Consider the following 53,237-nt stretch of genomic DNA (forward strand, 5'->3'; position numbering starts at 1 on the left):
GTCGACTTGTTGAACACCAGGTTCCCGTGCCGGTCGCCGCGGGCGGCCCGCACGAGCGCGAAGTCGGTGCGGATGCCCCGCTCCAGCACGTACTCGGCCCCGTCGAACTCCCGGACCTCCTTGGGCGGTGAGGCCAGCGCCACGTCGCCGTTGCCGTCGTAGCGCCAGGGCAGTCCGCCGTCGGCGACCTGGGTGCCCACCCCGGCCGGGGTGAAGAAGGCCGGGATCCCCGCACCGCCGGCCCGCAGCCGTTCGGCGAGCGTGCCCTGCGGGATCAGCTCCACCTCCAGCTCACCGGCCAGGTACTGCCGGGCGAACTCCTTGTTCGCCCCGATGTAGGAGCCGGTCACCCGCGCGATCCGGCCCGCCGCCAGCAGCACCGCGAGCCCCGTCTCCATCGCCCCGCAATTGTTGGAGACCACCGACAGACCCCCCACACCTCGCTCGAACAGGGCCCCGATCAAAACATTCGGCACCCCGCTCAGGCCGAACCCGCCCACCGCCAACGACGCGCCCTCCGGCACGTCCGCCACCGCCTCAGCGGCCGTGGCGACCACCTTGTCCATCCGTGAAGCCCCATCCCGTCCGAGCGCCCGGTCAGCAATTAATCAGGGCACTGAGCATTTCGGTGAAGTTTCCTTCACGCTGTCACTGTCGATGCGAGGCGTCAAGACCCTGATGAAGTCCATGGTCAGTGGTCGATGCGGCGGTACAGACAGCCCACACGCCGTCCGGGTATCGTCAGTGCACCAACGAATTCGACCTCGGGAGCGCACATGGCCGCGGTGGACCTCACCACCCACCCCGGGCACCTGGCCCGGCGGCTGCAGCAGGCCCACTACCTGCTGTGGAACGCGATGGTCTCGGAGGAGATCACCTCGCCGCAGTTCGCGGTCCTCAACGCGCTCGTCGCCGAGCCGGGCCTGGACCAGCGGACGGCGGGGGAGCGGGTGGGGCTCGACCGGTCCACGATCGCCGAGGTGATCAGCCGGCTCGGCAGGCGCGGGCTGGTGGACAAGGTGCGCGACCCGCAGGACGGCCGTCGTTTTCTGCTGCGCCCGACCGAGGAAGGGTTGCGCACCCATCGCAAGCTGACCGTGCGTACGGCACGGATGAACCAGGTGTTCCTGGCGCCGCTGTCCGCCGCCGAGCAGACAATGTTCTTCGATCTGATCCGCCGGGTCGCCGACGCGGCCGAGGGGCTCCGCAACCCTGCGGAACCCCTCGTGGCTCAGGGGTGAGCGGGCGGCACAGGTCATGAGGCCTGTGCCAGCACCACCCACACCTGGCCCTTGGCGAAGTTGACCGGCTTGCCGTCCTTCGTCGTGAACGACGTACCGTCCATGGCCGTCCCGCGCTTCCAGTTGACGTCGTAGACCCGTCCGTCGCGCAGGACGTCCGCCCTGCCCGACCCCACCGTCTCGGTGTACGGCGTGTAATTGCCGAGGAAGTCGTGGAAGGCGGACTTGTGCACCTTCACGTACTGCACGACGACCGTCGCCGGTGCCACCCGCTTCCCGTCGGTCGTCACGGTGGGCGTTCCGTCCATCGCGACCAGGTAGCGGTGCAGGCCGGGGGACCAGGTGAAGGTGAAGCCGGCGGCCGGGTAGCGGACCGTGCGCGCCTTCGCTGCCTTGCCGCCGGTGGGGGCGGCGCCGTAGCGGAAGCCGGTGGTGAGCGCGGCCGGGCCGGGTGCCGACGGCATCAGGCGGGCGGGGCGCAGGAAGAGGTTGTGCGGGGCGGCCTTGCCGGTGCCGCGGAAGTAGGCCTTGGACGCCCTGCCCGGCGGCTCGGCCTGCAGGGGGGCCTGGTCGATGAGCGGCAGCAGTTTGTGCTGCGCGCCGGAGAAGGCGAGCGTCGGCTCGTCGAACTGGCGCAGCAGCTCCAGATCCGACTCGCGGGCGCTGCGTACCGGCCCGACGACCTTCGGCAGCGTGGTGGCGTACACCGCCATCAGACGGCTCAGCCCGCCCTCGACCTGTTCCGCGTAGACGATGTCCGCAGAGTCGAGCCCGGTCTGGGGGCGGGCTCCGGGCGCGTTGTCGATCTTGACGGCGAGTACGGAACCGGCGGCGTCGACGCTGTGGTGCGGGGCGGGCGTGTGCTGCCCCTGCCCCCGACTGCGCTTGTCGTCGGACTGGCTGTGCTGCGCCGTGCAGCCCGCCGCCAGCGCGGCCGTCATCGTGGCGGCCAGCAGCGCCACCGTCGTCGAGGCGCGTCGTGGGCGCGCCGTCCGTCTCATGCTCACGTGGCCACCACATCCCGTGTAGATGATTGTGCGTTTATACGTTCATTGATGGCCATACCCGCTCGGTTCTGATTGTGCGCGTTGAATACGCCCTTTGGCCCTGACCTGCTTCGGCCGGCACCGGCCCGGGTACCCGGGCGGAACCGCCAAGCGGACGCATCGGAGCGACGGAGGGAGCGTCACGAGATGAAGGCTGTGACCTGGCAGGGGAAGCGGGACGTGCGCGTCGAGGAGGTACCGGATCCGAAGATCCAGGAACCCACCGACGCCGTCATCCGCATCACGTCGACGGGGCTGTGCGGCTCCGATCTTCATCTGTACGAAGTGCTCACACCGTTCATGACACCCGGCGACATCCTCGGGCACGAGCCGATGGGCATCGTCGAGGAGGTCGGGCCCGCGGTGCCGGACCTCGCGGTCGGCGACCGGGTCGTCGTGCCGTTCCAGATCGCCTGCGGCAACTGCTGGATGTGCCTGACGGGACTGCCGACGCAGTGCGAGACCACCCAGGTCTCCGGCGAGGGCATGGGCGCCGCCCTCTTCGGCTACACCCGGCTGTACGGCGCGGTGCCGGGTGCGCAGGCCGAGTACCTGCGGGTGCCGCAGGCCCAGTTCGGGCCGATCAAGGTGCCGGAGGGCCCGGCCGACGACCGCTTCGTCTATCTCTCCGACGTGCTGCCCACCGCCTGGCAGGCGGTCGAGTACGCGGGCATTCCTAAGGGCGGCAGCGTCGCTGTGCTCGGCCTCGGGCCGATCGGGGACATGGCCTGCCGGGTCGCCCAGGTGCGCGGTGCGGGGCAGGTGTTCGGGGTGGACCTGGTGAGCGAGCGGCTGCGCCGGGCCCGGGCGCGGGGCGTGGACACGTACGACCTGCGGAGCTTCGACAACGACAAAGAGCTCGTCGCCGCGATCCGCGACAAGACCGACGGCCGCGGACCCGACGCGGTGATCGACGCGGTGGGCACCGAGGCCCACGGCAGCGCGGCCGCCCGGCTGGCCCAGCAGGCCTCGGCGATGCTGCCGCGCAAGATCGGCGCACCGCTGGCCGAACGCTTCAGCATCGACCGGCTCGCCGCCCTGTACACCGCGATCGAGCTGGTGCGCCGCGGCGGCACCATCTCGCTCAGCGGTGTCTACGGCGGCATGGCCGACCCGATCCCGCTGTTCACCCTGTTCGACAAGCAGGTCCAGGTCCGGATGGGCCAGGCCAACGTCCGCCGCTGGAGCGACGAGATCATCCCGTACCTCACGGACGACGACCCGCTCGGCGTCGACGACTTCGCCACCCACCGGGTGCCGCTGGCGGACGCGCCGCGTGCGTACGAGATGTTCCAGCAGAAGAAGGACGGTGCCGTGAAGGTGTTGATGCAGCCCTGAGCCGGTCGGGGCGCGCGGGTCAGTCGGGTGAGCCGAGGATCTGGTCCAGGTCGTAGCGGACAGGCTCGTCCAGCTGCGCGTAGGTGCAGCTCTGGGGCGTGCGGTCCGGGCGCCAGCGGCGGAAACGGGCCGTGTGCCGAAAGCGGGCGCCGTTCTCCATGTGGTCGTAGGCCACCTCGACCACCCGCTCGGGCCGCAGGGGCACCCAGGACAGGTCCTTCTTGCCCGACCAGCGGCTGGGCGCACCGGGCAGCCGGGCCGTCTCGTGCGCCGCCTCGTCGGCCCAGGCCGCCCACGGGTGATCCGACGCGTCCTCCATCCTCAGGGGCTCCAGCTCCTCGACCAGCTCCGCGCGCCGCTTCATCGCGAAGGCGGCCGACACGCCCACGTGCTGCAGGCGGCCCTGGTCGTCGTACAGGCCGAGCAGCAGCGAGCCCACGATCGGGCCGCTCTTGTGGAAGCGGTAGCCCGCGACCACGACGTCCGCCGTGCGCTCGTGCTTGATCTTGAACATGGCGCGCTGGTCCGGCAGATAGCGCAGGGTGAGCGGCTTGGCGACGACGCCGTCCAGGCCCGCGCCCTCGTACTGCTCGAACCAGCCCTGCGCCTCCTCGACGTCGGTGGTCGCCGGCGCCAGGTGGACGGGTGCGGTGACGCCCTCCAGTGCGCGGCTCAGCAGCGCCCGCCGGTCGGTCAGCTCCACGTCCAGCAGGGACTCGTCGGCGAGGGTCAGCAGATCGAAGGCCACGAAGGACGCCGGAGTCTTCTCGGCGAGCATCCGCACCCGGGAGTCGGCGGGGTGGATGCGCTCGCTGAGCGCGTCGAAGTCGAGCCGCCCTTCGCGGGCGATCACGATCTCCCCGTCCAGCACGCAGCGCATGGGCACCCGCTCCTTCAGCGCCGCCACCAGCTCGGGAAAGTACCTGGTCAGAGGCTTTCCGGTACGGCTGCCCAGCTCGATCTCGGCCCCGTCGCGGAACACGATCGCCCGGAACCCGTCCCACTTCGCCTCGTACTGCATGCCCGGGGGGATCCTCGCCACCGACTTGGCGAGCATCGGTTTCACGGGCGGCATCACCGGCAGATCCATGGGTCCGATTCTGCTCGCATACGTCACTTGTCGCCCAGTATGCGAGGTTCGCGGGGTGCGCCTACCGTGGCCGCATGGGTGCAGCGGTGGAACTGGAGTCGGGCGGCCGCACGGTCCGGCTGTCCAGCCCGGACAAGATCTTCTTCCCCGAGCGCGGCTACACCAAGCTGGACCTCGCCCGCTACTACATCGCGGTCGGCCCCGGCATCCTGCGCGCCCTGCGCGACCGGCCCACCACCCTGGAGCGCTACCCGGAGGGGGTGACCGGCGAGTCCTTCTTCCAGAAGCGGGCGCCCAAGAACATGCCCGACTGGATCCCGACCGCCCACATCACCTTCCCCAGCGGCCGCAGCGCCGACGAGATGTGCCCCACCGAACAGGCCGCCGTCCTGTGGGCCGCCCAGTTCGGCACACTCACCTTCCACCCCTGGCCGGTGCGCCGCGACGACGTCGACAGCCCCGACGAACTGCGCATCGACCTCGACCCGCAGCCCGGCACCGACTTCGACGACGCCGTCCGCGCCGCCCATGAACTGCGCGCCGTCCTCGACGAGTTCGGCGGACTGCGCGGCTTCCCCAAGACCTCCGGCGGTCGCGGCCTGCACGTCTTCGTGCCGATCGAACCGCGCTGGACCTTCACCCAGGTCCGGCGGGCCGCCATCGCGGTGGGCCGGGAGCTGGAGCGCCGGATGCCCGACCACGTGACGATCAAGTGGTGGAAGGAGGAGCGGGGCGAGCGCATCTTCGTCGACTACAACCAGACGGCGCGCGACCGCACCATCGCCTCCGCCTATTCCGTACGCCCCCGCCCGCACGCCCCCGTCTCCGCGCCGCTGCGCTGGGACGAGGTGGGCGTCGCCCATCCCCAGGACTTCGACATCGTGACCATGCCCGCGCGCATCGCCGAACTCGGCGACGTGCACGCGGACATGGACGACACGCGCTACTCGTTGGAAACCCTGCTCGAACTCGCCCGGAAGGACGAGCACGACCACGGACTGGGGGATCTGCCCTACCCGCCCGAGTATCCGAAGATGCCGGGGGAGCCCAAGCGGGTGCAGCCGAGCCGGGCGAAGAAGGGGGCGCCCCCGGCGGAGGCGCCCCCGGGGGACGCTACAACTCCTTGATCCGGACGTCCCGGAAGGACACCACGTCCGTCGTGCTGTGCACCTGCAGTCCGACATAGCCGGAGGCGAACCGCCGTCCGTCGGTGCCCGGGTCGTCCGAGCGCGGCGGCTCGAAGACCTGACCGCCGGTGTTGTCGAACTCGTTGATCAGCACGCCGTTGCGGTAGACCGAGAAGTGCTGACCGACCACGCGGATCTCGTAGTCGTTCCAGGTGCCCTTCTGCGTGACACCGGCACCCGCGAGCCCGACACGGTCGAAGCCGTAGATCGAGCCCGTCTTGTACATGTCGCCGGTGGGCGAGTCGAACACCTGGATCTCGTGCCCGAACTTGATGGCGGCCCACTCCGGCCGCGGCTCCTCGGGGTTGTCGTGGACCCACGGGAAGCGCACGAACACACCGGAGTTGGCGTTGCCCGTGCCCGGAGCGTCGTCTCGCCACTGCAGCTTGAGCGAGAAGTCGCCGTACTTGCGCTGCGGGAACCACAGCATGCCCAGGCCGTCCTTGGTGGTGCCGCTGGTGATCGAGCCGTCCGCGTTGAGCGCGAACGAACCGCCGCCCACCTGCTCCCACTTGGCGAGGGACTCGGCGGTGCCGTCGAAGATCGTCCGGTAGCCCTGGGTCTGACCTGGTTCACCGATCCCGGACTGGCGGGCGGCCTTCTGGATCGCCTTGACCTCGCGCCGGTCGACGCTTCCCTCCTTGAGCAGCTTGTCGAGGACCGTCCTCACGTGCTTGAGGAAGAGCGCGTGGGACGTCCACTCCTTCTCGTCCTCGATCAACTCGTTGATACGGCACCGGTTGTTGGTGACCCGGTTCGGCACACCCGTGTCGACCGTGCCTACGATGACAGTCAACCGCTCGTCGTACTCCGGGCAGTTGGGCGCGGGCACCCCGCCGCCGGCCACCACCGTGAAGCTCACGGTGCGCGGCTGGGAGGTGTTGCCCGCCTTGTCGCTCGCCCGGTACGCCACGGTGTGGCTGCCGGCGCGGTCGACGGTCACGGCGGCGGTGTAGGCGAGGTACGGGCCGCCGTCGAGGGAGTACTCGATCCGGTCGACGCCCGAACCGCCCTCGTCGACCGCGCTCACGGTGACCCTGGCATTGCCGACGTACGCCCCGTCCGAGTTGCGCGTGCCGTCGACGCTGACGCCCGTCACCGGCGCGGTGGTGTCCTGCGCGGGCGGCGAGACGACCGTGAACTGCACGCTCTTGTCCGCCGCCGCGTTGCCCGCCTTGTCGGTGGCCCGGTAGTGCACGGTGTGCGTGCCGAGCTGATGCACCATCACAGGCGCGGTGTACGGCTGCCAGGCGCCGGAGTCGACCGCGTACTCCACCGTGTTGACCCCGGAGCCGGTGTCGGAGGCGGAGACGGTGACCGTGGCCATGTCGAGGTAGTTCCCCTCGGCGTCCTTGTCCCCGCTGACCGTCGCCGAGGTGTCCGGCGGCGTCGTGTCGTTTGTCGGCGGTGCCACGACCGTGAACGAGACGCTCTTCTCGGCGGCGGTGTTGCCCGCCTTGTCGGTGGCCCGGTAGCGGACCGTGTGGTCGCCGACCTGGTCGACCACGACCGGGGCGGTGTACGGCTGCCAGGCGCCGTCGTCCCCGATCGCGTACTCGACACGGTCGACACCAGAGCCGCCCGCGTCTGTCGCCGTGATCGCCACGCTCGCCGAACCGACGTACTGGCCCTGCGAGTTCTGCGTGCCGTTCACGGCCGCCGAGGTCTCCGGCGCCGTGGTGTCCTCGCCGCCGCCCTCGGCCACCGTCAGGATGCCCTGCATCTGCCCGTGGCCGGGGATCGTGCAGTGGTAGAAGTAGCGGCCCGGGGTGAGCGTGACCTCGGCGGTGTGGCGGCCGCCCTGGTCGTCGTCGGGGTTGGCGAGGATGTTGAGCTCGACGTCGCTGTTGAACTCCGGGTCCGAGGTCACGAACGTCAGCGTGTGCGGCATGCCCATCGTGTTGCCGGTCGCCGCGCTGTTCTCGAAGACGACCGTCGCCCGGCCCGCGACCGCGGTGGTGGGCACGGACGCGTACTTGGTGATGTCGTCACCCGCGGTCCAGGTGAGGGTCTGCTCGGCGGCCGCCCCTCCGGCCCGTTCGGGCTGGGCGCCGGCCGTCGACTGCAGACCCAGCGTCATCAGTACGGCGGCCAGCAGGGCCGTCAGGAGTCTTCGGTGCCGCAGTCGGCGCATCACTGCCCTCCCCTCGCCAGTTGGTCGGCGGCCGGGGTCGGCCCGCCGCCGGTGTAAGTGACCCGCCACAGCGCCGACTTGGCGTCCGAGGTGAAGAAGCCGCGGCCGTAGTCGAGGACGTACAGCGCACCGTCCGGGCCGAACTTCCAGTCCATGAGGTTCTTGATGCCGTCGTTGCCGATCGGCACGATCTTCTTCAGCGACTCCGAGTGCACCGGCAGCCCGCCGTCCCCTTGCGTTTTCGGGTCGGTGAGCACCGCGTTGCGCGGCTGGTCGGCGTCGTAGAAGTCACCGACGAACCACTTGCCGTCCCAGTACGAGGGCCACTTGGTGTCGCTGGTGTTCGCCGCGTCGTAGCGGTAGACCGGCCCGTTCATCGCGGCCTGGCCGCCGCCCTTGAGCCAGGGCAGCAGATACGTGGCCTCCTCCTGCTTGTACGAGGGGATGCCGTTCGCGTCGCGCGGGTAGTCCGGGGCGCCGCCCTGCGGCGAGTACCAGATGTTGTTGCCGGTCACCGGCGGCAGGTTGACCAGGCCGTCGTTGTTGGGCGACTCGTTCTTCGGGTGGTCGCAGTCGTACCAGCCCAGCGGCTTGCTCGGGTCCGGCAGATTGCGGTCGCGGTAGGGCTGCTTGTTGCCCATGCAGTACGGCCAGCCGCGGTTGCTCGCCTTGGTGATGACCGCGAACGTGTCGTACTTGGCCGGACCCCAGGTCGTCGACGGGGCGCCGGCGTCCGGGCCGACCCAGCCGGCGTAGAGGGTGTCCGTCTTCTTGTCGACGAAGATCCGCGCGGGGTTCCTGACCCCCATCACATAGATCTCGCCGCGCGTCTTGCCGCCGCCCTCGGCGGTCTCCTTGCCGGTGAAGAGATTGCCCTCCGGGAGCGTGTACGTCCCGTCCGGCTCCGGGTGGATGCGCAGGATCTTGCCGTTGAGGTTGTGGGTGTTGCCGGCGGTGCGGCGCGCGTCGGCGAAGGAGACGCCCTTGTAGTTCGGCTGCGGGTTGTTGCCGGAGTAACCGTCGCTGAAACCACTGGAGTTGTTGTCGCCGGTCGCGATGTACAGGTTGCCCTTGGAGTCCCAGGCCATTCCGCCGCCCGCGTGGCAGCAACTGTGCACCTGCACCGGCCACTTGAGCAGCACCTTCTCGCTGCTCAGGTCCAGCTTGTTGGTGGCGAGGTCGAGCGTGAAGCGGGAGACGCGCCGCTCGGCCATCTGGGTGTCGCGGTTGAGCTGCGAGTGCGGTGTGTAGTGCAGATACACCCAGCCGTTCTGCTCGAAGCCCGGGTCCAGCTCGATGCCGAGCAGGCCCTCCTCGACCTTGACCAGCTCGTCGCCGCCGCCCTTGTTGCCGAATATCGTCAACTCGCCCGCCAGCGTGACCTTCTTGGTCCTCGGGTCGTAGACATGGATCTGGCCCTTGCCCTTGCCGACGTCGGGGTTGTTCCAGTCGGTGATCACGGGCTGGGAGGCGTCGGCGCCGCCGCGGCCGATGTAGAGCACTCGTCCGTCGGGAGCGGTGACCAGGCCGTGCGGTTCGCCGATCTGGTCGTTCTGCCCCGGCTGGTTGGGCTGCGTGAGGCGCTCCGCCTTGTAGTTGGCGTCGATCGTCGCCTTGCAGTCCGCCTGCACCAGCCGCGTCGTCCACAGCAGGGCGCCGCGCAGATGGTCGCGGAAGTCCGTCTCGTCGTACGAGGAGACCGTGCCGCCCATGCCGGTGTAGAAGGAGCGCCCGCCGTCGTAGTCACGGCACCAACTCACCGGGTGATCCCAGCCGTTGGCGCTCGCCCCCGGCTTGTACGTCGACTCGCGCACCCGTGCCACGGTGTGCACGTCGCCCGAGGGGTTCTTGACCCAGTTGAACCACTGGTCGGGCCGCTTCCACTCCAGCGGCAGGTCCTTGGTCGCCGGATGCTGCCGGTCGCCGACCTCGACCACCGCGCGCTGCACGGCGGTCGGGCTGGAGGCTGCGGGCCGGGCGCCGACCAGACCGGTGAACCAGTCCGAGTACGGCTCGGCGCGCGCCGCGTCATGGATGCCGACGAAACCGCCGCCCGCCTCCATATAGGCCTCGAGCCCCGCCTCCTGCTCGGGATCGAGGACGTCGCCCCCGCCCGTCAGGAACACGATCGCGTTGTAACGCCCCAGCTTCTTCTCATTGGTGAACACCGAGGCGTTGTCCGAGGCCTCGACCTTGAAGTGCTGGTTGGCGGGCCCCGACAGGCCGATCCGTTCGATCGCCTCGATACCGGCGTTCACGACCGGCGACTCGTCCCCGGCCGCGGCGGAACCGTAGAAGATCAGCACCCGTACATTCGCGCCGCCCGGTGGCGACTTGACGGACATCGTTGTCGAAGACGGTTCGGGGGCCGGGCCGGCGTGCGCGACCGGGCCCGACAGCAGTCCGGCACCCAGCACCCCCGCCGACACGGTCGCCGCCCAGGTCCGTCTTCTCGCGCTTCTTGTGCTCAACCCTCGTAAGTGCATGGGCACCTCCTCGGTCACAGCAACAACGCCAAGGAAGCTAGACCCCTTTGCGCGACTCGCCAATACCTATGACCGCGATGGAACGAACTTTGTCCTGAGTGTGGATAAACGCTTGTGGGGCCTGTACCGTCTCACAGGTTCACCACAGCTTCGTCTCGCAAATTCCGTACCAGGGTGGGGAGTTCTGCATGGACAGACGTGGGTTCAACCGGCGGAGCATGCTCCTGGGCGGTGCGGCGGTGGCGACATCGTTGTCCCTGACCCCGGAGTCCGCGAGCGCCTCGGCCCCGGCGAGGACCGCCCCGGCAGGCGGCGAGGTCAGACACATCAAGCTCTACGCCGAGAAGCTCGCCGACGGGCAGATGGGCTACGGCTTCGAGAAGGGCCGGGCGACGATCCCCGGGCCGCTGATCGAACTCAACGAGGGCGACACCCTGCACATCGAGTTCGAGAACACCATGGACGTCACCGCGAGTCTGCACGTGCATGGTCTGGACTACGAAGTCTCCAGCGACGGAACGCAGTTGAACCACAGCGCCGTCGAGCCCGGCGGCACCCGCACCTACACCTGGCGCACCCACAAGCCCGCCCGGCGCTCCGACGGCACCTGGCGGGCGGGCAGCGCGGGCTACTGGCACTACCACGACCACGCGGTCGGCACCGAGCACGGCACGGGCGGCATCCGCAACGGCCTGTACGGCCCGGTGGTCGTCCGCCGCAAGGGCGACATCCTCCCCGACGCGACGCACACCATCGTCTTCAACGACATGACGATCAACAACCGGCCGCCGCACACGGGACCCGACTTCGAGGCCACCGTGGGCGACCGCGTCGAGATCGTGATGATCACGCACGGCGAGTACTACCACACCTTCCACCTGCACGGTCATCGCTGGGCGGACAACCGCACGGGCATGCTCACCGGCCCGGACGACCCCAGCCAGGTGATCGACACCAAGATCGTGGGCCCGGCGGACTCCTTCGGCTTCCAGGTGATCGCGGGCGAGGGCGTCGGGGCGGGCGCGTGGATGTACCACTGCCATGTCCAGAGCCACTCCGACATGGGGATGGCCGGGCTGTTCCTGGTGAAGAAGACGGACGGCACGATTCCGGGGTACGAACCGCATCACCACTGACCACGGGCCCTGTGAGCGCTCTCACCTCCCCGCCCGCCTGGCGTTATCCTGATCGGCATCCCGCCGATGAGGAGCCCCGAAGTGACCGACACAGCGCCGCGCCCCACCCTGGAGGCCGTGGCCGCCCGCGCGGGAGTGTCCCGGGCCACCGCCTCCCGGGTGGTCAACGGCGGGGACGGGGTGCGCGAGCCCCTGGTGGCCCGGGTCCGGCGCGCGGTGGAGGAACTGGGATACGTGCCGAACCAGGCCGCCCGGAGCCTGGTGACCAAACGGCACGACGCCGTCGCCGTGGTCATCGCCGAACCCGAGACCCGCGTCTTCGCCGACCCCTTCTTCGCGCTCCAACTGCGCGGCATCAGCAAGGAGTTGACGGCCCACGACAACCAGCTCGTGCTGCTGCTCGTCGAGGGCCGCGACGACCACGCCCGGGTGGGCCGCTATCTCGCCGGCGGCCATGTCGACGGCGCGCTCGTCTTCTCCCTGCACCTCGACGACCCGCTCCCCGGACTCATCCAGCACGCCGGTGTACCGACCGTGTTCGGCGGCCGGCCCGACTGGAGCGGCGGCCGCAGCGAGGCGCTCTACGTCGACTGCGACAACCGCGAAGGGGCCCGCGAGGCCGTACGCCATCTCACCGGCCTCGGCCGCACCCGCATCGCGCACATCACCGGCCCGCTCGACCAGACCTCCGCGGCGGACCGGCTCGACGGTTTCCGCGACATGATGGCCGACGCCGATCCACAGCTGGTCGTGGAGAGCGACTTCACCCCGGCGGGCGGCGAACGCGCGATGCGCGAACTCCTCGAACGCCGTCCCGACCTGGATGCCGTGTTCGCCGCCAACGACCTCACCGCCGCGGGCGCCCTGCGCGTGCTGCGCGAGAGCGGACGGCGGGTGCCCGAGGACGTCGCCGTGATCGGCTTCGACGACGTGCTGCCGGTCGCCGAGCAGACCGAGCCGCCGCTGACGACGGTCCGCCAGGACATCGAGGAGATGGGCCGGTTGATGGCCCGGCTGCTGCTGCGCCGGCTCGGCCACAGGGCAGTGGCCGAGGACGCCGAGGGCGCGCCGTCCAGCGTGGTCCTGCCGACGACGCTGGTACGCCGCGCCTCCGCGTGAGCCGCGTCCCCGTGCTGCCGGGAGGCCCGGCGGCCCCGTGCCGCTACGACTGCTGGGACGCGCTCCTGATGACGGCGAAGCGGGCGCCGTAGGGGTCGGTGAGCTTGGCGACGCGGCCGACGCCCTCGATGTCGGTGCCGGGAACCCGGACCCGCCCGCCGAGCCGCTGCGCCTCGGCGACCGCGGCGTCCGTGTCGGCGACCTCGAAGTACGGCAGCCAGTACGCGCTGTCCTCCCCGGGGGCGTCGGCCAGGTCGACGATGCCGCCGAACATGGCGTCCTCCCCGGCACCCGCGGGGTTGACGCAGGTGTACGTGCCGCCGGGGAAGGACACCGCGGAGGTCTCCAGGCCCAGGGTCTCGTGGTAGAACCACGCGGCCGCCGGCACGTCCGGGGTGTACAGCTCGACCCAGCACAGGGCGCCGGTCTCGTTGGCCTTGTCGACGCCCTTGGTCCGGCCCGGCTGCCAGATGCCGAACGGCACGCCCGCCTTGTCGCCGAGGACCGCCATGTGGCCCTCGCCCATCACGTCCATGGGCCGCATGAGAACGCTGCCGTGCGCCTGCTCCGCGGCCTTCGCCGTGGCCTCGGCGTCCGCACTCTGGAAGTACACCGTCCAGGAGGGCGGGCCCTGCTCGGGGGTGGTCTGCATGGCGCCGGCCACGGTCTTCCCGTCCAGCTGGAAGAAGCCGTAGCCGCCGGCGTCCGGCCCCGCCGACTGGAACTGCCAGCCGAAGAGTCCGCCGTAGAAGGTGGTGGCGCCCTCGATGTCGGAGGTGCCGACATCGATCCAGTTCGGTGTGCCGTTGACGAAACGGGTGGTGAGCATCATGCCCTCCTCGTAAGGGTCCCGTCCTGTGCACTGCCGAGTCTTGCACCGCCCACTGACAACCGCTGCCGGAGCGCGGGGCGCGGGGGCGCGGGGCCTGGCGGGGGCGGGGCCCGGCGGGGCGGTGGTCACCGCGGGGGCACGGGCGCGGCCCGTACCGTTTTGACGCCCTTCCGCGCGCTTGCGCGCACTCCTTCCGTTCTCCTTGCGCGCGCCGCCGTGCATCGGCAGGGGCGGGCGCGCCACCATCGGGTGGCCGGGGGCCCCTGTACGGCGGCGTTGATCGTGCGTTGATCGAACGTTTTTCGCCGCGCGGCAGGCTCGGCATCATGCACAACGACACGATCACCCCGGCCGACCTCGCCTGGCAGGCCCAGGCGCTGTGCGCGCAGACCGGGGCCGATTTCTTCTTCCCCGAGCCGGGCAGCTCGGTGCGCGAGGCCAAGCGCATCTGCGGCATGTGCGAGCTGCGCCCCGTCTGCCTCGACTTCGCCCTGCGCAACGACGAGCGCTTCGGAGTCTGGGGCGGCCTGTCGGAGAAGGAACGACTGGAACTCAGGCGCCGCCAGAACAGGTGAGCGGACCGGGCCCGGCTGCGGTTAGGATCCGGGAGCGCACCCGGGCGTAGCGCAGAGGCAGGCGCGCTCGCCTTGCCCAGGCGAAGAACATCGGTTCGAATCCGATCCCCGGGCTGCGTTCGGGGGCCCTGTAGAGCAGAGGCAGACTCGCCGCCTTCTCAGGGCGGATACGCCGGTTCGAATCCGGCCGGGGCCCCACTGCAGGGGGCGGTAGCGCAGAGGCAGGCGCACCTTCATGGCATGAAGGACACGCCGGTTCGAATCCGGCCCACCCCACGGCGCGGCACGAACGGGGGCGGGGACACATGAGCGACGCGATCGGCGAGGAGGAGCTGGCCGCCTTCCACCGCACGGTGGGCAGGCTGCGCGAGCTGCCCGTCGACGACCCCGTGCGGCTGCGCGCGGAGCAGGTCGCGGCGTCGTTCGCCCGGGACGGCCGGCTGCGCAGGCGCAAGGCGCGTGGCAGCGAGCTGTCCGCGGCCGACGCCGACGTGATGGCCGCGACCGCGACCGGTGCACGCGACCGGCGCGAGGACGCACCGCTCACCGTTCCTGGCAGCGCAGGCGTCTTCTCCCGACCGCGCAGTTGCTACATCTGCAAGTCGCCCTATCGACAGGTCGACCGCTTCTACCACCGGCTCTGTCCGGACTGCGCCGCCGACAACTCGGCCCGGCGCGCCCTGCACACCGATCTGAGCGGGCGCCGCGCGCTCCTCACGGGCGGCCGCGTGAAGATCGGCTTCCAGCTCGCGCTGATGATGCTGCGGGACGGCGCCCAGCTGCTCGTCACCTCACGCTTCCCGCACGACACCATGCGCCGCTTCCGGGCCGAACCGGGCAGCGAGAAGTGGCTCGACCGGATCACCGTGCTCGCCGTCGACCTCCGCGACCCGCGCCAGGTCCTCGGTCTGTGCGAGGAGTTGAGGCGGGAGGGTGAGCCCCTCGACATCCTCGTCAACAACGCCGCGCAGACCGTGCGGCGCCCGCCCGAGTCCTACGCCCTGCTCGCCGCCGGTGAGTACGACGCCCTGCCCGAGGGCGCCCGGCAGGCACCCGGCTTCACGCCGATGCGGATGCTGGAGAGCGGCGCCGCGTCGCTGCCGGCGGGGCTGCGCGAGGCCGACGAGGCGGGGCTGCTGCCCGACCCGTCCCCGGAGAACTCCTGGTCGGCCCGGCTCGGTGCGCTCGACCCGGCCGAGGTCCTGGAGACCCAGCTCGTCAACGCCCTCGCCCCCGCGCTGCTGTGCGACCGGCTGCTTCCCCTGCTGCTGGCCTCGCCGCACCCGCGCCGCTACGTCGTCAACGTCACCGCCGTCGAGGGCCGGTTCGCCGTCCGCAACAAGATGCCGGGCCACCCACACACCAACATGGCCAAGGCCGCCCTGAACATGCTCACCCGCACCAGCGCCGCCGAACTCGCCGGACAGGGCGTCCACATGTGCGCCGTCGACACCGGCTGGATCACCGACGAGAACCCGGCACCCAAAAAGGAACGCATGGCCGGGGCCGGCTTCCGCACCCCGCTGGACGTCGTCGACGGTGCGGCGCGTGTCTACGACCCGATCGTGCGGGGGGAGGCCGGAGACCCGGTGTCCGGGGTGTTTCTCAAGGACTATCGGGAGGCGGAGTGGTGACCGGGGGCAGTGGGCGGGGCGGGCGGGGTTGCGCCGGGGTGTCGGGCGTGGCCGGAGTCCCCATGTCCGGGGTGTTTCTCAAGGACTACCGGGAGGCGCAGTGGTGACCGGGGACCACGAGCGGACCGAACGGAACTTCGCCGGTGTGCCGGGCGTGGTGCCGCGTCCGGTTGCCGAACTTGCCCCTCTGCTGGACTGGTTGCGGGCCGGGCGCCCTGCGGGGGAGCGGCTGGACTTCGCCGCCGGTACGGCGCTGCCCGACGGCCGGCTCGACCTGTGAAGCAGCAGCTGAGCGCGCATGTCCCCGCCCCTCGGTCCCGGCCGACGTGGCGGCCGTACGAAGCGTGCACCGGACCCCACCGGCCGGCCCTGTCGCGGCGCCCTGACCGGGGCCGGTGATCAGCGCCGCAGCGTCATGAACACCTCGGTCCAGAACCGCTGCTGCTGCTTCGACGCGCCCACCAGATACGTCGCCCGCAGTTTCGCCGGGAGCAGGGCGACCAGGCGGCTCACCGCCGCGCGGTGCTTTTTGAGCTGGGACAGCTCCGCGTTGGCGAGGACCTGGTGGACCACGTCGCTGTCGTTGCCGCCCTCCGAGGAGTGCCCGGCGGCGCGGCGCAGCCGCTCCTCCCAGGCGTCGACGTCGCGTGCCAGCTCGCGCAGGCCGGTCACCGGGCGGCCCTTGAGGCGGTCCAGCAACGCGGTCAGCGGCACGGGCGCGTACTCGCCGTCGCCGAGGTAGACCGTGCCCATCTCCAGCGGCAGCCCGCGCCGGTGCAGCTTGATCAGCCGCTCCAGGGTGCGCTTGGTGATCCAGGCACGTCCGTCGTCGTCGATGTCGTGCTTCCACCACTCCAGCACCGTCTCGGCGTCCGAGCCGTAGCGCGCGAGCAGCCACTCGTTGGCCGGTATGTCCTCCGGCTCCACCTGCAGCGAGGCCGTGAAGCGGGTCGCCTGCGCGATGTTGTTCCGCGCCACCAGCATCTTGCGGCCCAGGTGGTAGGGCGGATTCTGCACCGCGATCTGCGCCCGCAGATGCTCGATCCGCCGCCCGGCCAGCGACCACTCCTGAGTGATCTCCATCAGCTTGGCGAACGCGGCCTTGTCCTTGGGCCGGTTGTACTCGTCCCACACGATCGCCTTGGGCTCCGGGCCCGTGAACTTCGCCGCCAGCAGATTGTCCAGCGTGCCGTCGGCCGACGGGATGGGCGCGCACAGGTCCTCGACGTTCGTCACCGGCAGCGAGAAGTACAACGGCTCTCGGCCCAGACCCTCGCGCAGCGTCTGACGCACCAGCTCCGTCTTGCCGCACCCGGGCGGCCCCTGCAGCAGCACCGTCCAGCGGTTTTGCAGGGCGGCACGCACCACCTGCCGTACCGGATCGGGGATCCTCGGCGGATTGGGCACGCCGAGCGAGGCGGCGATGCGGTCCAGGATCTCGGCCGTACGGTTCTGTCCCGGCCTGCCGTCCGCACCCGGCTCGGCGAGCCGCAACCGCTCGCCGTCGACCAGGGGGAGGCCCCAGCGCAGCGGGAAGCCCTCCTTGGCGTTCGCCAGGACGTGGTCGAGCGTGCGCGGTGACAGCAGCTCGCGCAGCGCGGGCGACAGCGACGCCCACAGGGAGAACACCGGACGCAGGTCCCACGGGCGGTACTTGGCCGCCAGATGCCGCCGCCAGGCCGTGTCGTTCGCGGTGATCCGCAGCGTCACCATGCGGTCCAGGAGCGCGAGGTCGCTGCGCCGGGCCGAGGTCTCGGACAGCGACTCGTTGTCCGTGAGGAACACGCCGATGCAGCCCAGGGCGCGCAGATCGTGCTCGCCGAGCGTCCAGTTGCAGGCGATCTGCATCAGCTGCGACTGGATCGTCTCGCCCGCCTGGAGCGAGTCGTCGACGAGCAGCACGAACGGGCGGCCGGGCTTGAGTTGGCTCACCACCAGCTGGCGCAGCACCAGTTCACCGGTGTGGGGGTCGCGCACCGGGGCGTTGACGAGCAGGTCGTCCGGGGTGAGGTTGGCGGCGGGGACGTACACCAGCGTCGCGTCCGGGTATGCGCGGGCGACGTGGGAGAAGAACGTCGCCGTCTTGCCGATGCCGTGCTCGCCGAAGATCTGGCCCGTCTGCCCCATGTCGATCATCGCGTCGATGAAGGCCTCAAGACGGGAGATCTCAAAGGGTCCGCGCGCGCCCTCGGCGGGTCCGCGCGAGTCTCCCGTACGGCTCGACCGCCCCTGCTTCGGGGGCGTGTGCTGCGTGGTCATGGGTCCTTCACCTCGATCCTGTCGTGACGCGATGGCAGTCCATCGCCGGGGTGTGCGTCTCGGGCCACTCGCTGCCGCCCTCGGTGATCAGCCAGATCCATTTGTCCGGCTCGGCGGGCGTGATCGGTGGTGCGCAGCCGTCGGTGAGCACCACCACGGCGTCCGGGGTGACGTCGAAGCGCCGGCCGTTCACCTCCGTGCGCCCCTCCACGTAGTCCGCGACCGCCTGGAAGCTCGTGCCGCCTCCGCCGTAGACCCGCTCGCCCGGCCTGAACGGCATCACCTGGGCGTCGAAGGACAGCCAGTGCGCCTCGACCCGGTCGATCCGGCCCACGAGCCGTGTCAGCCAGCTGACGACGTGGTCCGGCATGGAGCCCGAGGTGTCGTAGGCGACGACGAGGACCTTGTCGCGGACCGGGCCGCGCCGGGAGAGCATCGGGTCCTGACCGAGCGCGGCGAGCAGTGCACCCCGCTTCTTCGGGTACACCAGCCGCTCGCCCTCGCGCAGTTTCGAGCCGAGCACGTCCACCAGCCAGCGCTGCCACCAGTCGACGGTGCGTGTGCGGGTGGTCTCGCCGCGCAGGGTGCCCGCGCCGAGGGTGCCCCAGATCTTCGCGGCACGAGCGTTGCCGTCCTCGGTGCGGCCCATCAGGTCCACCAACTCGCCCTCAGCGCCCGCGTGTCCGCGCCGGGCCGCCAGAAGGGAGTTGAGCAGAACGGAGGAGGCCACCGCGTCGACGGTCTCCTGGTCGGCGGGGACGGACTCGTCCAGCAGGTGCACGCACAGGCGCCGTTCCGGAACGGGCGGCCGGTGCATCCGCTTCAGCTCGCCGTACACCCGCATGTCCGTCTCGGTGAACGTCTCGTACGGCACCGGCTCCAGGCCGTGCGCCGTCAGGTCCGCCACGTAGAGCCCGTACACCTGCCGAGGATCGACGCCTGTCGGACGGCCGTCCAGCAGCGGCAGGCCCTCGCGTGCGAGCCGGACGATCGCCACGTGGTTGATGGACACCTCGGCGGCCAGCTCGAAGACCGGGTCCTCGCGCAGGTCGGGGTCGGCGAACAGGTGCCGGTGCACCAGATGCCGCGCCTCGTGGAACAGCACGAACTTCACGCCGTCCAGGCCCAGTCGGACGAAGAAGTCCGGGTTGTAGAGCAGCAGGCAGGTGCCGTCGCCGGAGGCCACCACGGCCGCCGTGTCCACCGCGGTCGTGGGGATCTGGTGGTGGCACTTCGCGTACAGCCACGACGCCACCGCGGACTCGGTCAGGCCGAAGTCCAGCAGCGCGGCCTCCTTCAGGCGCCGCGCCTCCTCGACGACGGCCGTGTCCGCCGGGCGGTAGCGCTCCAGTGCCCTGCGGTCGGCCAGGTCGACCACCGGGACATGCCGTCCCCGCTCCCCGTACGCCATCCCGTGCCCCCCGTACCGGCTTTCCCCGTTGCTCATTGGTACCAGCGCCCACTGACAACGGGCCAACGCATTACGCTCCGGTCCCAAGGGCGGGGTCGTAGCGCAGAGGCAGGCGCACCGGTCTCCAAAACCGGAGCACGCTGGTTCGAATCCAGCCGCCCCGCCCCCCTGCGGACCTGCCCGGTCAGGCGATGGCGCCCGCGGTCGCCACGAGTTCGGGCGCGGTGCCGTGGAAGGTGTCGATCAGCTGGGCCAGCACCGCCCAGGCCTCCTCGCGGTCGCCCAAGTGGTCGCGCACGAGCGGCCGTAGCGCGTCCTCGGCGTCACGCACGCGTGCCGGGAACAGCACATGGCCCATTGAGAGCACGTCGAGGACGTCCGAGGCGGGGCCGTGCGCCGTCGCGTACTCGGCCGGGCCGTCCAGCACGCCCGCGCGGCGCACCCGGTGGGTGAACTTGCGGTGCACGCCGAACTGCGCCCGCAGTTGCGGCGGGCAGTCCGGGCGCACCGCGAGGGCCCAGCGCGCGTACCCGGGCAGCGGGCGCTCCCGGTCCGCCTCTGCGACCGTCCGCCAGTCGGCGCGCCCCAGCACCATCGAGACCGCCCGTCGTGCGGGTGCCATCGCGGTGGCCTGCCGCAGTGCCCCGACGAGCCCGTGCCTGGCGTAGGAGTCGGGCACCGGGGGTTCGTCGCTGCCGCGCAGGACGCGGTCCACCCGGACCGGTGCCGTGCGGCCGGGGCCGAACGGCACGCCGCGCAGGATGGCGCGGCGCATGGCGTCGTCCGCGTGGGAGTGCCGCCACACCACCGCGTTGAGGTCCGGATCGTCCTGCTCCAGCACCCACAGGAGCACGGAGGAGGGCACCGCCCGCCACGTCCATGCGGAGACGAGGCGGGCCCTTTCGTCGGCGGCGTCCACGCGCGCGTGCGCAGCGCCGATCCGGCGCCGTACCCGCTCCGCCTGTCCGGCGTCGATCAGGTTCAGCAGAAAACCGACCGCGCGTGCGGACGTGCCGTTGTCACCCATGCCCCGCATGATGACGCGGGCGGGCCGGGATCCGCACCGCTAATTCCATGAGCCGTCAGGCGCCTGCCCGCGCCGCCATCCGGGCCTTGCGCGCGGCCAGTTTCTCGTCGAACTTCGATGCCTCGGCGTCGAGGCCGCCCATGAACAGGCCGAGTTCGTCCTGGGCCTTGAGGCCTTCGGGGCCGAGGCCGTCGATCTCCAGGACCTTCAGGTAGCGTAGGACGGGCTGGATGACGTCGTCGTGGTGGATGCGGAGGTTGTAGACCTCGCCGATCGCCATCTGGGCCGCGGCCCGCTCGAAGCCGGGGATGCTGTGGCCGGGCATGCGGAAGTTGACGACGACGTCGCGCACGGCCTGCATGGTGAGGTCGGGGGCGAGTTCGAAGGCGGCCCCCAGCAGGTTGCGGTAGAAGACCATGTGCAGGTTCTCGTCGGTCGCGATGCGCGCCAGCATGCGGTCGCAGACCGGGTCGCCCGACTGGTGGCCGGTGTTGCGGTGCGAGATGCGGGTCGCGAGTTCCTGGAAGGCGACGTAGGCGACCGAGTGCAGCATCGAGTGGCGGTTGTCCGACTCGAAGCCCTCGCTCATGTGCGCCATCCGGAACTGCTCCAGCTTGTCCGGGTCCACCGCGCGCGAGGCGAGCAGGTAGTCGCGCATCACGATGCCGTGCCGGCCCTCCTCGGCGGTCCAGCGGTGCACCCAGGTGCCCCAGGCGCCGTCGCGGCCGAAGAGGGAGGCGATCTCGTGGTGGTAGCTGGGCAGGTTGTCCTCGGTCAAAAGGTTGACCACCAGGGCGGTGCGGCCGATCTCGGTGACCTTGGACTGCTCCTTGCTCCAGGCCTCGCCGTCCTCGAAGAGGCCGGGGAAGTTGCGGGCGTCCGACCACGGCACGTACTCGTGCGGCATCCAGTCCTTGGCGACCTTCAGATGCCGGTTGAGTTCCTTTTCGACCACTTCCTCCAGGGCGTACAGCAGCCGGGCGTCGGTCCAGACGGCGGGACTACCGAGGTGCGGGGAAGTGATCGTCACGGAAACTCCAGGGGGACGCGCAACAGGAACGGACAGGTCCGGCGAGCGGGGCCGGGAACCTACGGAATCGTAGGCTACGAAACCGTAGGTTACGTGACCGTAGGTTAAGGGGGGTGTAAAGAGCCCTGATCAGGTGCCGTGCCCCAGGCGTGCGAGGGCATGTCAAGAAGCGTCAGGATGCGCAGGTCCCGGGGCTGAAGGAGTGAAACGATCGCCCGTCAGGCGTACAGCTCCCGGAGCCGGACCGAGAGGCATGTCACACATCCCTCGAGCTTCTCGAACTCGCTGATGTCCACCAGGACCGGCTCGAAGCCGAGATCGGCGAGCAGGTCCGCCGACTTCGGCGCGCTCGCCGCCATCAGCAGCTTGCCGCCGCCGAGCAGCACCACGTGCGCGCCGGACTCCTCGGGCACCGACAGGAAACGCGGGAACAGCGAGGGCCGGTCCACCTTCGGGATGTGCCCGACGACCGTCCCGTCGGGCAGCGCGGTGACGGCCGACTTCAGATGCAGCACCTTGCTCACCGGCACGGCCACGATCCGCGCCCCCAGCGGTTCGAAGATGGCCCGCAGCTGCTGGACGCCGGCCGCGTTGGTGCGCCCGCCCCGGCCGACGTAGACGGTGTCGTCGATCTTCAGCACGTCGCCGCCGTCCAGGGTGCCCGGCTCCCAGATCCAGTTCACCGAGCAGCCAAGGCGCGCCACGGCCTCCTCGACGCCGACCGTCTCCTCGCGGCGGGAGGTGGCGCCGGGCCGGGTGATCAGCGCGACGTTCCTGTACATGACGACCGTGTCCTCGACGAAGACCGAGTCGGGGCAGTCGTCCTCCGGGGCCACCTCGACGGTCTCCCAGCCGTGCGCCTGCAGGGCCTCGACGTACGCCTCCCACTGCTCCAGCGCAAGACCGGTATCGACCTTCTCCCGCTCGATGTGCGTCACCAGGCCTTCGGCGAGGCGGGGACCGGGGCGGCGGACGAGAGCCTTCTTGCTGGGCACGACAGGGACTCCGTAACGGCGGGACTGTGGACCGGGCCCCGTGATACAGGGCCCGGTCCGCCATCATGCAGGGCGGATGTGCGCGGGCAAAACCCCTCGTTGCCAGGCTGTGCCCCTCCTGCAATGCCCTATCCGACCTCCTCCGGCGTGGTCTCCCGCAGTTCGCCGTCCAGCAGGAGCCAGCGGGTGATGCCGATCGACTCCAGGAACGGCAGATCGTGGCTGGCCACGATCAGCGCCCCTTCGTACGACTCCAGGGCCGACGTCAGCTGCCGGACGCTCGCCATGTCGAGGTTGTTGGTCGGCTCGTCGAGCATGAGCAGCTGCGGGGCGGGCTCGGCCAGCATCAGCGCCGCCAGGGCCGCCCGGAAGCGTTCACCGCCGGACAGCGTGCCCGCCTTCTGGTCGGCGCGGGCGCCCCGGAACAGGAAGCGGGCCAGTCGCGCCCGTACCCGGTTGTTGGTGGCGCCCGGCGCGAACCGGGCCACGTTCTCCGCCACGGACAGCTCGTCGTCGAGCACGTCGAGCCGCTGCGGCAGGAAACGGAGCGGCACGTGCGCGTGCACCTCGCCCGACACCGGCTCCAGCTCACCGGCGACAGTCCGCAGCAGCGTCGTCTTGCCCGCGCCGTTGCGCCCGATCAGCGCGACCCGCTCAGGACCGCGCAGGTCGAGCCCGCCGGCCACCCGCGCGCCGTACGCCAGCTCCAGGTCCATCAGCGTGAGCACGCCACGGCCCGCCGGAACGGCCGTGAACGGCAGGTCGACGCGGATCTCGTCGTCGTCCCGCACGGCGTCCACCGCGTCGTCGAGCCGCTCCTTCGCCTCGGTGAGCCGCTCCTCGTGCATGATGCGGTGCTTGCCCGCGGACTCCTGTGCCGCGCGCTTGCGCGCCCCCATGACGATCTTCGGCTCGCGTTTCTGGTCCCACATCTTCTGTCCGTACCGCTTGCGGCGGGCCAGCTTGACCTGGGCGTCGGCCAGTTCGCGCTTCTGCTTGCGGTAGTCGGCCTCGGCGGCGCGGACCATCCGCTCCGCCGCCTCCTGTTCGGTCGCGAGGGCCTCCTCGTAGGCGGAGAAGTTGCCCCCGTACCAGGTGACCTCCCCGGAGTGCAGATCCGCGATCTGGTCGACGAGATCCAGGAGTTCGCGGTCGTGGCTGACCACGACCAGCACGCCCGGATAGGCGGACACGGCCGCGTACAGCCGTCTGCGTGCGTACAGGTCGAGGTTGTTGGTCGGCTCGTCCAGGAGCAGCACGTCGGGGCGGTGCAGCAGCAGTGCGGCCAGTCGCAGCAGCACCGACTCGCCGCCCGAGACCTCGCCGATGGTGCGGTCCAACTCGATGTGGCCGAGCCCGAGTTCGCCGAGTGTGGCGAGGGCTCGTTCCTCCACGTCCCAGTCGTCGCCGACCGTCTCGAAGTGCTCCTCGCTCACGTCGCCCGCCTCGATGGCGTGCAGCGCGGCCCGCTGTGCCGCGATACCGAGCGCCTCGTCGACCCTCAGCCGGGTGTCGAGGGTGACGTTCTGCGGGAGACGGCCGACCTCGCCCGTGATCCGCACCGTGCCGTCGGCCGGGGTGAGTGCGCCCGCGATCAGCTTCAACAGGGTCGATTTTCCCGATCCGTTGGCGCCGACGAGCCCGGTCCTGCCGGGGCCGAAGGCGACGTCGAGACCCTCGAAGACGGGGGTGCCGTCGGGCCAGCTGAAGGACAGGGACGTACAGGTGATGGAACTAGACATACAGGACCTCGCGGTTGCGTGATGCGGTCAGGGGCAAACGCGTATCGAGACACCGCGGACCCGCGGGCGGAAAGGAGAGTCCTGGGAGGAGGAGGGGCCTTGATCACGAAAATCGGCCATGAAAAAGGGCCTGCTCCGCCAGGGACGGCTCGACTGCCGAGGTCGCACGCTGCGCCCACACCTCAGGGGGTGTGACGCGGTGTCTCAGGACCTCAGAGGAGCAACGTCCTTCTCCGATCGACGGCAACAGAACCGCTGTACACCGTACGAGGGGCTCTGGCGGCTGTCAACGCATTAACGAACTAGCGTGATCACCGACGACGCCGCACCAAGGAGACCTCGTGCCCCACGGTTCGCTCTCGATCCCGGCCCGGCTCTGCCTCCTCGCCTGGGACCCCACCGGCGGCCAGGCCGCGGACGCCACGCATCTGGTGCGCGCCGGTGCCCTCGCCGAACTGGCCCGGCGCGGTCTGCTCACCGACGAGGACGGCATCGCCACACCCGTCGACATGGACTCCCTCGCCGGTGACGCCGCTCTGGACGGGCTCATGGAACTGGTCCGCGAGTCCCGGCCGCACCGCTGGCGGGCGTGGGTGAGCCTGCACGCGCGCGTGACGGCCGACGCCGTACGGGAGCAGCTGACCGCAGAGGGATGGCTGCGGGCCGAGAAGAAGCGGGTCCTCGGCGTCTTCCCGAGCGTGGAGCACGTACTGGAGCGCGCCGGCGCGGTGGAGACGCTGCGGGAGGAGGCGCGGCAGGTCCTGGAGGGGGTGGGCGAGGTCTCCGGGCCGCAGGCCGCCACCGTGGCCCTCGCGACCGCCGCCGGAGTGCGCGGCCTGGTCCGGGACGGCCACCGTGAGCAGCACAGGGAGCGACTCGGGGAGCTCGTCGGGCGCAGCGGGGCGAGCTGGGTCCTGGGCGAGCTGGTCGCCGCCCTCGGAGCGGAGGTCCGCGCAGCGGGCGCCCACCGGCCGGGGGTTTGACGGCGGCTGCCGAGGGCTCCGACGGACACGTACGACGGGCGGGTGCTCCGGTGGAGATGTGTTGCGTCGGGTGCTCGGCGCAGGTGCAGGGCGGCCGTGGCGGTCGTGGCCCCGACGTACGACGTACAGGTCGGATTTCTGCCAGCCGCCTCCCCGCGGCCGCGGTTGAGTGAACCGCATGACGACGAACGAGACGCTACGCGCGCGTGCCCTCGCCTTCCGGTCCCTGCACGTTCCCGGTCGCCCGCTCGTCCTGCCGAACGCCTGGGACGTCACGAGTGCCCGCATCGTCGAGGACGCGGGTGCCGCCGCCGTCGCGACCACCAGCGCGGGCCTGGCCTGGGCTCTCGGCGCCGCCGACGGCGACCGGCTGGACCGGGCCCCGGCCCTCGGTGCCGTCGCACGCATCGCCGCGGCGGTGGACGTGCCCGTCAGCGCGGACATCGAGAGCGGCTACGCCCCGGACCCGGCGGGCGTCGCCACCACCATCCGCGCGGTGATCGAGGCCGGCGCCGTCGGCGTGAACATCGAGGACGCGCTGTACGAGGCCGGGACGGGACCGTTGCGTCCCGTCAAGGATCAGGCCGAGCGGATCACCGCCGCCCGGGAGGCCGCCGACGCGCTCGGGGTGCCGCTGTTCGTGAACGTCCGGATCGACACGTTCCTCAGGGGCGCCGGGGGAGTGGACCTCACCCTGGAGCGGGCCGCCGCGTTCGTCGCCGCAGGCGCCGACGGGATCTTCGTGCCCGGAGCCGTCGACCCGGGGGTTGTGGGGGTCCTCGCCGACGGGATCGAGAAGCCGCTGAACGTGATGGCGGGGCCGGGAGCACCGCCGGTCGCCGTGCTGGCCGCGCTCGGTGTCGCCCGGGTGAGCGTCGGCTCGGGCATCGCGCAGGCCGCGCACGCACTGGTCCGGCGCGCCGCAGGGGAGCTGCTGGGCGCGGGGACGTACGACTCGCTGGCGGGCGGGCTCGACTACGGCGAGCTCAACTCGCTCATGGGCGGGGGCCGTCAGGCGGATGCCGGGCGGGGGCCGTTGGGCGGGGGCCTTTGAGGCGGTTGCCGGGCGGGGGCCGTCAGGCCGCGTCGCGCATCAGTTCCGCGAGGTCGTGGTCCAGGTCCAGCTGCAGATGCTCCAGGCCCACGGGCACCAGGGCGTTCGTGGCGGCGAGGAAGTGGCGGATCTCCTCCGAGCGGACGTGCACGATGGCGGTGCCCTCGGGTGCGTGGAACTCCAGTACGGTCCGGTCGTAGCCGTAGGGCCGTACGCGGACGTCGCCGTCGCCCACGGGCTCCTCCTGGCCGGCCATGAGGAGTTCGCGCGAGAAGGTCCAGCAGACCTCGACGCCCTCCAGGGTGGCCGGTGCGGGGAAGGCCATTCGCACTGCGAACGGATCGCAGCGGTCGTAGTGCAGTGTGGCCGGAATGCTCTGCATGCGTGGCGCGGCGGCCACGAGGCGGGCCTCCACGGGCTGTTCGATGACGGTGGACAACGCCTTGCTCCCTTGTGACGTCTGGACGGACTTGCGCGCGGACAGGGCCGGGTACTGCTAGAGACGCCGGAACAAGCCAATCCGTGCACCCCGGATTCGAGTGACCTCCGTCACCGCGTTCATTCACAGGAGCGACGAGGACTGCTTCCCGTGCCCCGATGGTGGGTGGGACGTGGACCGGCGGGGCGCGTCGGCCGTGGCCCGACGGGGCACATGGGCCTTGGCTCGACGGGGCACATGGGTCGTGGCTCGACCGGGAGTTGGGACGGCGACGGACGGTCTGGACGGTGCCCGGACGGTGGGCTAGTTTCGCCCGCCATGAGGCGCATGGGGAGCACGCGACGCAGGAGACGTACGTTCCGCACGGTGGCGGCGGGGGCGGTGTGTTCGGTGGCGCTGGCAGCCCCGACCGCCGTACCCGCACAGGCCGCACCCGCACAGGGGCACGGACAGGGACAGGGACAAGGGCAGGGGCAGGGCCACGGGGTGCACAAGGCGCCGCACTGGGAACTCAAGGACACCGGTGCGGCCGGCGTCCGCTTCCGCGGTCTGTCGGCCGTCAGCCGCGACACCGCCTGGGTGGCCGGAACCGGGGGCACCGTCCTGCGCACCACCGACGGCGGCACGAGCTGGGCGAACGTCTCGCCTCCGGGCGCCGACGCGCTGGAGTTCCGGGACATCGAGGCCTTCGACGCGCGGCGGGCCGTCGTGCTGGCCATCGGCGAGGGCGAGGCGTCCCGCGTCTACCGCACCGACGACGGGGGCGCGACCTGGACCGAGTCCTTCCGCAACACCGACGCCAAGGCCTTCTACGACTGCCTGACCTTCTTCGACCACCGCCACGGCCTCGCGATGAGCGACCCGGTGGACGGCAGGTTCCGCATCCTGTCCACCAGCGACGGCGGCCGCTCCTGGAAGGTGCTCCCCAGCGCCGGCATGCCCGCCGCCCAGGAGGGCGAGGCGGGCTTCGCGGCGAGCGGTCAGTGCCTGGTCGCCTCCGGCCCCTCGGACGTCTGGCTGGCCACCGGAGGCGCCGCACGCGCGCGCGTGCTGCACTCCCGCGACCGCGGCCGCACCTGGACGGCCACCGACACGCCGATCCCCGCGGGCGACCCGGCCAAGGGCGTCTTCGCGCTCGCCTTCCGCGACCGCACCCACGGCCTCGCGGTCGGCGGCGACTACCGCCCCGACCAGTCCTCGCCGCGGGCCGCCGCACGCACCACCGACGGAGGCCGCACCTGGCAGCCCGCCGCCGAGCCGCCGCCCGCCTACCGCTCCGGTGCCGCCTGGCTCCCGCACAGCCGCACCACCGCCCTCGCGGTCGGCCCCACCGGCACCGACCTGACCACGGACGGCGGCCGCACCTGGCGGACGGTCGACACGGGCTCGTACGACACCGTGGACTGCACCGCCGACCTCGGCTGCTGGGCCGCGGGAGAGCAGGGGCGGGTGGCACGACTGGAAAAGTGAGGCACACGGGCCGAATGCGGGTACCCGATCGCGGACATCGCCAGTCGCGACTGCGAAGGGAGCGAGCGATCATGCCCGCAGGCTCGAGCTCCAAGAGGGAGCGCCAGTACGAGCACATCAAGAAGAGCGCCCAGGACCGGGGCGAGAACACCGGACGCGCCGAGGAGATCGCGGCTCGGACGGTCAACAAGGAACGCGCCCGGTCCGGCGAGTCGAAGACCGCCAGCCGCACCTCGACCAAGGACATGTCGTCCGGTGAGCGGGGCGGCAAGCGCTCCGGCCGGGGCTCCGGCGGCCCGACCCGCGACCAGCTCTACAACGAGGCCAAGCAGCGCGGCATCGAGGGGCGCTCGTCGATGAACAAGGGGCAGCTGGAGCGCGCGCTGAACGCGAAGAAGGGCTGAGCCGCGGGGGCCAGCGGTTTCAGCGGGGGCTCAGCGGGGCTGCTGCCGGTGGCGCTCCAGCTCCGGAGCCGTCTTCGTGGCGAGGAACTCCGTGACGCGGTACGTGCACACGCCGGCGACGTTGAAGGGGTCGCCCGCGACGATCTCCTCGATGCGCGCCCGGTCCTCCGCGACGGCGAGGATCACCCCGCCGTCGCGGGGCTCCTTGCGCCCCGACGCCAGGAACACGCCCTTGCCGTACTGCTCGTCCAGCCACGCCCCGTGCTCCGGCAGCAGGGCGTCCACGGCGTCGAGCGGGGCGGTGTAGGTCAGCTCCAGTACGAACATGATCGCGAGCCTACGCCGCCCTCGTCGTGCCCGTACGCTCGTCCCCATCATGACGACCGTAAGCATCCCCGCGGGCTGGCCCGCGACCGAGGAAGAGGCCCGCGCCGTCCAGGACGAACTGCGCGGGCGCGTGGTGCTCGACGAGAGCGGACCGCCGCCCGGCGCCGGGCATGTGACCGGCGTCGACGTGGCCTACGACGACGAGCGGGACGTCGTCGTGGCCGCGGCCGTGGTGCTGGACGCGGCGAGTCTGGACGTCGTCGCCGAGGCCACGGCCGTCGGCCGGATCTCCTTCCCGTACGTGCCGGGTCTGCTCGCCTTCCGCGAGATCCCCACGGTCCTCGCCGCCCTCGACGCGCTGCCGTGCCCACCCGGACTCGTGGTGTGCGACGGCTACGGCCTCGCCCATCCGCGCCGCTTCGGCCTCGCGAGCCATCTCGGCGTCCTGACCGGCCTGCCCACCATCGGCGTCGCCAAGAACCCCTTCACCTTCGCCCACGACGACCCGGGCGCCGCGCGCGGCAGCACCTCACCGCTGCTCGCGGGCACCGAGGAGGTCGGGCGCGCCCTGCGCACCCGGGACGCCGTCAAGCCGGTCTACGTGTCCGTCGGCCACCGCGTCAGCCTGGACAACGCCTGCGCCCACACCCTGACGCTCACCCCCGCCTACCGGCTGCCGGAGACGACCCGCCGGGCGGACGCGCTGTGCCGCCGGGCGCTTCAGGACGCGACGATCCGCCACTGACCCACTTCGCGGTACTCCGAGTCGTAGACCGCGGCCTCGTCCCCGGGCCGCAGCGGGTAATGGCGCAGATTGCCGCCCCAGTACCGCAGAATCCGGCCGAGCTCACCCGCCGGGTCCTTCGTCAACGCCGCGTCGTCCATGGTGACTTCGAGAAAAAATCTCATACCCTCAAGTCTTCCATTGCACCGCCCGTTGGCACTTTGCGGCGCACCTCATCCGGAAAACGGGGCCGGAGCACGGGAAAAGTCTCAACCCGCGAGTGCGGGACGTAGGTGAGGTCACGGCGCGATGTGAGTACGCCTACTGAGTACGCGTACGGATGTGGGCGCGCCGCCCCGGCCGACAGGCTGTCCCGCATGACGACACACCGAGCCCCAAAGCCCCTCGCCGACCCCAACCGCCCCGTCGAACGCGCCGTGACAGCCACGCTGATCCTCGCCGTGCTGGCGGGGGTCGGCTGGATAGCCGGGATGATCTACACCGTGGCCGGTTGGTCGCTGTAGGTATCGCAGGACACCACCAGCCGGGGCCCGACCCTCCCCGGGCTCAGCGCCTGGCGACCACCCGGAACCCGATGCCGGCCCCGCTCAGCCGCTCGATGAGCGCGTCGCCCATCGCGACCGCCGTCGTCACCTGCCCAGCCGTCGCCGGCAGGTCGTCGAACGCCAGCGACAGCGCCGACTCGCCGAACATCACGGCTGTTTCGCCGTAGCCGGGGTCGCCGCCCGTGACCTCCGTGAAGACTCGGCGGCCGCCGCCCTCGCCGACGAAGCGGATCCTGAACCAGCTCTTTGCGCGCTTCTCGGCGTCCGGTCCCTCGCCGGGCTTGAGGCGGTCGGACAACCAGCGTCGGGCGGGCGGTAGTTGGGCGGCCGTGAAGAGGCCGCCGACAGCTGCGACGCCGGCCATGGCGACGGGCAGGCGGCGTACGGCGGCGTAGTGGCGGTAGCGGAAGTCGGGGCCGTAGCGCTCCAGGGTCTTCGCCGAGCGGTGCACGATCTGCGGGTCGATGGTCGGCAGCGGCAGCGCCCACGCGCCGATCTCCTTCGCGAACCGCGGCACCCCGGTGGGCGCCGTGGCGCGTCGCCCCACCAGGCGCGGCTCGTGCCGTCTGCGGTCCCGCTCGGCGGCCAGCATCGGGCGCACCCGGGCGAACTGGTTGAGCGCCGAGGCGAACGTGCCGCCGGAGAAGACGGCGTCCACCGTCACGTACCCGTCCACGGTCAGCGGCACCCCCTCGGGCAGCTGCCGGACCGTGAAGTACGCGCCCAGGTCGTGCGGGATCGAGTCGAAGCCGCAGGCGTGCACCAGCCGGGCGCCGGTCTCCCGCGCGCTTGCGTCGTGCCGTACGTACGTCAGGTCCACGAACTCGGGCTCGCCGCACAGGTCGAGATAGTCCGCGCCGCTGTCCGCGCAGGCGGCGACGAGTTCCTGGCCGTAGGTGACGTACGGCCCCACGGTCGTCGCCACCACGCGCGCGTGCCCGGCGAGTTCGCGCACGTCGGCCGGATCGGACACGTCCGCCCGCAGCACGCCGACCTTCTCGCCGCCCGGCAGCCGCTCGCGCAGCTGCTCCAGCTTCCGCTCGCTGCGTCCCGCGATCGCCCAGCGCAGCCCGTCGGGCGCGTGGGCCGCCAGGTACTCGGCGGTGAGCGTCCCGACGAAGCCCGTCGCACCGTAGAGCACGATGTCGTACGGACGGTCGGTCCTGTTCGGCCTGCTCATGACACTCCTCGTCCACACACCACGCGCCGTTGTCGGTGGCCGAGGCTAGCGTGAGATGCGCTGAGTTCGATGACGAGCCCGGAGGCGGGACTGTGGCCGTGAGCCGAAATGCCCTGAAGAAATGGCAGAAGGTGCGCGCGTTCGCGCTCGGGCTGCCGGGTGCCGTCGAGGAGTTCCCCTGGGGCGAGTCCGTCGCGAAGGTCAACGCGAAGGTGTTCGTCTTCCTCGGGGTCGACGACGGCAGCCATCCGCTGGGCGTGACGGTGAAGCTCAAGGACGAGGCGGCCCACGCGCACGCCCTGACCTTTCCCGGAGCCGAACCCGCCGGATACGGCCTGGGCAGGGCCGGCTGGGTGCGCATCCCGCTCCCGGAGCGGGGCGCCCCGGCGGCGGACCTGCTGTGCGACTGGGTGGAGGAGAGCTACCGCGCGATAGCCCCGAAGCGGCTGACGGCGCAGCTCGACGGGCAGTGAAACCGGTCATTGTCTAAGCGCTTGCTCGCTCAGGGCTTGTGCTCAGTGGAACGTGTTCTTAGCATCACTGGTGTTACATCAGTTGTGTCAAAGCGCTGGGGGCTGGATGACAACGGCGAAGACGCCGCCCGGGCAGGGCCCGCTGACCGGCGTGCGCGTGGTCGAGCTCGCCGGGATCGGGCCGGGCCCGTTCGCGGCCATGCTCCTGGCCGACCTCGGCGCCGACGTGGTGCGCGTCGACCGCCCCGGCGGCACCGGACTCGCGATCGACACCGCGTACGACATCACCAACCGCAACAAGCGCTCGGTGGTCGTCGACCTGAAGTCGGCGGACGGTCCCGCGCGCGTCCTGGACCTCGTCGAGCGCGCCCACGTCCTCGTCGAGGGCTACCGCCCCGGCGTCGCCGAGCGCCTCGGCGTCGGCCCCGAGGCCTGCCACGCGCGCAACCCCGCACTGGTCTACGGCCGGATGACCGGCTGGGGCCAGGACGGGCCGCTCGCCCAGCGCGCCGGCCACGACATCGCCTACATCGCGCTCACCGGCACCCTCGGCATGATCGGCGACCCGGACCACCCGCCCGCCGTCCCCGCCAACCTGCTGGGCGACTACGCGGGCGGCTCCCTCTACCTGGTCGTCGGCGTCCTCGCCGCCCTCCACCACGCGCGCGCCACCGGCACCGGCCAGGTCGTGGACGCCGCGATCGTCGACGGCACCGCCCACCTCTCCGCGATGATCCACGGCATGCTCGCGGCCGGCAGCTGGCACGACCGACGCGGCGCCAACCTCCTGGACGGCGGCTGCCCGTACTACGGCACGTACGAGACGTCCGACGGCAAGTACATGGCGGTCGGCTCCCTGGAGCCGCAGTTCTACGAGGAGTTCGTCACCCTCCTGGGTCTGCCCGAGCACTCCGGCGCGCGCAGGGACTGGGCCCGCTGGGGCGAACTGCGCGAGGCCGTCGCCGCCCGCTTCGCCACCCGTACCCGCGAGGAGTGGACGGCCCTCTTCGAGGGCTCCGACGCGTGCGTGGCGCCGGTCCTGTCGCTGCGCGAGGCCCCGCACCACCCGCACCTCGCGGCCCGCCGCACCTTCACCGACCAGGGCGGCATCACCCAGCCGGCCCCGGCCCCCCGTTTCTCCGCGACCCCCACCGCGGTGCGCACCGGTCCCGCCCAACCGGGCGCCGACACCGCGGACGTGGCGCACGACTGGGACGTACCCGACCTCCTGAAGGACCAGGACCTCACGAAGGGCCTCGAATGAAGCGGCAGATCTTCGCCCCCGAGCACGACGCGTTCCGCGAGACGGCCCGCGCCTTCCTGGCCAGGGAGGTGCTGCCGTACTACGAGCAGTGGGAGAAGGACGGCATCGTCTCCCGCGAGGCCTGGCGGGCGGCCGGCAAGCAGGGCCTGCTCGGGCTCGCCGTGCCGGAGGAGTACGGGGGCGGCGGCACCTCCGACTTCCGCTACAGCGCCGTACTGGCCGAGGAGTTCACGCGCGCGGGCACCCCCGGCCTGGCCCTGGGCCTGCACAACGACATCATCGGCCCGTATCTGACCTCGCTCGCCACCGACGAGCAGAAGCGGCGCTGGCTGCCCGGCTTCTGCGACGGCTCGATCATCACCGCCATCGCCATGACCGAGCCCGGCGCCGGGTCCGACCTGCAGGGCATCCGCACCCACGCCGAGGACCACGGCGACCACTGGCTGCTCAACGGCGCCAAGACGTTCATCTCCAACGGCATCCTCGCCGACCTGGTGATCGTGGTCGCCAAGACCACCCCGGAGGGCGGTGCGCGCGGCCTGTCGCTGCTGGTCGTCGAGCGTGGCGCGGAGGGCTTCGAACGCGGCCGCAACCTCGACAAGATCGGCCAGAAGGCGCAGGACACGGCCGAGTTGTTCTTCAACGACGTCCGCGTGCCCAAGGAGAACCTCCTCGGCACGCTCGACGGCGCCTTCGTCCATCTGATGACCAACCTTGCCCAGGAGCGCCTGAGCATCGCGGTCGCGGCGATCGCCGCCGCCGAGCACCTGCTGGAGATCACCACCGACTACGTCAAGGGGCGCGAGGCCTTCGGCCGGCCGCTCGCCACCAAGCAGCACATCCGCTTCGAGATAGCGGAGATGGCCACCGAGTGCGCCGTCACCCGCACCTTCCTCGACCGCTGCATCGAGGACCACTCGAACGGCACGCTCGACGCCGTCCACGCCTCCATGGCCAAGTGGTGGGCGACCGAGCTGCAGAAGCGGGTCGCCGACCGCTGCCTCCAACTGCACGGCGGCTACGGCTACATGACCGAGTACCCGGTCGCGCGGGCCTTCACCGACGGCCGCATCCAGACCATCTACGGCGGCACGACCGAGATCATGAAGGAGATCATCGGCCGTTCGCTGCTCGGCTAACCCTCGTTGAAAGGCTTTCCAGTGAGCACCGAAGCGTATGTGTACGACGCGATCCGCACCCCGCGCGGCCGCGGCAAGGCCAACGGCGCCCTGCACGGCACCAAGCCCGTCGACCTGGTCGTGGGCCTCATCCACGAACTCCGCGACCGCTTCCCGGGCCTGGACCCGGCCGCGATCGACGACGTCGTGCTCGGCGTCGTCGGCCCGGTCGGCGACCAGGGCTCCGACATCGCCCGTATCGCGGCGATTGCCGCGGGCCTGCCGGACACGGTCGCGGGCGTACAGGAGAACCGCTTCTGTGCCTCGGGCCTGGAAGCCGTCAACATGGCCGCCGCCAAGGTCCGTTCGGGCTTCGAGGACCTCGTCCTCGCGGGCGGCGTCGAGTCCATGTCCCGGGTGCCGATGGCGTCCGACGGCGGCGCCTGGTTCAACGACCCGATGACCAACCTCGCCACCAACTTCGTGCCCCAGGGCATCGGCGCCGACCTGATCGCCACCATCGAGGGCTTCTCCCGCCGGGACGTCGACGAGTACGCGGCCCTGTCGCAGGAGCGCGCGGCCACCGCCTGGAAGGAGAACCGCTTCGAGCGCTCGCTCGTCCCGGTCAAGGACCGTAGCGGCCTGACCGTCCTCGACCACGACGAGCACATGCGCCCGGGCACCACCGCCGACTCCCTCGGCAAGCTCAAGCCGTCCTTCGCGGACATCGGCGACCTCGGCGGCTTCGACGCGGTGGCGCTGCAGAAGTACCACTGGGTGGAGAAGATCGACCACGTCCACCACGCGGGCAACTCCTCCGGCATCGTGGACGGTTCCGCGCTGGTCGCCATCGGCTCCAAGGAGATCGGCGAGCGCTACGGCCTCACCCCGCGCGCGCGGATCGTCTCCGCGGCGGTCTCCGGCTCGGAGCCCACGATCATGCTCACCGGACCCGCGCCCGCCACCCGCAAGGCACTCGCCAAGGCCGGACTGACCATCGACGACATCGACCTCGTCGAGATCAACGAGGCCTTCGCGGCGGTCGTCCTGCGCTTCGTCAAGGACATGGGCCTGTCCCTGGACAAGGTCAACGTCAACGGCGGCGCGATCGCGCTGGGCCACCCGCTCGGCGCCACCGGCGCCATGATCCTCGGCACGCTCGTCGACGAACTGGAGCGCCAGGACAAGCGCTACGGCCTCGCGACCCTCTGCGTCGGCGGCGGCATGGGCATCGCCACCATCGTCGAACGCGTCTGAAGACCCCAGCGGCCACACGAGACTTCAACGGAGAACCCCTGATGACCGAGAGCACCACCATCCGCTGGGAACAGGACGACACCGGCGTCGTCACCCTCGTCCTCGACGACCCCGACCAGTCCGCGAACACCATGAACCAGGCGTTCCGCGACTCCCTCACCGTCGTCGCCGACCGCCTGGAGGCCGAGAAGGACTCCATCCGCGGCATCATCCTCACCTCCGCCAAGAAGACCTTCTTCGCCGGCGGCGACCTGCGCGACCTCATCCGGGTCACCCCCGAGACCGCGCAGGACCTCTTCGACGGCGGCATGGCGATCAAGCGCAACCTGCGCCGCATCGAGACCCTCGGCAAGCCGGTCGTCGCCGCGCTCAACGGCGCTGCCCTGGGCGGCGGTTACGAACTCGCGCTCGCCTGCCACCACCGGATCGCCCTCGACGCGCCCGGCTCCAAGATCGGCTGCCCCGAGGTCACCCTGGGCCTGCTGCCCGGAGGCGGCGGAGTGGTCCGCACGGTCCGACTGCTGGGCATCGCCGACGCCCTGCTGAAGGTGCTGCTCCAGGGCACCCAGTACAACCCGCGGCGCGCCCTCGACAACGGCCTGGTCGACGAGGTCGCCGCCACCCGCGACGAGATGCTCGCCAAGGCCCGCGCCTTCATCGACGCCAACCCCGAGTCGCAGCAGCCCTGGGACAAGCCCGGCTACCGCATCCCGGGCGGTACCCCGGCCAACCCCAGGTTCGCGGCCAACCTGCCCGCCTTCCCGGCCAACCTGCGCAAGCAGACGAACGGCGCGCCCTACCCGGCGCCGCGCAACATCCTCGCCGCGGCCGTCGAGGGCTCCCAGGTCGACTTCGAGACCGCGCAGGTCATCGAGGCCCGCTACTTCGTCGAGCTGGCCGCGGGCCAGACCTCGAAGAACATGATCCAGGCGTTCTTCTTCGACCTCCAGGCCGTCAACTCCGGCGCCAACCGGCCGACCGGCATCGAGCCCCGCAAGGTCCGCAAGGTCGCCGTCCTCGGCGCCGGGATGATGGGCGCGGGCATCGCCTACTCCTGCGCCCGCGCGGGCATCGACGTCGTCCTCAAGGACGTATCCCTGGAGGCGGCCCTCAAGGGCAAGGGCTACTCCGAGAAGCTGTGCGCCAAGGCCGTCTCCCGCGGCCGTACGACCCAGGAGAAGGCCGACGCGCTGCTCGCCCGCATCACGCCCGCGGCGGACCCGCAGGACGTGGCCGGCTGCGACGCCGTGATCGAGGCCGTCTTCGAGAACCCCGAGCTCAAGCACAAGGTGTTCCAGGAGATCCAGCACGTCGTCGAGCCGGACGCGCTGTTGTGCTCCAACACCTCGACCCTGCCGATCACCGCCCTCGCCGAAGGCGTGGAGCGCCAGGCCGACTTCATCGGTCTGCACTTCTTCTCGCCCGTCGACAAGATGCTGCTGGTGGAGATCATCAAGGGCGAGCGGACGGGCGACGAGGCCCTCGCCCGCGCCTTCGACCTGGTCCGCCAGATCAACAAGACGCCGATCGTCGTCAACGACTCCCGCGGCTTCTTCACCTCCCGCGTCATCGGCCACTTCATCAACGAGGGCGTCGCCATGGTCGGTGAGGGCATCGAGCCCGCGTCGGTCGAGCAGGCGGCGGCGCAGGCGGGCTACCCGGCGAAGGTCCTCTCTCTCATGGACGAGCTGACGCTCACCCTCCCGCGCAAGATCCGCAACGAGTCCAAGCGGGCCGTGGAGGAGGCCGGCGGCACCTGGCCCTCCCACCCCGCCGAGGCCGTCATCGACCGCATGGTCGACGAGTTCGACCGCCCCGGCCGCAGCGGGGGAGCGGGCTTCTACGACTACGACGAGAGCGGCAAGCGAGCGGGCCTGTGGCCGGGCCTGCGCGAGCACTTCACCAAGCCGGGCCACGAGATCCCGTTCAAGGACATGCAGGAACGCATGCTCTTCTCCGAGGCGCTCGACACGGTCAAGCTCATCGAGGAGGGCGTGCTGACGTCCGTCGCCGACGCCAACATCGGCTCCATCCTCGGCATCGGCTTCCCCGGCTGGACGGGCGGCATCCTGCAGTACATCAACGGCTACGAGGGCGGGCTGCCCGGATTCGTGGCACGCGCGCGTGAGCTGGCCGACCGGTACGGGGAGCGGTTCACGCCGCCCGCGCTGCTGGTGGAGAAGGCGGAGAAGGGGGAGCGCTTCACGGACGCCGCCTGAGCGACCCGCGAGGGCGGGGTGCCACGTGTCGTTGAGCGGTACGCGTGCGATACCGTCCCGCCCTCGCCGTCCCGGATACCGGCGGCTGCGAGGCCGTCCGCGCCGGGCAGGCCGTCCGACGTACCCAGAAGCCGTCCGAGGCAGACGCTCAACGTGTCAGGCGGATCGGCCTTCCTGTGAACCGGAGTCAGAAGGCGACGCGGCGCCGGTGTCCGCGCCGGTGTCCGCGAGCCACTGGTGCACCTCCTCCTTGAGCGAGCGCTGGAAGGTCGTCAGCAGCGCCTGCACCACCAGCGGCTGCATGTGCGCGGACAGCGACTTCACGTCCTCCTCGTCCCGTTCGAGGACCTCGCCGCGAAACAGCTGCGACAGCTCGTGCGCCGCCGCGCGCGAGTGCTCGATCAGCACCTTGCGCGAGGCGAGGATGACCGCCTCGGACAGCGGTACGTCGAGAAGCTGCACGGCGAGCCTGAGCAGCCCCGAGTCGACCCGGAGGGCGTCCCCGTCGGGCCGCACCACGCCCATCGCGGCGAGCCGCTCCACGTCGTCCTCGCCCAGCGGCCGCCCCGCCCGGCGGCCCAGCTCCTCGGCCGTCAGCGTCTCCACCGTGTCCGGGGCCCAGGAGGCCACGACCGCCCGGTGGATCGCCAGGTCGTGATGGCTCAGGTCCGCGGGCAGCTGCTCCATGTAGCGCTCGATCGCCGCCAGCGTCATGCCCTGGTGCTGCAGCTCCTCGATGAGCGCCAGCCGGGCCAGATGCTGCTGCCCGTAGTGGCCCACGCGCCGGGGACCGAGCACCGGGGGCGGGAGCAGCCCCTTGGTGCCGTAGAACCGGACCGTGCGCACCGTCATGCCGGCCCGCGCGGCCAGTTCGTCGATCGTGAGCGTCGGCTCCCCGGTGTCGCGGTCGGTGTCCGTCGTCATGTGCAGCAGTATCGCTGTCTCACCAGAACTGTGAAACCCGGACGACGGGGCTGCGAGCGTCCGGTCGGTTGCATGTGAGAAGTGCCGCTGTGTGATCTATGCCATCGCATGCGCCCGGGGGAGCAAGGGAAGGTAGCGCGTTGGTCTGCGTTTCCCCACCGAGTGCGCGGGCCCCGTACGTCCGGAGAACCCGAGCGCGACCCGCTCGGGCGCACCAGAGAGTGGTACCCCCGTGAGCAAGGACGCCGTGACCACGGCACAGGTCGCCCCCCACAGCGACGCCGCCCCGACGCCCGCGGACGCGGGCGATGCCGGATACAGCAAGGGCCTCAAGCACCGCCACGTCAACATGATCGCCATCGGCGGCGCGATCGGCACCGGACTCTTCCTGGGCGCCGGCGGCCGCCTGAACAGCGCGGGCCCGGCCCTCGCGGTCGCCTATCTCGTCTGCGGGATCTTCGCCTTCTTCGTCGTACGGGCGCTCGGCGAGCTGGTCCTGTACCGCCCGTCCTCCGGTTCCTTCGTGTCGTACGCGCGTGAGTTCCTGGGCGAGAAGGGGGCGTACGTCGCTGGCTGGATGTACTTCCTGAACTGGTCGACCACCGGTATCGCCGACATCACCGCGATCGCGCTCTACACCCACTACTGGAGCATGTTCACCAGCATTCCCCAGTGGGTGCTGGCCCTGATCGCGCTCGCCGTGGTCCTGGCCGTGAACCTGATCTCGGTGAAGATCTTCGGTGAGATGGAGTTCTGGTTCGCGATCGTCAAGGTCGCCACCCTGGTGGGCTTCATGCTGATCGGCATCTGGCTGCTGGCGACCTCGCACGAGGTGGGCGGCCACACCCCGGGCATGAGCGTGATCTCCGACCACGGCGGGGTCCTCCCGCACGGCGTGATGCCGGTCGTCCTGGTCATGCAGGGCGTGATCTTCGCCTACGCCGCCCTGGAACTCGTCGGCGTCGCCGCGGGCGAGACCGCGGAGCCGGAGAAGGTCGTCCCGCGCGCGGTGAACTCCATCATGTGGCGGGTCGGCCTGTTCTACGTGGGCTCGGTCGTCCTCCTCGCCCTGCTGCTGCCCGGTTCGGCGTACTCGGCCGACGAGAGCCCGTTCGTCACGGTCCTGTCGAAGATCGGCGTCTCCGGCGCCGGCGACGTGATGAATTTGGTCGTCCTCACGGCCGCCATGTCCTCGCTCAACTCCGGCCTGTACTCCACGGGCCGCATCCTGCGCTCGATGGCGACGGCCGGCTCGGCGCCGAAGTTCACCGCCCGCATGAACCGCAGCCAGGTCCCCTACGGCGGCATCCTGCTCACCTGCGCGGTGTGCGTGCTCGGCGTCGGCCTCAACTACCTCATGCCGAGCCAGGCCTTCGAGATCGTCCTGAACGTCGCCTCGCTGGGCATCGTGTCGACCTGGGTGATCATCATGATCTGCCACCTGGTCTTCGTCCGCCGCGCCAAGGCGGGCCTGCTCACCCGCCCGTCCTTCCGCCTCCCCGGCAGCCCGGTCACCGAGACCGTCACCATCGCCTTCCTCGTCGCCGTGCTCGGCCTGATGTGGAAGGACCCCGACGTCGGCCGCAAGACCCTCCTCCTCATCCCGGTCGTCGCGGCCATGCTGGTCGCAGGCTGGTTCGGCGTACGCCGCCGGGTCGTCCAGACGGCTGAGCAGGAGCTGACCCGGCTGGGCAAGTAGGCCGCGCCCGAACAGGGAGGCCCGTTGTCAGTGGCGGGACGTACGGTGGCGTCATGTCGGAGATCATCTACATCCGGGGTGACGCCACCGCGCCGTCGGTGAAGGGCGTCAAGGTAATCGCCCATGTCTGCAACGACCTAGGGGGTTGGGGAAAGGGCTTCGTCCTCGCGCTGTCGCGCCGCTGGCCGGAGCCGGAAGCGGCGTACCGCGCCTGGCACCGCGACCGCGCGTCGAACGACTTCGGGCTGGGCGCCGCACAGTTCGTCCAGGTCGAGCCGTACGTGTGGGTGGCCAACATGATCGGCCAGCGCGGTATGCGAACCGGCAGCAAGGGCGTCCCGGTGCGCTACGAGGCGATCGACGCCGCCCTCGGCAAGGTCGCCGACAAGGCCCTGGAGCTGAACGCGTCCGTCCACATGCCCCGGATAGGGTGCGGTCTGGCCGGCGGCAAGTGGTCGCGGGTCGAGCCGCTGATCACGGAGCGACTGGTGAGGCGCGGCGTCCAGGTCACCGTCTACGACCACGGGGAGGGCGGAAAATGAGCCGCGACATCGACGTACTCGTGCTGGGCGGCGCAGGCGTGGACACCATCGTGTACGTGCCGCAGTTGCCGCTTCCGTATGCCGACAGCTACATGATCGAGCGGGGGATCCGCACCCGCGCGGGCCAGACCGGTGACTTCGTGGCCCTGGGGCTGGACGCCCTCGGCCTGCGGGTGCACCACCTCGACATGCTCGGCGACGACCCGGAGGGCGACCTGGTGCGCGCCCTGCACAGGGAGGCGGGCATCGAGTTCACGGCGGTTCCGCACCCCGCGGGGACCAAGCGCGCCGTCAATCTCGTCGGCCCCGACGGCAGACGGCTGTCCCTGTACGACGTGAGCCGTACGCAGGGCGAGGACCGCTTCCCCGAGGACACGGTGCGCGCACTCGCCGGGGCGAGCCGCCACGCCCACGTGACCATCACCCAGCCCTGCGCCGACTCCCTGCCCCTGCTGCGCGAGTCGGGCGCGACGCTCTCCACCGACCTGCACGACTGGGACGGCGAGAACCCCTACCACGAGCCCTTCGCCCACGCCGCGGACGTCGTCTTCCTCTCCGCCACCGCCCTCGACGACCCGGAACGCACCATGCGCCGCATCGCCGACCGCGGCCGCGCCGAGGTGGTCGTCGCCACGGCAGGCGCGAAGGGTGCCTACCTCCTCGCCGACGACGAACTCACCCACATACCCCCGGCCACACCCCCCGGCCCGGTCCTCGACTCCAACGGGGCGGGCGACGCCTTCGCAGCCGCCTTCCTCTACGGCTGGCTCAACCGCGAAACCCCCCGCCGCAGCGCCCTCTACGGCACCGTCGCAGGCGCCCACGCCTGCACAGTCCCGTCCACGAACACGACACCACTCACCCGCGAAACCCTCTTGGCGAACGTGACGGCAACCCCCTGAGGGGCGCGGGGAACTGCGCGACCAACCACATCCGTCCCGCAGCCCCCACACAACCGAACCCGGCACCCTCTAATGGGCACCGTCAACAGCGGCCGCGATCTTCTTCCACGACCGAGGCTGCACAACGGCCGACTTGGCGAGAGCCACCCCTGCGGGCTTGCTCGGCTGGAACAGCCACGTGTCGAACAGCGCCCCCAGCGACTTCCCGGACACCTTCTCCGCGTACGCCTGGAAATCGGCGATGGACGCGTTCCCGTACGCGTGCTCCTGCGGCCACCCCTTGAGGATGGCGAAGAACGCATCGTCGCCGACGGTCTTCCGCAGCTCCTGGATGGCCAGCGCCCCGCGGTCGTAGACGGCGTCGTCGAACTGATGGTCCGGCCCGGGGTCACCCGGCTTCACGGTCCAGAACGCGTCGTCCGCCGGATGCGAGGCGTACACGTAGTCGGCGAGTTCCTGCGTCGTGCCCTCGCCCTCGTGCTCGGACCACAGCCACTGCGCGTACGTGGCGAAGCCCTCGTTGAGCCAGATGTTCTTCCAGCCCTTCAGCGACACGCTGTCGCCGTACCACTGGTGCGCCAACTCGTGCACCACGACAGAGGCGTTGGAGCCCTTCGCGAACTGCTTCGGGCTGTAGTAGACCCGGGTCTGCGTCTCCAGCGCGTACCCGGTGGTCGTGTTCGGGACATAACCGCCCGCCGAACTGAACGGATACGGCCCGAAGTAGCCGCTCAGCCAGTCGACCAGCTCCCCGGTGCGCTCCACGCTCGCCCGCGCGGCCCCGTCGTTGTCCCCGAGGTCCTTGCTGTAGGCGTTGACGACCGGGACCCCGCCCTCGGAGGTGCTGGTCGTGATGTCGAACTTCCCCATCGCCAGCGTGGTGAGGTACGTCGCCTGCGGCTTGTTCTGGCGCCAGCTGTAGCGGGTCCAGCCGAGCTGTGAACTCGTCGACTGCAGCGTGCCGTTGGAGATGGCCTGGGTGCCGTCCGGTACGGCCACCGAGACGTCGTAGGTCGCCTTGTCCAGCGGGTGGTCGTTGCTCGGGTACCACCACCAGGCCGCCTCGGGCTCGTCGGCGGCGACCGCCCCGTCCGGCGTGCGGTGCCAGGTGTTGAAGCCGTACGCGCTCTTCGTCGAGGGCACGCCGCTGTAGCGCACGACCACGGTGATCGGGGTGCCCTTGTCGAGCGGCGTCCTCGGCGTGACCACCAGCTCGTGCTGGCCTGAGGTGGTGAAGGACGCCTTGGCGCCGTTGACCCGCACCTCGCTGACATCCAGCAGGAAGTCGAGGTCGAAACTGGACAGGTCCTGCGTCGTCCTCGCCAGGATCGTCGCCGTACCGGACAACTCGTCCGTCGCGGGCTGGTACTTCAGGCGCAGGTCGTAGTGGGAGACGTCGTATCCGCCGTTGCCGTAGGCCGGGTAGTAGGGGTCGCCGATGCCCGGAGCGCCGGGGGAGTGGCTTGCGGCGGACGCCGGGATCGCCAGCATCAGGGAGGCCGCAGCGAGTGCGCCCGGCGCGATGATTCTGCGGTGCACGAAAGCTCCAAGTGGTAGGGGCACGAGGTCTGTTCGCAGCCTATTGAGTCCCTGTGGCCCCGGGCATGTCCATAACACCCCCTGTCACACGATCGCCATTCGGCCGACATGGGCCCCTCCGCACCCTCCGCGCCCTCGGGCCCCGCCGCACCCGCCGGCCCCTCCGCACCAGGAACCGATCCGGCCACGCACGCCCCGCACGGCCGCCCAGGACGTCCTACGGCCCTCTTCTGCACGGCAGTTGCCCGATGTACCGTCCCGCGCATGCCGATACGCATGCGCTTCACGACCTGGAGACCGCTCGCGACGGCGGCCGTCGCCGCCCTCATGGCAGCCCTCCTCACCCCGGCGACGGCCCACGCGGCCACCTCGTCGCCGCGGGAGAGCCGACCCGTCTACTCGTACGCGAACGCCATCCGCGAGGCCGTATGGGTGGACACCGGACTCGACGGCGACCGCGACGGACGGCACGACCGCGTCGCCGTCGACATCGTGCGCCCCCGCGAACCCGCACAGCAGGACCGCAAGGTCCCCGTCATCATGGACGCCAGCCCGTACTACTCCTGCTGCGGCCGCGGCAACGAGAGCCAGCTCAAGACGTACGACGCGCAGGGCAACGTCGTCCAGATGCCGCTCTTCTACGACAACTACTTCGTGCCCCGCGGCTACGCCGTCGTCGGCGTCGACCTCGCCGGCACCAACCGCTCCGACGGCTGTGTGGACGTGGGCGGCCGCTCCGACATCCAGTCCGCGAAGGCCGTCGTCGACTGGCTCAACGGCCGGGCGAAGGCGTACACGACCCGCACCGGCGCCACGACCGCCAAGGCGAGCTGGACCAACGGCAGGACCGGCATGATCGGCAAGAGCTGGGACGGCACGATCGCCAACGGCGTCGCCGCGACCGGCGTCAGGGGCCTGAAGACCGTCGTCCCGATCAGCGCCATCTCCTCCTGGTACGACTACTACTTCGCCCAGGGCGCCCCGCTCTACGACTCGGGCCCCGACTGGCTCTCGGACTACGTCGACAGCCCCGACGCGCAGGCCAGGTGCGCCGCGGTGCAGCAGCGGATCGTCGACGGCGCCCCGCGCACCGGCGACTGGACCCCCTTCTGGACCGAGCGCGACTACGTCAAGGACGCGAGCAAGGTACGCGCGAGCGTCTTCCTCACCCACGGCATGCAGGACCTCAACGTCCGCACCAAGCACTTCGGCCAGTGGTGGGACGCCCTCGCCAAGAACGGCGTCGAGCGCAAGATCTGGCTCTCCCAGACCGGCCACGTCGACCCCTTCGACTTCCGCCGCGGCGCCTGGGTCGACACGCTGCACCGCTGGTTCGACCACGAACTCCTCGGCTACGACAACGGAATCGACCGCGAACCGATGGCCGACATCGAACGCCACCCCGACCAGTGGGTCACCGCCACGGTCTGGCCCCCGCGCGGCACCGCGGCCACGACGCTGCGCCCCGACCGGGGCACCCAGGCGGGCGTCGGCACCCTCGGCCTCACCAAGGGCCACGGCAGCGAGACCTTCACCGACAACCCGCAGTTGAGCGAGACCGACTGGGCCGCCAAGATCGCCACGTCCACCCCCGAGAAGGCGGGCTTCCTCACCGGTCCCCTCACCCACGACCTGCGCGTGTCCGGCTCCTCCGAGGTGACGGTCACCGCGACCCCGACCACGAGGACGGCCCACCTCTCCGCCGTCCTGGTCGACCTCGGCCCCGACACCATCCGCGACTACGCGGACGCCGGCGAGGGCATCACGACCGGCACCGACCGCAGCTGCTACGGCGCCAGCACCGCGGGCGACAGCGCCTGCTACCGGAACACCGCGGCGAAGAAGACGACCGTCGACTACACGGTCTTCAGCCGAGGTTGGGCCGACCTCGGCAACTACGCCTCCCTCCACAAGGGCGTCCCACTCACCCCGGGCAAGGCCTACACCATCACCCTGAACCTCGCGGCCACCGACCACATCGTCCCGGCCGGCCACCGCCTGGCCCTGATCGTCGCAGGCACCGACAAGGACCTCATCGACCCCCCGGCCGACAAACCAACCCTCACCCTGAACCTCTCCCACACCCAGGCCCAAGTCCCCATCGTGGGCGGCACAAAGGCCTTCACCCGAGCAACCTCCCACACCACGACCGCCCCCAAGGCAGTACCGCTGAAGGGCGTTCACGACACAAACACCGCCCACCGAATCCCCGCCGGCTTTTAGGGGCGCGGGGAACTGCGCGCCCAGCCCCAACACACCCGCAGCCGCCGAACAACCCGTCCCCGCACCCCGGTGGAGCGCGGGGATGGTGGGAATACTCACAGCATGTCTGCCGAGTACGCGTCCTTCGGCCTGGCACCGGCGATGCGTGCCGGTGGAGTCCTCGCCAACGGTGACTACCAGGTCCACCGGGATTTCGTGGACTTCGTCGTCGACGGACGGCCGTTGCTGTTCCAGCTCTCCGACCTCGACGCCGTCTCCCCGCTCGCCTCCGACGTACCGCCCGCGATCTTCACCGAGCAGGTCCGCAGCCTGCTGCTGGAGGCGCGGGCGCCGCTTCCCGACGGGCGCTACGTCATCTACGGCTGCCCGGACTGCGCGGACCTGGCCTGCGGCGCGGTCACTGCGGTCATCGAGCGGGACGGCGAGGACTACATCTGGCGGGACTTCGCCTGGCAGACCGGCGAACACGCCGATCTGGAGCTCAACGGCTACCACGGCATAGGGCCGTTCCGCTTCCGGGGTGCCGCGTACCGCGAGGCGCTGGACGCCCTTCTCGACGGCGCCGGCACGAGCCCGCGCCGCCGGGTGCTGCTGATCGGCGCCCGCGTCGCCCTGCTCGCCAAGCTGGCCGCGGCCCTGTGCAGCATCGGCATCGGCGCCGACATCGCCCACGACGCGCACGGCGTCCCCGCCGACGAACTGCGCGGCTACGGCGCCGTCGCCTTCGGCCGCGCGATCACCCAGGAGCAGCGTGCCGCCGTGCGCCGCGGCTTCGAGCAGGCCGGCGTCGAGGTGGCGTACGTCGAGGGCCTCGCACCGATCGTCCCCCTGCTCGTCGCCCAGATCGAACACGCCCTGGACCGCAGCCCGGTGCAGCTGCGTCGGCTGACCCGGCTGGTGGCGGCCGACGGCGAGGCCGGCATCGAGGTCACCTCGCCCTGCCGGGTGCGTCTGACCGCGTACCGCCTGGACCGCCTCTACCGCACCCACACCCACGAGGTCTTCGACGGCGTCCTCGAAACGGGTCGTCATCGCATCGCCCTGGACGCCAAGGCCGTCAAGGGGGAGTCCTTCGTGGTGGCCCGGACGGCGGGGAGCGTGCTGGTGGAGGCGATGGCGCGCTGAGGGAGAGGGCCCCCTCCGCGGTGAAACGCCGAGGCGGGCGGCCCGCGCCGGCCGTTAGGATCGGCGGCCTGATGACTGCCACACTCGTCGCCAAGAACCTCGCCGCCGGGCACGGCGATCGCTCCCTGTTCGCCGGGCTCGACCTCGTCGTCGCACCCGGCGACGTGATCGGGCTGGTCGGTGCCAACGGCGCGGGCAAGTCCACCCTGTTGCGGATGCTCGCGGGTCTGCTCGCACCGGAGGAGGGCGAGCTCAGGCTCTCCCCGCCGACGGCGACCGTCGGCCACCTCCCGCAGGAACCGGAGCGTCGCCCCGGCGAGACCGTCCGCGCCTTCCTGGCCCGCCGCACCGGCGTCGCCGAGGCGCAGCGCGTGATGGACGAGGCGACCCAGGCCCTGGTCGACGGAGCGCCCGGCGCCGACGACGCCTACGCGGCGAGCCTGGAGCGCTGGCTCGACCTCGGCGGCGCCGACCTGGAGGAACGGGCCGAGGAGGTCGCCGACTCCCTCGGTCTCGCGATCGACCTGGACCAGCCGATGACGTCCCTGTCCGGCGGCCAGGCGGCCCGCGCGGGCCTCGCCTCCCTCCTGCTGTCCCGCTATGACGTCTTCCTCCTCGACGAGCCGACCAACGACCTCGACCTGGACGGCCTGGAACGCCTCGAACGCTTCGTCTCGGGCCTGCGCGCCGGCACCGTCGTCGTCAGCCACGACCGCGAGTTCCTCACCCGCACGGTCACCAAGGTCCTCGAACTCGACCTCGCCCAGGGCCGGATCAGCCTCTACGGCGGCGGCTACGAGGCCTATCTGGAGGAGCGGGAGGTCGCTCGCCGGCACGCCCGCGACGACTTCGAGGAGTACGCGGACAAGAAAACGGCCTTGCAGGAGCGGGCGCAGACGCAGCGCTCCTGGATGGACAAGGGCGTGAAGAACGCCCGGCGCAAGGCGGGCAACGACAACGACAAGATCGGCCGCAAGTTCCGCAGCGAGGCCAGCGAGAAGCAGGCCGCCAAGGCCCGCCAGACCCAGCGCATGATCGAGCGCCTGGAGGTCGTCGAGGAGCCCCGCAAGGAGTGGGAGCTGCGCATGGAGATCGCCTCGGCGCCGCGCTCGGGCGCCGTGGTGGCCACCCTGCGGGACGCGGAGATCCGGCGCGGCGGCTTCACCTTCGGGCCGGTCTCCCTGCAGATCGACTGGGCGGACCGGGTGGCGGTGACCGGGGCCAACGGCTCCGGCAAGTCGACCCTGCTCGGCGCCCTGCTGGGCCGCATCCCGCTCGACGCGGGCGCCGCCTCTCTCGGCTCCGGCGTCCTGGTCGGCGAGGTCGACCAGGCCCGTCAGTTGTTCCACGGCCCGGAGGCCCTGCTCGACGCCTTCTGCGCGGCCGCACCGGACATCGAGCCGGTCGACGTACGCACTCTGCTGGCCAAGTTCGGCCTGAAGCGCGAGCACGTGCTGCGCCCGGCGGCGACCCTCTCCCCGGGCGAGCGCACGCGCGCGGCCCTGGCGCTGTTGCAGGGCCGGGGCGTCAATCTGCTGGTGCTGGACGAGCCGACCAACCACCTCGACCTGCCGGCCATCGAACAGCTGGAGTCCGCCCTCGACGCCTACCGGGGCACGCTCCTGCTGGTCACCCACGACCGCCGCATGCTGGACGCGATCGAGGTGACCCGCCGCCTGGAGGTGGCGGACGGGAAGGTGACGGAGCGCTAGAAACGCTCCGGGGGAGGGGCAACGCCGGACACGCCCCGCGGGAGGGGCGGATCCCGCCCCTCCCCGTCAGCTCACCGCTTGCCGTTCTTCGGGTCCACCAGCCCCGCCCGGCGCAGGGCGTCGGCCATCGCGCTGTTGGCCGGAGGCGGAGCCTGACGCGAGCCCCCGCCCTGACGCGGACCGCCGCCCTGGCGCTGGCGCTGCTGGGGCGGACGACCGCCGCGCTGCCGGCGTTCACCGCCGTCGCCGCCGCCCTGGCGACCCTGTGCGGCCGCCTCGTCGTCGAGGCGCAGGGTCAGCGAGATCCGCTTGCGCGGGATGTCGACGTCGAGGACCTTCACCTTGACGATGTCGCCCGGCTTGACGACGTCCCGCGGGTCCTTGACGAACGTCTTCGACATCGCGGAGACATGCACCAGACCGTCCTGGTGGACACCGACGTCGACGAAGGCACCGAAGGCGGCCACGTTCGTGACCACGCCCTCCAGCACCATCCCGGACGACAGGTCGGCGATCTTCTCCACGCCCTCCTTGAAGGTGGCCGTCTTGAACGCCGGACGCGGGTCGCGCCCCGGCTTCTCCAGCTCCTTGAGGATGTCGGTCACCGTCGGCAGACCGAACGTCTCGTCCACGAACTGGTCCGGCTGCAGCGAGCGCAGCACCGCCGTGTTGCCGATGAGGGACGCCACTTCCTGCCCGGACGTCTTCACCATGCGGCGCACGACCGGGTAGGCCTCCGGGTGCACGCTGGAGGCGTCCAGCGGGTCGTCGCCGCCGCGGATGCGCAGGAAGCCCGCGCACTGCTCGTACGCCTTCGGGCCGAGCCGGGCCACGCCCTTCAGCGCGGTGCGCGAGGTGAAGGGGCCGTTGGCGTCGCGGTGCGCCACGATGTTCTCCGCGAGGCCCGAGGTGATGCCGGAGACGCGGGCCAGCAGCGGGGCCGACGCCGTGTTGACGTCCACACCCACGCCGTTCACACAGTCCTCCACGACCGCGTCCAGCGAGCGCGACAGCTTCACCTCGGACAGGTCGTGCTGGTACTGGCCGACGCCGATGGACTTGGGGTCGATCTTCACCAGTTCGGCGAGCGGGTCCTGCAGCCGGCGCGCGATGGAGACGGCGCCGCGCAGCGACACGTCCATGTCGGGCAGCTCCTGCGAGGCGAACGCGGAGGCCGAGTACACGGACGCTCCCGCCTCGGACACCATCACCTTGGTGAGCTGCAACTCCGGGTGCTTGGCGATGAGTTCACCGGCGAGCTTGTCGGTCTCGCGGGACGCCGTGCCGTTACCGATCGCGATCAGCTCGACCGCGTGCTCCTTGGAGAGCCGGGCCAGCTTGGCGATCGCCTCGTCCCACCTGTTGGCCGGGACGTGCGGATGGATGACGTCGGTGGCCACCACCTTGCCGGTGGCGTCGATGACGGCGACCTTCACGCCCGTACGGAAACCGGGGTCCAGGCCCAGCGTCGCGCGCGTGCCGGCCGGGGCGGCGAGCAGCAGGTCGCGCAGGTTGGCCGCGAACACCTGGACGGCCTCGTCCTCCGCGGCCGTGCGCAGCCTCAGGCGCAGGTCGATGCCGAGGTGCACCAGAATGCGGGTGCGCCAGGCCCAACGGACCGTGTCCTGCAGCCACTTGTCCCCGGGGCGCCCCTGGTTGGAGATCCCGAACTTGGAGGCGACGATGCTCTCGTACGAGGACGGGCCGTCGGTGGGCTCCTCCGGCTCCAGGCTGAGGTCGAGGACGTCCTCCTTCTCGCCGCGCAGCATCGCGAGAATGCGGTGCGAGGGCAGATCGGTGAACGGCTCCGCGAAGTCGAAGTAGTCGGCGAACTTGGCGCCCGCCTCCTCCTTGCCGTCCTTGACCTTGGCGGCCAGCCGCCCGCGCACCCACATGCGCTCGCGCAGCTCGCCGATCAGGTCGGCGTCCTCCGAGAACCGCTCGGTCAGGATCGCGCGGGCGCCGTCGAGCGCGGCCTGCGGGTCGGGTACGCCCTTGTCGGCGTCGACGAACGCGGCCGCGGCCGCGAGCGGTTCGACGCCCGGGTCGCCGAGCAGTCCCTCGGCCAGCGGTTCGAGACCGGCCTCGCGCGCGATCTGCGCCTTGGTGCGCCGCTTGGGCTTGAACGGCAGATAGATGTCCTCGAGCCGGGCCTTGGTCTCGGCGCCGCGGATCTGCGCCTCCAGCTCGTCGGTGAGCTTGCCCTGCTCGCGCACCGAGTCGAGGATCGCGGCGCGCCGCTCCTCCAGCTCCCGCAGATAACGCAGCCGCTCCTCGAGCGTGCGCAGCTGCGCATCGTCGAGCATCTCGGTGGCTTCCTTGCGGTAACGGGCGATGAAGGGCACCGTCGAACCGCCGTCGAGCAGCTCCACGGCAGCCTTGACCTGCCGCTCCCGTACGCCGAGTTCCTCGGCGATCCTGCCTTCGATGGTCCCGACTGCGCTGGACCCGGCTGTCGTCACGATCCCGTACCGCCTTCTCACTGAGGTTGCGCCGCAATTGTGGCAGGTGGCACCGACAGTCGGGGATCAGGGCGGGCACCCGGCGGGCCGGGGCGCCGGAATCAGGCGCCGCGGCCGCGCGTGGAGGACGAGGCTCCGCCGAAGAGGCGGGCGAGAGCCCGGAAGGGCAGCGTCACGACGGTGGCGATGGCGCCACCGATCTGGCGCAGGACATCGGCTATGGCTCGGAACACGGAATTCCCCTTTCCTCTGCCGGCCACGGCGGCCGGCAGAGGTGCGGGTACCCGCATTCGATCAGTCCTTGCCCACCAGATCCGCGGGAAAGGCCCCGGCGCCTACCGCGGCCCTCGCGAAGGCCCTGCCCAGCTCGGTGAGCCGCTCGACGCCCGGTGCGCCCAGGTGCTCGTAGGGCGCCCGGTCGAGCCGGTCCGTGTCCGCCTCGATCCGCGCCCGCAGCGCGACGCCCTGCTCGGTCAACTCGCCGTTGTCGTCCAGCAGTCCGCGCCCGCGCAGCCGCCCGCAGGCCGCGTCCCACTCCTCCCGGCTCCACCCGCGCGTGGCGAACACCCACTTCGGCGTCATGCCCTTGCCGGTCGCGGTGTGGGTCACCACGGCCTCCAGGCCGTCGAGTTCCGCGGCCATCAGCAGCGCCACATGTCCGTCGCCCCGGTGCTCGCGCAGCAGGGTGGCGGCGTGGAAGAGCGCCATGTGCGGCTGCTCGGGGACGGGCAGGTCGGCGTGTGCGGAGTACAGCGGCCGGGCCGGGCGCGTACAGGCCTCGGTGGCCCGCAGTGCCAGCCGCGCGGCCTCGGCCATCTCCGGGGACGCCAGGATCTCCTCGCCCAGCAGCCGGCGCAGGGTGGCGTCGACGGCACGCGCGCGTGCGTCCAGGATCTGCCCCGGTGTGGCGCTCTGCCACACCCCGGGCACATGTCGGGCCACGAGCTCGTACTTGTAGTTGTAGAAGGCCGCCGCCACCGTGCCCGGTCCGACCGGCCCCAGGGCGGCCCCGCGTACGGCGAAGTTGCGCGCCTTGGGGTGCGTGATGCCGAGGGCGCTCAGCTCCTCGCCCAGGTCGGGCGAGAAGTAGTGCGTCGCGTGCAGGGAGTTGAGCACGTTGTGGCAGCGGCGGCCGGCGCGGGACTCGAGGACGGCAGTAGTCATGCAGCGCAGGTTACCGACTGGTTGGTATGTACGCCAGAGTGGGGCTCGGTATGGCAGGAAAGGTGGGGTGCTCGTCATTGCGGACATCGGACGCGGCCCCAAGAATCGAAGACATGCGTACCGTCCTGGTCGTCCTCTTCGACGATGTGCAGAGCCTCGACGTCACGGGCCCGGTCGAGGTGTTCAACGGCGCCGAGCAACACTGCCCGGGGACGTACCGCATCCGCACGGTCAGCCGCGACGGCCGGGCCGTGCGCACCTCCAGCGGCCTCACCCTGGTCCCGGACCACTCCTTCGCCGACGCGCCGCCCGCGCACACCCTGCTGGTCCCGGGCGGCGCCGGCACCCGGCAGCCCGACCCGCGCCTGCTGGCCTGGCTGCGCGAGAACGCCCCGCGCGCGGCGCGTCTGGTCTCGGTGTGCACCGGCGCGCTGCTGCTCGCCGAGGCGGGTCTGCTGGAGGGCCGCCGGGTGACCAGTCACTGGTCGGTGTGCGACAAGCTGGCCCGCGAGCACCCGTTGGTGGAGGTCGACCCCGACCCCATCTTCATCCGGGACGGCGACCTCGCCACCTCGGCCGGCGTCACCTCCGGCATCGACCTCGCGCTCGCGCTCGTCGAGGAGGACACGGGCCGCGAGACCGCCCTGTCCATCGCCCGCCATCTGGTGGTCTTCCTGCGCCGCCCGGGAAACCAGGCCCAGTTCAGCGCCCAGCTCGCCGCGCAGACGGCACAGCGGGAGCCGCTGCGCGAGGTCCAGCACTGGATCACGGAGCACCCGGGCGAGGACCTGTCGGTGGAGGCGCTGGCCGCCCGCGCCCGGCTCTCGCCCCGCCACTTCGCCCGGGCCTTCCAGGGCGAGACCGGCATGACACCGGGCCGCTACGTCGACCGCGTCCGCCTGGAACACGCCCGCCGCCTGCTGGAGGAGTCCGCGGACGGGATCGAGGAGATCTCCCGCAGCTGCGGCTACGGCACCCCGGAGGCGATGCGCCGCGCCTTCGTACGGACGCTCGGCGCGGCGCCCGCCGAATACCGGCGCCGTTTCCGCCCGGCACCCGCCCACTGACCACCCGAGACCACCCGCCCAACCGCCGAACCATCCGAACCATCCGAACCATCCGAACCATCCGAACCATCCGAACCGGCCGAGCCAAGGGGGAACCCATGCAGTTCGCGATCGTCCT

The 53,237-nt window shown here is 71.1% G+C and carries 47 protein-coding genes and 4 tRNA genes; 30 read left to right on the forward strand and 21 right to left on the reverse strand.

What is annotated here, in order from left to right:
- The coding region (locus tag JYK17_RS30465) for a CoA transferase subunit A (RefSeq protein ID WP_222811622.1) at positions 1 to 566 on the reverse strand (566 nt) is incomplete at its 3' end.
- A gap of 210 nt (positions 567 to 776) precedes the next feature.
- Here JYK17_RS30465 and JYK17_RS30470 point away from each other — a divergent pair.
- Positions 777 to 1,241: a MarR family winged helix-turn-helix transcriptional regulator gene (locus JYK17_RS30470; protein ID WP_108015813.1), complete on the forward strand. Its 465-nt coding sequence runs from the start codon at positions 777 to 779 to the stop codon at positions 1,239 to 1,241.
- A gap of 14 nt (positions 1,242 to 1,255) precedes the next feature.
- Here the strand turns inward: JYK17_RS30470 and JYK17_RS30475 are convergent, their stop codons facing one another.
- Positions 1,256 to 2,242 (reverse strand): DUF3048 domain-containing protein, encoded by a 987-nt coding sequence (locus JYK17_RS30475; RefSeq protein ID WP_108015814.1) that lies wholly within the window; start codon positions 2,240 to 2,242, stop codon positions 1,256 to 1,258.
- A gap of 192 nt (positions 2,243 to 2,434) precedes the next feature.
- Here JYK17_RS30475 and JYK17_RS30480 point away from each other — a divergent pair, with 192 nt between their 5' ends.
- Complete coding sequence (locus JYK17_RS30480) at positions 2,435 to 3,625, forward strand: zinc-dependent alcohol dehydrogenase (RefSeq protein ID WP_108015815.1); 1,191 nt, start codon at positions 2,435 to 2,437, stop codon at positions 3,623 to 3,625.
- Between the two features lie 19 nt (positions 3,626 to 3,644).
- Here the strand turns inward: JYK17_RS30480 and JYK17_RS30485 are convergent, their stop codons facing one another.
- Positions 3,645 to 4,715, reverse strand: coding sequence for an ATP-dependent DNA ligase (locus tag JYK17_RS30485; protein WP_222811623.1), 1,071 nt, complete (start codon positions 4,713 to 4,715; stop codon positions 3,645 to 3,647).
- 74 nt (positions 4,716 to 4,789) lie between these two features.
- On the opposite strand from JYK17_RS30485, the gene ligD reads away from it, so the two are divergent.
- Positions 4,790 to 5,842, forward strand: coding sequence for a non-homologous end-joining DNA ligase (gene ligD, locus JYK17_RS30490; protein WP_222811624.1), 1,053 nt, complete (start codon positions 4,790 to 4,792; stop codon positions 5,840 to 5,842).
- Here the strand turns inward: ligD and JYK17_RS30495 are convergent.
- Both JYK17_RS30495 and JYK17_RS30500 read right to left on the reverse strand, forming a co-directional pair.
- Positions 5,829 to 8,036 carry an OmpL47-type beta-barrel domain-containing protein gene (locus tag JYK17_RS30495; RefSeq protein ID WP_108015818.1) on the reverse strand — a complete coding sequence of 736 codons (2,208 nt, stop codon included), beginning with the start codon at positions 8,034 to 8,036 and terminating at the stop codon, positions 5,829 to 5,831. The two genes, ligD and JYK17_RS30495, sit on opposite strands and share 14 nt — an antisense overlap.
- Entirely contained in the window at positions 8,036 to 10,522 is a 2,487-nt protein-coding gene (locus JYK17_RS30500; protein WP_206660135.1) for a ThuA domain-containing protein, read from the reverse strand. Before JYK17_RS30500 ends, JYK17_RS30495 begins: the two co-directional genes overlap by 1 nt.
- Positions 10,523 to 10,710: 188 nt before the next feature.
- Here JYK17_RS30500 and JYK17_RS30505 point away from each other — a divergent pair, with 188 nt between their 5' ends.
- Entirely contained in the window at positions 10,711 to 11,658 is a 948-nt protein-coding gene (locus JYK17_RS30505; RefSeq protein WP_128801375.1) for a multicopper oxidase domain-containing protein, read from the forward strand.
- 81 nt (positions 11,659 to 11,739) lie between these two features.
- Positions 11,740 to 12,777 carry a LacI family DNA-binding transcriptional regulator gene (locus JYK17_RS30510; RefSeq protein WP_108015821.1) on the forward strand — a complete coding sequence of 346 codons (1,038 nt, stop codon included), beginning with the start codon at positions 11,740 to 11,742 and terminating at the stop codon, positions 12,775 to 12,777.
- A 43-nt stretch (positions 12,778 to 12,820) separates the two neighbouring features.
- On the opposite strand, the gene JYK17_RS30515 is transcribed toward JYK17_RS30510, so the two are convergent.
- Entirely contained in the window at positions 12,821 to 13,606 is a 786-nt protein-coding gene (locus JYK17_RS30515; protein ID WP_222811641.1) for a VOC family protein, read from the reverse strand.
- Positions 13,607 to 13,935: 329 nt separating this feature from the next.
- Between JYK17_RS30515 and JYK17_RS30520 the strand changes: the two genes are divergently transcribed.
- The 6 genes from JYK17_RS30520 (at position 13,936) to JYK17_RS30545 (ending at position 16,098) form a co-directional block, all read left to right on the forward strand.
- The gene (locus JYK17_RS30520) at positions 13,936 to 14,184 is read left to right on the forward strand and encodes a WhiB family transcriptional regulator (RefSeq protein WP_108015868.1); all 249 of its coding nucleotides are present in this window, start codon (positions 13,936 to 13,938) and stop codon (positions 14,182 to 14,184) included.
- A 39-nt stretch (positions 14,185 to 14,223) separates the two neighbouring features.
- Positions 14,224 to 14,298: transfer RNA gene (locus JYK17_RS30525), tRNA-Gly, on the forward strand.
- 10 nt (positions 14,299 to 14,308) lie between these two features.
- Positions 14,309 to 14,380, forward strand: a tRNA-Glu gene (locus tag JYK17_RS30530).
- An 8-nt stretch (positions 14,381 to 14,388) separates the two neighbouring features.
- A tRNA-Ala gene (locus tag JYK17_RS30535) sits at positions 14,389 to 14,460 on the forward strand.
- A 29-nt stretch (positions 14,461 to 14,489) separates the two neighbouring features.
- Positions 14,490 to 15,818, forward strand: a complete 1,329-nt coding sequence (locus JYK17_RS30540) for an SDR family NAD(P)-dependent oxidoreductase (RefSeq protein ID WP_108015822.1) — start codon at positions 14,490 to 14,492, stop codon at positions 15,816 to 15,818.
- Between the two features lie 103 nt (positions 15,819 to 15,921).
- Complete coding sequence (locus JYK17_RS30545; protein ID WP_234548265.1) at positions 15,922 to 16,098, forward strand: hypothetical protein; 177 nt, start codon at positions 15,922 to 15,924, stop codon at positions 16,096 to 16,098.
- Positions 16,099 to 16,217: 119 nt separating this feature from the next.
- Here the strand turns inward: JYK17_RS30545 and JYK17_RS30550 are convergent, their stop codons facing one another.
- Both JYK17_RS30550 and JYK17_RS30555 read right to left on the reverse strand, forming a co-directional pair.
- Entirely contained in the window at positions 16,218 to 18,077 is a 1,860-nt protein-coding gene (locus tag JYK17_RS30550) for an AAA family ATPase (RefSeq protein WP_222811625.1), read from the reverse strand.
- Positions 18,078 to 18,084: 7 nt separating this feature from the next.
- Positions 18,085 to 19,488 (reverse strand): DUF2201 family putative metallopeptidase, encoded by a 1,404-nt coding sequence (locus tag JYK17_RS30555; protein ID WP_222811626.1) that lies wholly within the window; start codon positions 19,486 to 19,488, stop codon positions 18,085 to 18,087.
- 89 nt (positions 19,489 to 19,577) lie between these two features.
- On the opposite strand from JYK17_RS30555, the gene JYK17_RS30560 reads away from it, so the two are divergent.
- Positions 19,578 to 19,653: transfer RNA gene (locus JYK17_RS30560), tRNA-Trp, on the forward strand.
- A 19-nt stretch (positions 19,654 to 19,672) separates the two neighbouring features.
- Here JYK17_RS30560 and JYK17_RS30565 read toward each other — a convergent pair.
- From JYK17_RS30565 to JYK17_RS30580, 4 genes are all read right to left on the reverse strand, one after another.
- Positions 19,673 to 20,515, reverse strand: a complete 843-nt coding sequence (locus tag JYK17_RS30565; RefSeq protein WP_222811627.1) for a hypothetical protein — start codon at positions 20,513 to 20,515, stop codon at positions 19,673 to 19,675.
- 55 nt (positions 20,516 to 20,570) lie between these two features.
- Complete coding sequence (locus JYK17_RS30570; RefSeq protein WP_108015824.1) at positions 20,571 to 21,545, reverse strand: acyl-ACP desaturase; 975 nt, start codon at positions 21,543 to 21,545, stop codon at positions 20,571 to 20,573.
- A gap of 218 nt (positions 21,546 to 21,763) precedes the next feature.
- The gene (gene ddaH / locus JYK17_RS30575) at positions 21,764 to 22,540 is read right to left on the reverse strand and encodes a dimethylargininase (protein WP_108015825.1); all 777 of its coding nucleotides are present in this window, start codon (positions 22,538 to 22,540) and stop codon (positions 21,764 to 21,766) included.
- A gap of 128 nt (positions 22,541 to 22,668) precedes the next feature.
- Complete coding sequence (locus tag JYK17_RS30580) at positions 22,669 to 24,282, reverse strand: ABC-F family ATP-binding cassette domain-containing protein (RefSeq protein WP_222811629.1); 1,614 nt, start codon at positions 24,280 to 24,282, stop codon at positions 22,669 to 22,671.
- Between the two features lie 341 nt (positions 24,283 to 24,623).
- Here JYK17_RS30580 and JYK17_RS30585 point away from each other — a divergent pair, with 341 nt between their 5' ends.
- A complete protein-coding gene (locus JYK17_RS30585) occupies positions 24,624 to 25,265 on the forward strand; it encodes a GOLPH3/VPS74 family protein (RefSeq protein ID WP_108015827.1) in 642 nt (213 codons plus the stop codon).
- 178 nt (positions 25,266 to 25,443) lie between these two features.
- Complete coding sequence (locus tag JYK17_RS30590; protein WP_222811630.1) at positions 25,444 to 26,319, forward strand: isocitrate lyase/PEP mutase family protein; 876 nt, start codon at positions 25,444 to 25,446, stop codon at positions 26,317 to 26,319.
- A 22-nt stretch (positions 26,320 to 26,341) separates the two neighbouring features.
- Here the strand turns inward: JYK17_RS30590 and ssgD are convergent, their stop codons facing one another.
- On the reverse strand, positions 26,342 to 26,758 hold the full coding sequence (gene ssgD / locus JYK17_RS30595) for a spore wall synthesis regulator SsgD (protein WP_128801369.1): 417 nt from the start codon (positions 26,756 to 26,758) through the stop codon (positions 26,342 to 26,344).
- Positions 26,759 to 27,085: 327 nt separating this feature from the next.
- Between ssgD and JYK17_RS30600 the strand changes: the two genes are divergently transcribed.
- Entirely contained in the window at positions 27,086 to 28,228 is a 1,143-nt protein-coding gene (locus JYK17_RS30600) for a WD40/YVTN/BNR-like repeat-containing protein (RefSeq protein ID WP_108015830.1), read from the forward strand.
- Between the two features lie 71 nt (positions 28,229 to 28,299).
- On the forward strand, positions 28,300 to 28,632 hold the full coding sequence (locus tag JYK17_RS30605) for a plasmid stabilization protein (RefSeq protein ID WP_128801368.1): 333 nt from the start codon (positions 28,300 to 28,302) through the stop codon (positions 28,630 to 28,632).
- A 30-nt stretch (positions 28,633 to 28,662) separates the two neighbouring features.
- Here the strand turns inward: JYK17_RS30605 and JYK17_RS30610 are convergent, their stop codons facing one another.
- On the reverse strand, positions 28,663 to 28,959 hold the full coding sequence (locus JYK17_RS30610; protein WP_108015832.1) for a YciI family protein: 297 nt from the start codon (positions 28,957 to 28,959) through the stop codon (positions 28,663 to 28,665).
- 49 nt (positions 28,960 to 29,008) lie between these two features.
- Here JYK17_RS30610 and JYK17_RS30615 point away from each other — a divergent pair, with 49 nt between their 5' ends.
- A complete protein-coding gene (locus tag JYK17_RS30615; RefSeq protein ID WP_222811631.1) occupies positions 29,009 to 29,704 on the forward strand; it encodes an endonuclease V in 696 nt (231 codons plus the stop codon).
- Here JYK17_RS30615 and JYK17_RS30620 read toward each other — a convergent pair.
- Positions 29,680 to 29,868 (reverse strand): hypothetical protein, encoded by a 189-nt coding sequence (locus tag JYK17_RS30620; protein WP_108015834.1) that lies wholly within the window; start codon positions 29,866 to 29,868, stop codon positions 29,680 to 29,682. The two genes, JYK17_RS30615 and JYK17_RS30620, sit on opposite strands and share 25 nt — an antisense overlap.
- Positions 29,869 to 30,060: 192 nt before the next feature.
- On the opposite strand from JYK17_RS30620, the gene mmpA reads away from it, so the two are divergent.
- A complete protein-coding gene (gene mmpA, locus JYK17_RS30625; RefSeq protein ID WP_164932125.1) occupies positions 30,061 to 30,207 on the forward strand; it encodes a morphogenic membrane protein MmpA in 147 nt (48 codons plus the stop codon).
- A 43-nt stretch (positions 30,208 to 30,250) separates the two neighbouring features.
- On the opposite strand, the gene JYK17_RS30630 is transcribed toward mmpA, so the two are convergent.
- On the reverse strand, positions 30,251 to 31,429 hold the full coding sequence (locus JYK17_RS30630) for a saccharopine dehydrogenase family protein (protein ID WP_222811632.1): 1,179 nt from the start codon (positions 31,427 to 31,429) through the stop codon (positions 30,251 to 30,253).
- 92 nt (positions 31,430 to 31,521) lie between these two features.
- On the opposite strand from JYK17_RS30630, the gene JYK17_RS30635 reads away from it, so the two are divergent.
- The 5 genes from JYK17_RS30635 (at position 31,522) to JYK17_RS30655 (ending at position 37,760) form a co-directional block, all read left to right on the forward strand.
- Positions 31,522 to 31,902: an MmcQ/YjbR family DNA-binding protein gene (locus JYK17_RS30635; RefSeq protein ID WP_108015836.1), complete on the forward strand. Its 381-nt coding sequence runs from the start codon at positions 31,522 to 31,524 to the stop codon at positions 31,900 to 31,902.
- 106 nt (positions 31,903 to 32,008) lie between these two features.
- Positions 32,009 to 33,166 (forward strand): CaiB/BaiF CoA transferase family protein, encoded by a 1,158-nt coding sequence (locus tag JYK17_RS30640; RefSeq protein WP_222811633.1) that lies wholly within the window; start codon positions 32,009 to 32,011, stop codon positions 33,164 to 33,166.
- A complete protein-coding gene (locus tag JYK17_RS30645; protein ID WP_128801364.1) occupies positions 33,163 to 34,305 on the forward strand; it encodes an acyl-CoA dehydrogenase family protein in 1,143 nt (380 codons plus the stop codon). The genes JYK17_RS30640 and JYK17_RS30645 overlap by 4 nt, the downstream gene beginning before the upstream one ends.
- Positions 34,306 to 34,326: 21 nt before the next feature.
- Positions 34,327 to 35,541: an acetyl-CoA C-acetyltransferase gene (locus JYK17_RS30650; protein ID WP_128801363.1), complete on the forward strand. Its 1,215-nt coding sequence runs from the start codon at positions 34,327 to 34,329 to the stop codon at positions 35,539 to 35,541.
- A 41-nt stretch (positions 35,542 to 35,582) separates the two neighbouring features.
- The gene (locus JYK17_RS30655; RefSeq protein ID WP_222811634.1) at positions 35,583 to 37,760 is read left to right on the forward strand and encodes a 3-hydroxyacyl-CoA dehydrogenase NAD-binding domain-containing protein; all 2,178 of its coding nucleotides are present in this window, start codon (positions 35,583 to 35,585) and stop codon (positions 37,758 to 37,760) included.
- Positions 37,761 to 37,916: 156 nt separating this feature from the next.
- Here the strand turns inward: JYK17_RS30655 and JYK17_RS30660 are convergent, their stop codons facing one another.
- On the reverse strand, positions 37,917 to 38,684 hold the full coding sequence (locus JYK17_RS30660; RefSeq protein WP_108015841.1) for a MerR family transcriptional regulator: 768 nt from the start codon (positions 38,682 to 38,684) through the stop codon (positions 37,917 to 37,919).
- 232 nt (positions 38,685 to 38,916) lie between these two features.
- Here JYK17_RS30660 and JYK17_RS30665 point away from each other — a divergent pair, with 232 nt between their 5' ends.
- Genes JYK17_RS30665 through JYK17_RS30675 form a run of 3 tightly spaced genes read left to right on the forward strand, consistent with a single transcriptional unit; the run spans position 38,917 to position 41,827 of the window.
- On the forward strand, positions 38,917 to 40,383 hold the full coding sequence (locus JYK17_RS30665; protein ID WP_222811635.1) for an amino acid permease: 1,467 nt from the start codon (positions 38,917 to 38,919) through the stop codon (positions 40,381 to 40,383).
- A 53-nt stretch (positions 40,384 to 40,436) separates the two neighbouring features.
- Positions 40,437 to 40,925, forward strand: a complete 489-nt coding sequence (locus tag JYK17_RS30670) for a macro domain-containing protein (RefSeq protein ID WP_222811636.1) — start codon at positions 40,437 to 40,439, stop codon at positions 40,923 to 40,925.
- The gene (locus JYK17_RS30675; protein ID WP_222811638.1) at positions 40,922 to 41,827 is read left to right on the forward strand and encodes a PfkB family carbohydrate kinase; all 906 of its coding nucleotides are present in this window, start codon (positions 40,922 to 40,924) and stop codon (positions 41,825 to 41,827) included. The genes JYK17_RS30670 and JYK17_RS30675 overlap by 4 nt, the downstream gene beginning before the upstream one ends.
- A 69-nt stretch (positions 41,828 to 41,896) precedes the next feature.
- Here JYK17_RS30675 and JYK17_RS30680 read toward each other — a convergent pair whose 3' ends face one another.
- The gene (locus JYK17_RS30680) at positions 41,897 to 43,366 is read right to left on the reverse strand and encodes a M1 family metallopeptidase (RefSeq protein WP_164932124.1); all 1,470 of its coding nucleotides are present in this window, start codon (positions 43,364 to 43,366) and stop codon (positions 41,897 to 41,899) included.
- A 264-nt stretch (positions 43,367 to 43,630) separates the two neighbouring features.
- Between JYK17_RS30680 and JYK17_RS30685 the strand changes: the two genes are divergently transcribed.
- From JYK17_RS30685 to JYK17_RS30695, 3 genes are all read left to right on the forward strand, one after another.
- Positions 43,631 to 45,589, forward strand: a complete 1,959-nt coding sequence (locus tag JYK17_RS30685; RefSeq protein ID WP_222811639.1) for a Xaa-Pro dipeptidyl-peptidase — start codon at positions 43,631 to 43,633, stop codon at positions 45,587 to 45,589.
- Between the two features lie 102 nt (positions 45,590 to 45,691).
- The gene (locus tag JYK17_RS30690) at positions 45,692 to 46,714 is read left to right on the forward strand and encodes an oxidoreductase (RefSeq protein ID WP_222811640.1); all 1,023 of its coding nucleotides are present in this window, start codon (positions 45,692 to 45,694) and stop codon (positions 46,712 to 46,714) included.
- Between the two features lie 71 nt (positions 46,715 to 46,785).
- Positions 46,786 to 48,426, forward strand: coding sequence for an ABC-F family ATP-binding cassette domain-containing protein (locus JYK17_RS30695; RefSeq protein ID WP_128801361.1), 1,641 nt, complete (start codon positions 46,786 to 46,788; stop codon positions 48,424 to 48,426).
- A 71-nt stretch (positions 48,427 to 48,497) separates the two neighbouring features.
- Here the strand turns inward: JYK17_RS30695 and JYK17_RS30700 are convergent, their stop codons facing one another.
- The 3 genes from JYK17_RS30700 to JYK17_RS30705 all read right to left on the reverse strand — a co-directional run bounded on the left by JYK17_RS30700 (position 48,498) and on the right by JYK17_RS30705 (position 52,052).
- On the reverse strand, positions 48,498 to 50,888 hold the full coding sequence (locus JYK17_RS30700; RefSeq protein WP_108015849.1) for a Tex family protein: 2,391 nt from the start codon (positions 50,886 to 50,888) through the stop codon (positions 48,498 to 48,500).
- Positions 50,889 to 50,989: 101 nt separating this feature from the next.
- Positions 50,990 to 51,121, reverse strand: coding sequence for an LPFR motif small protein (locus JYK17_RS40790; RefSeq protein ID WP_258198459.1), 132 nt, complete (start codon positions 51,119 to 51,121; stop codon positions 50,990 to 50,992).
- 61 nt (positions 51,122 to 51,182) lie between these two features.
- Positions 51,183 to 52,052: an SCO6745 family protein gene (locus JYK17_RS30705; protein WP_108015850.1), complete on the reverse strand. Its 870-nt coding sequence runs from the start codon at positions 52,050 to 52,052 to the stop codon at positions 51,183 to 51,185.
- 113 nt (positions 52,053 to 52,165) lie between these two features.
- On the opposite strand from JYK17_RS30705, the gene JYK17_RS30710 reads away from it, so the two are divergent.
- On the forward strand, positions 52,166 to 53,119 hold the full coding sequence (locus JYK17_RS30710) for a GlxA family transcriptional regulator (RefSeq protein ID WP_128801360.1): 954 nt from the start codon (positions 52,166 to 52,168) through the stop codon (positions 53,117 to 53,119).
- The last annotated feature ends 118 nt before the right edge of the window (positions 53,120 to 53,237 follow it).

The organism is Streptomyces plumbidurans, from assembly GCF_019857225.1.
GTDB lineage: Bacteria > Actinomycetota > Actinomycetes > Streptomycetales > Streptomycetaceae > Streptomyces > Streptomyces plumbidurans.

Coding starts and splice junctions, on each gene's coding strand:
- JYK17_RS30590 (WP_222811630.1), top strand. CDS start 25,444: ATGACGACGAACGAGACGCTACGCGCGCGTGCCCTCGCCTTCCGGTCC.
- JYK17_RS30640 (WP_222811633.1), top strand. CDS start 32,009: ATGACAACGGCGAAGACGCCGCCCGGGCAGGGCCCGCTGACCGGCGTG.
- JYK17_RS30555 (WP_222811626.1), bottom strand. CDS start 19,488: ATGGCGTACGGGGAGCGGGGACGGCATGTCCCGGTGGTCGACCTGGCC.
- JYK17_RS30615 (WP_222811631.1), top strand. CDS start 29,009: ATGACGACCGTAAGCATCCCCGCGGGCTGGCCCGCGACCGAGGAAGAG.
- JYK17_RS30515 (WP_222811641.1), bottom strand. CDS start 13,606: ATGCTCACCACCCGTTTCGTCAACGGCACACCGAACTGGATCGATGTC.
- JYK17_RS30475 (WP_108015814.1), bottom strand. CDS start 2,242: ATGAGACGGACGGCGCGCCCACGACGCGCCTCGACGACGGTGGCGCTG.
- JYK17_RS30645 (WP_128801364.1), top strand. CDS start 33,163: ATGAAGCGGCAGATCTTCGCCCCCGAGCACGACGCGTTCCGCGAGACG.
- JYK17_RS30550 (WP_222811625.1), bottom strand. CDS start 18,077: ATGACCACGCAGCACACGCCCCCGAAGCAGGGGCGGTCGAGCCGTACG.
- JYK17_RS30600 (WP_108015830.1), top strand. CDS start 27,086: ATGGGGAGCACGCGACGCAGGAGACGTACGTTCCGCACGGTGGCGGCG.
- JYK17_RS30690 (WP_222811640.1), top strand. CDS start 45,692: ATGTCTGCCGAGTACGCGTCCTTCGGCCTGGCACCGGCGATGCGTGCC.
- JYK17_RS30565 (WP_222811627.1), bottom strand. CDS start 20,515: ATGGGTGACAACGGCACGTCCGCACGCGCGGTCGGTTTTCTGCTGAAC.
- ligD (WP_222811624.1), top strand. CDS start 4,790: ATGGGTGCAGCGGTGGAACTGGAGTCGGGCGGCCGCACGGTCCGGCTG.
- mmpA (WP_164932125.1), top strand. CDS start 30,061: ATGACGACACACCGAGCCCCAAAGCCCCTCGCCGACCCCAACCGCCCC.
- JYK17_RS30505 (WP_128801375.1), top strand. CDS start 10,711: ATGGACAGACGTGGGTTCAACCGGCGGAGCATGCTCCTGGGCGGTGCG.
- JYK17_RS30620 (WP_108015834.1), bottom strand. CDS start 29,868: ATGAGATTTTTTCTCGAAGTCACCATGGACGACGCGGCGTTGACGAAG.
- JYK17_RS30480 (WP_108015815.1), top strand. CDS start 2,435: ATGAAGGCTGTGACCTGGCAGGGGAAGCGGGACGTGCGCGTCGAGGAG.
- JYK17_RS30520 (WP_108015868.1), top strand. CDS start 13,936: ATGCACAACGACACGATCACCCCGGCCGACCTCGCCTGGCAGGCCCAG.
- JYK17_RS30495 (WP_108015818.1), bottom strand. CDS start 8,036: ATGCGCCGACTGCGGCACCGAAGACTCCTGACGGCCCTGCTGGCCGCC.
- JYK17_RS30500 (WP_206660135.1), bottom strand. CDS start 10,522: ATGCACTTACGAGGGTTGAGCACAAGAAGCGCGAGAAGACGGACCTGG.
- JYK17_RS30540 (WP_108015822.1), top strand. CDS start 14,490: ATGAGCGACGCGATCGGCGAGGAGGAGCTGGCCGCCTTCCACCGCACG.
- JYK17_RS30710 (WP_128801360.1), top strand. CDS start 52,166: ATGCGTACCGTCCTGGTCGTCCTCTTCGACGATGTGCAGAGCCTCGAC.
- JYK17_RS30675 (WP_222811638.1), top strand. CDS start 40,922: ATGAGCCGCGACATCGACGTACTCGTGCTGGGCGGCGCAGGCGTGGAC.
- JYK17_RS30670 (WP_222811636.1), top strand. CDS start 40,437: ATGTCGGAGATCATCTACATCCGGGGTGACGCCACCGCGCCGTCGGTG.
- JYK17_RS30580 (WP_222811629.1), bottom strand. CDS start 24,282: ATGTCTAGTTCCATCACCTGTACGTCCCTGTCCTTCAGCTGGCCCGAC.
- JYK17_RS30655 (WP_222811634.1), top strand. CDS start 35,583: ATGACCGAGAGCACCACCATCCGCTGGGAACAGGACGACACCGGCGTC.
- JYK17_RS30705 (WP_108015850.1), bottom strand. CDS start 52,052: ATGACTACTGCCGTCCTCGAGTCCCGCGCCGGCCGCCGCTGCCACAAC.
- JYK17_RS30630 (WP_222811632.1), bottom strand. CDS start 31,429: ATGAGCAGGCCGAACAGGACCGACCGTCCGTACGACATCGTGCTCTAC.
- JYK17_RS30660 (WP_108015841.1), bottom strand. CDS start 38,684: ATGACGACGGACACCGACCGCGACACCGGGGAGCCGACGCTCACGATC.
- JYK17_RS30470 (WP_108015813.1), top strand. CDS start 777: ATGGCCGCGGTGGACCTCACCACCCACCCCGGGCACCTGGCCCGGCGG.
- JYK17_RS30485 (WP_222811623.1), bottom strand. CDS start 4,715: ATGGATCTGCCGGTGATGCCGCCCGTGAAACCGATGCTCGCCAAGTCG.
- JYK17_RS30695 (WP_128801361.1), top strand. CDS start 46,786: ATGACTGCCACACTCGTCGCCAAGAACCTCGCCGCCGGGCACGGCGAT.
- JYK17_RS30685 (WP_222811639.1), top strand. CDS start 43,631: ATGCCGATACGCATGCGCTTCACGACCTGGAGACCGCTCGCGACGGCG.
- JYK17_RS30605 (WP_128801368.1), top strand. CDS start 28,300: ATGCCCGCAGGCTCGAGCTCCAAGAGGGAGCGCCAGTACGAGCACATC.
- JYK17_RS30610 (WP_108015832.1), bottom strand. CDS start 28,959: ATGTTCGTACTGGAGCTGACCTACACCGCCCCGCTCGACGCCGTGGAC.